The 40,803-nt window shown below is 51.4% G+C and carries 41 protein-coding genes and 1 riboswitch (1 of these 42 cut by a window edge); of the genes, 19 read left to right on the top strand and 22 right to left on the bottom strand.

Going from position 1 to position 40,803, the window contains the following annotated elements:
• The first annotated feature begins 108 nt into the window (after positions 1 to 108).
• The 4 genes from NSP04_RS07125 to NSP04_RS07110 all read left to right on the top strand — a co-directional run bounded on the left by NSP04_RS07125 (position 109) and on the right by NSP04_RS07110 (position 3,393).
• On the top strand, positions 109 to 840 hold the full coding sequence (locus NSP04_RS07125) for a 16S rRNA pseudouridine(516) synthase (RefSeq protein WP_257511648.1): 732 nt from the start codon (positions 109 to 111) through the stop codon (positions 838 to 840).
• 113 nt (positions 841 to 953) lie between these two features.
• A complete protein-coding gene (gene efp / locus NSP04_RS07120; protein WP_257511647.1) occupies positions 954 to 1,514 on the top strand; it encodes an elongation factor P in 561 nt (186 codons plus the stop codon).
• Positions 1,515 to 1,587: 73 nt separating this feature from the next.
• Positions 1,588 to 2,661, top strand: coding sequence for an elongation factor P maturation arginine rhamnosyltransferase EarP (earP, locus tag NSP04_RS07115; protein ID WP_257511646.1), 1,074 nt, complete (start codon positions 1,588 to 1,590; stop codon positions 2,659 to 2,661).
• 72 nt (positions 2,662 to 2,733) lie between these two features.
• Positions 2,734 to 3,393, top strand: a complete 660-nt coding sequence (locus NSP04_RS07110; RefSeq protein ID WP_257511645.1) for a hypothetical protein — start codon at positions 2,734 to 2,736, stop codon at positions 3,391 to 3,393.
• 6 nt (positions 3,394 to 3,399) lie between these two features.
• Here NSP04_RS07110 and NSP04_RS07105 read toward each other — a convergent pair whose 3' ends face one another.
• From NSP04_RS07105 to NSP04_RS07085, 5 genes are read right to left on the bottom strand one after another with little or no spacing between them, the layout of a single operon-like run.
• A complete protein-coding gene (locus NSP04_RS07105) occupies positions 3,400 to 4,299 on the bottom strand; it encodes a tyrosine recombinase XerC (protein WP_257511644.1) in 900 nt (299 codons plus the stop codon).
• Entirely contained in the window at positions 4,257 to 4,907 is a 651-nt protein-coding gene (locus NSP04_RS07100) for a DUF484 family protein (protein WP_257511643.1), read from the bottom strand. Before NSP04_RS07100 ends, NSP04_RS07105 begins: the two co-directional genes overlap by 43 nt.
• Positions 4,904 to 5,779 (bottom strand): diaminopimelate epimerase, encoded by an 876-nt coding sequence (gene dapF, locus NSP04_RS07095; protein WP_257511642.1) that lies wholly within the window; start codon positions 5,777 to 5,779, stop codon positions 4,904 to 4,906. Before dapF ends, NSP04_RS07100 begins: the two co-directional genes overlap by 4 nt.
• Positions 5,780 to 5,818: 39 nt before the next feature.
• Positions 5,819 to 6,694, bottom strand: a complete 876-nt coding sequence (locus tag NSP04_RS07090) for a lysophospholipid acyltransferase family protein (RefSeq protein ID WP_257511641.1) — start codon at positions 6,692 to 6,694, stop codon at positions 5,819 to 5,821.
• 11 nt (positions 6,695 to 6,705) lie between these two features.
• Positions 6,706 to 7,548: a lysophospholipid acyltransferase family protein gene (locus NSP04_RS07085; protein WP_257511640.1), complete on the bottom strand. Its 843-nt coding sequence runs from the start codon at positions 7,546 to 7,548 to the stop codon at positions 6,706 to 6,708.
• 177 nt (positions 7,549 to 7,725) lie between these two features.
• On the opposite strand from NSP04_RS07085, the gene metK reads away from it, so the two are divergent.
• The 4 genes from metK (at position 7,726) to metF (ending at position 12,178) form a co-directional block, all read left to right on the top strand.
• Complete coding sequence (gene metK, locus NSP04_RS07080) at positions 7,726 to 8,892, top strand: methionine adenosyltransferase (RefSeq protein WP_257511639.1); 1,167 nt, start codon at positions 7,726 to 7,728, stop codon at positions 8,890 to 8,892.
• Positions 8,893 to 8,983: 91 nt separating this feature from the next.
• Positions 8,984 to 9,065, top strand: a riboswitch (S-adenosyl-L-homocysteine riboswitch).
• Positions 9,066 to 9,096: 31 nt separating this feature from the next.
• Complete coding sequence (ahcY, locus tag NSP04_RS07075; RefSeq protein ID WP_257511638.1) at positions 9,097 to 10,524, top strand: adenosylhomocysteinase; 1,428 nt, start codon at positions 9,097 to 9,099, stop codon at positions 10,522 to 10,524.
• A gap of 16 nt (positions 10,525 to 10,540) precedes the next feature.
• On the top strand, positions 10,541 to 11,320 hold the full coding sequence (locus tag NSP04_RS07070; protein ID WP_257511637.1) for a TlyA family RNA methyltransferase: 780 nt from the start codon (positions 10,541 to 10,543) through the stop codon (positions 11,318 to 11,320).
• A gap of 36 nt (positions 11,321 to 11,356) precedes the next feature.
• Positions 11,357 to 12,178 carry a methylenetetrahydrofolate reductase [NAD(P)H] gene (gene metF / locus NSP04_RS07065; protein ID WP_371825002.1) on the top strand — a complete coding sequence of 274 codons (822 nt, stop codon included), beginning with the start codon at positions 11,357 to 11,359 and terminating at the stop codon, positions 12,176 to 12,178.
• Here the strand turns inward: metF and NSP04_RS07060 are convergent.
• The gene (locus NSP04_RS07060; protein ID WP_257511636.1) at positions 12,175 to 12,744 is read right to left on the bottom strand and encodes a 5-formyltetrahydrofolate cyclo-ligase; all 570 of its coding nucleotides are present in this window, start codon (positions 12,742 to 12,744) and stop codon (positions 12,175 to 12,177) included. The two genes, metF and NSP04_RS07060, sit on opposite strands and share 4 nt — an antisense overlap.
• 118 nt (positions 12,745 to 12,862) lie before the next feature.
• Here NSP04_RS07060 and NSP04_RS07055 point away from each other — a divergent pair, with 118 nt between their 5' ends.
• From NSP04_RS07055 to NSP04_RS07035, 5 genes are all read left to right on the top strand, one after another.
• Entirely contained in the window at positions 12,863 to 14,734 is a 1,872-nt protein-coding gene (locus NSP04_RS07055; protein ID WP_257511635.1) for a lytic transglycosylase domain-containing protein, read from the top strand.
• Between the two features lie 19 nt (positions 14,735 to 14,753).
• Complete coding sequence (locus NSP04_RS07050) at positions 14,754 to 15,728, top strand: complex I NDUFA9 subunit family protein (RefSeq protein WP_257511634.1); 975 nt, start codon at positions 14,754 to 14,756, stop codon at positions 15,726 to 15,728.
• A 124-nt stretch (positions 15,729 to 15,852) separates the two neighbouring features.
• On the top strand, positions 15,853 to 17,034 hold the full coding sequence (locus NSP04_RS07045) for an aspartate aminotransferase family protein (protein ID WP_371825001.1): 1,182 nt from the start codon (positions 15,853 to 15,855) through the stop codon (positions 17,032 to 17,034).
• A gap of 38 nt (positions 17,035 to 17,072) precedes the next feature.
• Complete coding sequence (gene argF / locus NSP04_RS07040; protein ID WP_257511633.1) at positions 17,073 to 17,984, top strand: ornithine carbamoyltransferase; 912 nt, start codon at positions 17,073 to 17,075, stop codon at positions 17,982 to 17,984.
• Between the two features lie 36 nt (positions 17,985 to 18,020).
• Positions 18,021 to 19,250, top strand: a complete 1,230-nt coding sequence (locus NSP04_RS07035) for an argininosuccinate synthase (protein WP_257511632.1) — start codon at positions 18,021 to 18,023, stop codon at positions 19,248 to 19,250.
• Positions 19,251 to 19,341: 91 nt separating this feature from the next.
• Here the strand turns inward: NSP04_RS07035 and murB are convergent, their stop codons facing one another.
• Positions 19,342 to 20,361 (bottom strand): UDP-N-acetylmuramate dehydrogenase, encoded by a 1,020-nt coding sequence (murB, locus tag NSP04_RS07030; RefSeq protein WP_257511631.1) that lies wholly within the window; start codon positions 20,359 to 20,361, stop codon positions 19,342 to 19,344.
• A gap of 51 nt (positions 20,362 to 20,412) precedes the next feature.
• On the opposite strand from murB, the gene NSP04_RS07025 reads away from it, so the two are divergent.
• From NSP04_RS07025 to NSP04_RS07010, 4 genes are read left to right on the top strand one after another with little or no spacing between them, the layout of a single operon-like run.
• A complete protein-coding gene (locus NSP04_RS07025) occupies positions 20,413 to 20,898 on the top strand; it encodes a YajQ family cyclic di-GMP-binding protein (protein WP_257511630.1) in 486 nt (161 codons plus the stop codon).
• A 27-nt stretch (positions 20,899 to 20,925) separates the two neighbouring features.
• The gene (locus NSP04_RS07020) at positions 20,926 to 21,546 is read left to right on the top strand and encodes an urease accessory protein UreE (protein WP_257511629.1); all 621 of its coding nucleotides are present in this window, start codon (positions 20,926 to 20,928) and stop codon (positions 21,544 to 21,546) included.
• 33 nt (positions 21,547 to 21,579) lie between these two features.
• Positions 21,580 to 24,294, top strand: a complete 2,715-nt coding sequence (gene pepN / locus NSP04_RS07015; RefSeq protein ID WP_257511628.1) for an aminopeptidase N — start codon at positions 21,580 to 21,582, stop codon at positions 24,292 to 24,294.
• A gap of 26 nt (positions 24,295 to 24,320) precedes the next feature.
• The gene (locus NSP04_RS07010; RefSeq protein WP_257511627.1) at positions 24,321 to 25,295 is read left to right on the top strand and encodes a class 1 fructose-bisphosphatase; all 975 of its coding nucleotides are present in this window, start codon (positions 24,321 to 24,323) and stop codon (positions 25,293 to 25,295) included.
• Between the two features lie 20 nt (positions 25,296 to 25,315).
• Here the strand turns inward: NSP04_RS07010 and NSP04_RS07005 are convergent, their stop codons facing one another.
• Positions 25,316 to 26,908, bottom strand: coding sequence for a M48 family metallopeptidase (locus tag NSP04_RS07005; protein WP_257511626.1), 1,593 nt, complete (start codon positions 26,906 to 26,908; stop codon positions 25,316 to 25,318).
• Positions 26,909 to 27,052: 144 nt separating this feature from the next.
• Between NSP04_RS07005 and moaC the strand changes: the two genes are divergently transcribed.
• Positions 27,053 to 27,526, top strand: a complete 474-nt coding sequence (gene moaC, locus NSP04_RS07000) for a cyclic pyranopterin monophosphate synthase MoaC (protein ID WP_257511625.1) — start codon at positions 27,053 to 27,055, stop codon at positions 27,524 to 27,526.
• Between the two features lie 21 nt (positions 27,527 to 27,547).
• Here the strand turns inward: moaC and NSP04_RS06995 are convergent, their stop codons facing one another.
• The 14 genes from NSP04_RS06995 to miaB all read right to left on the bottom strand — a co-directional run bounded on the left by NSP04_RS06995 (position 27,548) and on the right by miaB (position 40,440).
• Entirely contained in the window at positions 27,548 to 28,081 is a 534-nt protein-coding gene (locus NSP04_RS06995; RefSeq protein WP_306815276.1) for a pilin, read from the bottom strand.
• Positions 28,082 to 28,238: 157 nt separating this feature from the next.
• Complete coding sequence (gene sucD / locus NSP04_RS06985) at positions 28,239 to 29,126, bottom strand: succinate--CoA ligase subunit alpha (RefSeq protein ID WP_257511624.1); 888 nt, start codon at positions 29,124 to 29,126, stop codon at positions 28,239 to 28,241.
• Between the two features lie 88 nt (positions 29,127 to 29,214).
• Complete coding sequence (gene sucC / locus NSP04_RS06980) at positions 29,215 to 30,381, bottom strand: ADP-forming succinate--CoA ligase subunit beta (RefSeq protein WP_257511623.1); 1,167 nt, start codon at positions 30,379 to 30,381, stop codon at positions 29,215 to 29,217.
• A gap of 268 nt (positions 30,382 to 30,649) precedes the next feature.
• On the bottom strand, positions 30,650 to 31,210 hold the full coding sequence (locus NSP04_RS06975; RefSeq protein ID WP_257511622.1) for a regulatory protein RecX: 561 nt from the start codon (positions 31,208 to 31,210) through the stop codon (positions 30,650 to 30,652).
• On the bottom strand, positions 31,188 to 32,267 hold the full coding sequence (gene recA / locus NSP04_RS06970; protein WP_257511621.1) for a recombinase RecA: 1,080 nt from the start codon (positions 32,265 to 32,267) through the stop codon (positions 31,188 to 31,190). Before recA ends, NSP04_RS06975 begins: the two co-directional genes overlap by 23 nt.
• A gap of 61 nt (positions 32,268 to 32,328) precedes the next feature.
• Positions 32,329 to 32,826: a CinA family protein gene (locus NSP04_RS06965; RefSeq protein WP_257511620.1), complete on the bottom strand. Its 498-nt coding sequence runs from the start codon at positions 32,824 to 32,826 to the stop codon at positions 32,329 to 32,331.
• Positions 32,827 to 32,844: 18 nt separating this feature from the next.
• Positions 32,845 to 33,312 carry a phosphatidylglycerophosphatase A family protein gene (locus NSP04_RS06960; protein ID WP_257511619.1) on the bottom strand — a complete coding sequence of 156 codons (468 nt, stop codon included), beginning with the start codon at positions 33,310 to 33,312 and terminating at the stop codon, positions 32,845 to 32,847.
• 35 nt (positions 33,313 to 33,347) lie between these two features.
• Entirely contained in the window at positions 33,348 to 34,424 is a 1,077-nt protein-coding gene (gene thiL, locus NSP04_RS06955; RefSeq protein WP_257511618.1) for a thiamine-phosphate kinase, read from the bottom strand.
• 14 nt (positions 34,425 to 34,438) lie between these two features.
• Positions 34,439 to 34,939, bottom strand: a complete 501-nt coding sequence (gene nusB, locus NSP04_RS06950) for a transcription antitermination factor NusB (protein ID WP_257511617.1) — start codon at positions 34,937 to 34,939, stop codon at positions 34,439 to 34,441.
• A complete protein-coding gene (gene ribH, locus NSP04_RS06945; protein WP_257511616.1) occupies positions 34,932 to 35,438 on the bottom strand; it encodes a 6,7-dimethyl-8-ribityllumazine synthase in 507 nt (168 codons plus the stop codon). Before ribH ends, nusB begins: the two co-directional genes overlap by 8 nt.
• Positions 35,435 to 36,559: a bifunctional 3,4-dihydroxy-2-butanone-4-phosphate synthase/GTP cyclohydrolase II gene (gene ribBA, locus NSP04_RS06940; protein WP_257511615.1), complete on the bottom strand. Its 1,125-nt coding sequence runs from the start codon at positions 36,557 to 36,559 to the stop codon at positions 35,435 to 35,437. The genes ribH and ribBA overlap by 4 nt, the downstream gene beginning before the upstream one ends.
• Before the next feature lie 25 nt (positions 36,560 to 36,584).
• Positions 36,585 to 38,120, bottom strand: coding sequence for an apolipoprotein N-acyltransferase (lnt, locus tag NSP04_RS06935; protein WP_257511614.1), 1,536 nt, complete (start codon positions 38,118 to 38,120; stop codon positions 36,585 to 36,587).
• A complete protein-coding gene (locus NSP04_RS06930; RefSeq protein WP_257511613.1) occupies positions 38,120 to 39,034 on the bottom strand; it encodes a CorC family transporter in 915 nt (304 codons plus the stop codon). The genes lnt and NSP04_RS06930 overlap by 1 nt, the downstream gene beginning before the upstream one ends.
• Before the next feature lie 62 nt (positions 39,035 to 39,096).
• Positions 39,097 to 40,440 (bottom strand): tRNA (N6-isopentenyl adenosine(37)-C2)-methylthiotransferase MiaB, encoded by a 1,344-nt coding sequence (miaB, locus tag NSP04_RS06925; RefSeq protein WP_257511612.1) that lies wholly within the window; start codon positions 40,438 to 40,440, stop codon positions 39,097 to 39,099.
• Positions 40,441 to 40,602: 162 nt separating this feature from the next.
• Between miaB and coq7 the strand changes: the two genes are divergently transcribed.
• Positions 40,603 to 40,803: the beginning of a 2-polyprenyl-3-methyl-6-methoxy-1,4-benzoquinone monooxygenase gene (gene coq7 / locus NSP04_RS06920; RefSeq protein WP_257511611.1), read on the top strand. Its footprint extends 486 nt past the window's final position; 201 of the gene's 687 nt are visible here — the first part of the coding sequence; it begins with the start codon at positions 40,603 to 40,605; the stop codon falls past the right edge of the window.

The following is a 40,803-nucleotide window of genomic DNA, read 5'->3' as shown; positions in this document are numbered from 1 at the left end:
TGCTTGCTTCGTTTCGTCCTGCTTGTCGTGCAGCAGAGAAACGAGATTATGCACATCAATTCAAAACCTGTCAAACACTTTTGGCAAATAAATTCATAGAAACGTCACATGAAAGTAAGACCTAGCGTAAAAATACTGCAATCACAAGGACTTGGAAGTCGCCGTGAATGTGAAAATATTTTCTGGAATTCCGAGATTTTTCGCAACGGAATTCAAATTGATCCAGAAACCGACGAAATTTCTCTGGGAGACACTGTTTTAATCGACGGAAATCGATTTGAAATTACCCAATACAAGTATGTATTAATGCACAAACCAGCAGGGTACGAAACTTCACACTTACCCAGCCACAACCCCTCCGTGTTTGATTTACTACCAAAGCACTATATAAAACGAGGGCTGCAAGCAGCTGGACGGCTGGACGTGGACACTACGGGGCTTTTGTTGTTCTCGGACGATGGTCAATTCATCCACCGATTGATTAGCGGCAAAGTGGGCACCAAACAGGAAATCGAAAAGATTTATGAGGTAACAGGTGCTCGCCCATTTACTGACTTACAACTAAACCGCTTGTTAGAGGGTGTTGACCTGGACGATGAGCCTGAAATCATTTATGCCAGCCGCGCCACCCTGATGCCCGATGGCAAACTGGAACTGGGTATAACAACTGGTAAGTACCATCAAGTGAAAAGAATGGTGGCTGCGGTTGGAAACCACGTTGAAGCCCTGCACCGAACAGCGGTTGGACCTTATAAGCTTCCTGCTGATTTGGCGCCTGCGTCTTATATAGAGATAGACCCGGGTGCAATACTGAACAAAGGCACTTCGAAAGCGGCCTGAATTAAAAGACTTTCTTGCCCACGAAGGCCACATATTCACGCTTAGAAGTTGCTTGTGCGAACAAACACTTCGAGTACAATACGTGGCTTAAATTTTAAATCCTCATCAAACTCATGAAAACAGCTCAAGAAGTTCGTCTAGGCAACGTGGTAATGGTTGGCAAAGACCCCATGGTGGTTTTGAAGACTGAATACAACAAATCAGGTCGCAACGCCGCCGTTGTAAAAATGAAAATGAAGAACCTGCTCACCGGCGCGGGCATGGAAAGTGTCTACAAGGCAGACGAAAAGTTTGAACTGTTGGTGCTCGAACGCAAGGAAGTGACCTATTCCTACTTTGCAGACCCCATGTATGTGTTCATGGACACTGAATACAACCAGTATGAAGTGGAAGCTGAAAACATGGGCGACGCACTGAACTACCTTGAAGACGGCATGGAATGCGAGGTGGTGTTTTATGACGGCAAAGCGCTTTCAGTTGAATTGCCAACTAGCTTGGTTCGTGAAGTTGAGTATACCGAACCTGCAGTGCGCGGCGACACTTCAGGCAAGATCATGAAGACAGCGCGCATTTTGCCGACGAGCTTTGAAATTCAAGTGCCGGCCTTTGTTGAAATTGGGGACAAAATTGAAATTGATACCCGCACCGCTGAATACCGCGCACGTGTAAAGTAAATCTCCACTGACTTGGTGGACTGTGAAAAGGCCCCACTTCGGGGCCTTTTTCCATTTTGAAGGTAAACATCAGATGCAGATTGGCATTGTTTGCAAGGTTATTGATAACTATGGCGACGCCGGGTTTTCATTGCGGCTGGCAAAAGCACTGGCGATTAAAGGCCATTCTGTTTCTTTGTTTCACGATAATTTGCCTACTTTCGAGGCGCTTTACCCAGCCAATGACGTTTCTGGCCTGCAATTGATCGATGCAAGCCGTGCCGAATTTAACGCGGACGCCTATCGTTTACTTGATTTGGTGATTGAGCCATTCGGAACATCCAGTGAACAGACAGAGTACCGTTTTGACTTGGCGATTAAAGAAAGCTGCCCTGCCACGCCATGGTTGTTGGTGGATTACCTGTCTTCCGAAGAATGGGTAGAAAGTTTTCACCTAAGCCAATCGGTTGATCCAAACACCGGGCGGATAACTTCGTATTTTTACCCTGGCTTTACCGACAAAACTGGGGGCCTGATTCATTGCGATTACCCGCAATACCTTCGACAAGCGAAAAATACTGCGATTCAAAACACGTTGAAGGTGTTTGTATTTGCTTACCCCAATGCACCTTTGCTTGAATTGCTGCAGGCCTGCGAAGAATTAAACGAACAGGGATTGGCGCAGATTGAAATTGGAGTGGCCGGCAAGCTACCACGCAATAGTAAATTCGAATATGCCACCGCCCTACCCTTTTGCCCGCAGAGTCAATTTGATGGACTGCTTGCAGGGCATGACGTACTTTTTGTGCGTGGTGAAGATTCATTCGTACGAGCACAGTTGGCAGGCAAGCCCTTTGTTTGGCAAATCTATCCAACGCAGGACTTGGCTCACGCCAAAAAGCTGGCGGATTTTTTTAAGCGCTATTCGACGGGCTTGAGTGCGCCTTGTAGTTCAGCACTTTGGAATTGCTGGGCAAGCTGGAACAGGCTGGAGGAATGCGCAGGCTTTATTGAAAGCTGGCAAGGCTTACAGGTGCACTGGACTGAATTGCAGGCACACGCCAATCGCTGGCGCAACGAATTATTTGCCGGTCCTGAGCTTGTAAAGGAAATTCTGACATGGCGCAGCGGACAGACTCCTACTTTGATGGAAAAGCCTGATTTATAAGGCTTTTCTCTCCAAAAGAAAAACCATTAACAAGGCAGACACTGAATTCAAGTTAAACGCTTGGATTCAGCAATGTTGTCATTTTTACTCTCTCTTGGTTTGGGCTTTGGTTCAATTAACCTAGCGAACCTGCCTGCGCAGCAAGTGGAGCAGATTGCCAAAGAAGTGATGGCAGAAATGGAAGTAGAGATGCGCACCAAGCCTTCATTGATTGTGACCGAGCGCCCTGAGCCGACCCCATTGGGTGCATTGGCCTATGCGAACGGCAAGTGCGTGGTGATTGTGAACACCAACAAAACAGCTTGGGCACAGTGGGGCAGATTCTTGAATGAGGAAAACCGCGCGCAGTGGTCGCAGATTGTTGCTGCATCTGTTGCTCATGAAATGGGGCACTGCTTGCGAGAAAGCCGTTCATTTGTGGCCAATTTTGAAGTCAGCCCTGAAGAATTCCGGGGTATTCAAAACACCGGCAGCTTTGGCCCAAAACCCGAAATGGTCTACAAGCAAGAATTGTTTGCAGACACAGTGGCCATTCTGTACGCGAGGGAAAATGCGGGCGAAGAGGCCAACGCGGTGATAGAGATCATGATTCAAGCGCGAGAACGTTTCAGCGCCAATGAGCCAACCCACAACACAGGAAAAATGTTGAGCCGCTTGACAACGCTTGACACGAGTCGGCTTGAGAATGAAACAATCGGCATTGCAGCAGCCCGCCTACTTTCTGCCTTGTAACCTCGACTATTTGGCGCGCGGGAAAGCGTTGTCGTACACGCTGGACAGATGGTCGAAATCGAGCGCAGTGTATACCTGTGTTGAGGCAATTGATGCATGGCCTAGCAATTCCTGAACTGCCCGCAAATTCTGGGTGCCCTGCAACACATGACTTCCAAATGAATGACGCAACATGTGCGGATGCAGGTGTTGGCCTAACCCGCTATTTGCAGCGTGATCGGCAACGTCTCGCTGCGCTTGCCTGACGGTTAATGGTGCCCCTTTAGCGGAAACGAACAGGGCGATTTGATCCACCTTGCCCAATTCGGACAAGTGACGCAGTCGGGGCTCAGAAAACTCGGCGAAACGAGCCTGCAATGCGTCAACTACGGGCACCACCCGTGCTTTATTGCCTTTGCCGATCACGCGAAGTTCACTGGCATTCGACAACACATTTGCGCTCAATGACAAGGCCTCGCTGATGCGCAGCCCCGTGCAATACAACAACTCAATAAGCACATGCGCCTGGGCAAACCGAAATGTTTGTGGCAATGGCCCTTGCAGCAAGGCTGCGAGTGAGTCAACTCCCAAAGCTTTGGGCAATGCCCGGGGCAATTTGGGTGTTTTCAAACCCAAACTTGGATTGATTTCAATGTGCCCATGATCGTGCAAGAATTTAAAAAAACCGCGCCAGCTTGATGCCATTCGGGCGAGGCTGGCTGGCGCTGCACCACCAGCATGTCGTTTGGCCAAAATTGTTTTTAAATTGGCGGATGATGCGGCGCAAAGCGGAGCATCGATTAGAGCCAAGTCGCGCTTTACGGCAGTCACCGAGTTTTCACTGTGACGACGCTCCAATCGCAGAAAATCCAGATACCGCTGGATTAAGACTGCGTTGTTGTCTGAAGCCGACTCAGTGCTGCGCATGCAGTTTCTGCCAAAGTGTTGAGGAAATCGGTTTCCAGTGTGGGCGAGAAACGGTCTTTGTCTGGCGAGCCAAAACCTAGGCAACCAAAAGCCTCTGGGCTAGCGCCCACACGAATTGGAATTAACACCACCGAGCGGGGCGCAACTTCTTCGCCTTGAAACACGCTCAGGGTTGGTGCGTTTTCAGCAAAACCGCAATAAAGACTTTTCATGTCATTCACGATGGATTTGTCGCCTTCGCTGACCCCCTCGCCCTCTGCCCAAAGTTGTAGACGCACAATTGGCACCACGAACTGCCTCTTAATTTTTTCAACCAAAACGGTGGGCAAATCAGCTGCATTTTTCACGGTAAGCAAAGACCGGGTAATGGACTGAAGATTGTCGATAATTGCCTGATTTTCCACGGCAGCATGTGTCATTTCAACCATGCGATGCTCAAGCGATTTCACTTTTTCCCGCATGGTGTGCACTTGACGCTCGTGCAGCGAGGCAACGTTGCCCGTGCTTTGTTCGGGCAATTTAATGAAAGCCAAAATGCCTGGATTTCGTATTAAAAAGTCAGGATTTGCTTTTAAAAAATCGGCAACTTGAATGGCCTCTTCAGTCATAAATGAAATTCTCCTTCAAATACTGTTTGTGCGGGGCCTGTCATCAAGACATGGCTGTCTTCCTGGCCACTCCATTCGATGGTGAGTGTTCCACCTGCTTTTACCACATCCACGCAATCGGCGATCAAGCCCATCTTCATTCCAACCACGGCTGCTGCGCAAGCGCCAGTGCCGCATGCAAGGGTTTCGCCGACACCACGTTCATACACACGCAAATGCACGCGACTGCGATCAACAACATACAGGAAACCCACATTCACACGTTCCGGAAAACGCGGATGAGATTCCAGCGTAGCGCCCAAGCGTTGTACCAATTCATCTGTGGCGGGCTGCTCAAGCAGTACCACCACATGCGGATTGCCCATGGAAGCCACGCCAACCCATAGTTCTTCAAGATCAGCGCCAGAATCTACGGGCAGCTTGTACTGAGTCATGGCACCGACCTTTCGGCTGGCCAAGCCTTCAGATACAAAGGGCACTTTGGCGGGTTCAAATTCAGCTGGGCCCATGTTCACTTTCACCCAGTTGTGCTTGATGAGTTCAGGCTGAATAATGCCCGCCAATGTTTCGACCTTGATTTGATTTTTTTGGGTTAAACCTTTGTCGAATACATACTGCGCAAAGCACCGTGCGCCGTTGCCACATTGCTGGACTTCTTGCCCATCGGCATTGAAAATTCTGTATTTGAAATCGGCAACTTGCGACGACTCAACGACAAGAACCTGGTCGGCACCGACACCAAAATGGCGGTCTGCCAGACGTTTGATCAAGGCGGGCGTCAGCTCAAGTTGCCCGGCACAATTGTCGAGTACAACAAAATCGTTGCCAGCACCATGCATTTTGGTGAATTTAAGTGTGTTTGAATTAGCCATTGCTGTGCACTTGGCGCGTGGCGCCTTAAGGATTAGTGTTCAGTATATTCTGGACTCGCCGGGCGGGCGGGTTTTGAAGCGTTTGTGAAGCCACAAGTATTGCGCGATGTTGTCTTTCACCCATGATTCGATGTGGTGATTCATGGCTTGGGTGGACTCTGTGTCATCTTCAAGCGGAAAATTGGGCAGGGGTTCGTGAATTCGAATGTGGTAGCGGCCATTTCGGTAAACAGTGGTAACGGGTACCACTTGTGCATTCAGCATTTTGGCCAATCGTGCCACGGCGGTCACCGTGGCCGCCTTCACGCCGAAGAAATTCACAAAAACAGAATCGCGTTCGCCGAAATCCATGTCGGGCAGGTAGTACAAGGGCCTGCCTTTTTTCATCGCCGTGAGTAAGGGCCGCACGCCCTGCTGGCGTGAAAGCAGCAATTGATCCCCGAACTTCGAACGGCCGTGAAGTATTAGTTCGTTGAGCACCGGATTCTTTTGATTGGAGTACATGGTGACCATGTCCACTTCAAGACAAAGGCGGCTCCAGGCGGCATCCAGACCCAGAAAATGGGGTGCAAGGAAGATGGTGGCAGGTGCGCCATCAAGCCCTGCTAGGGATTGTGGGTTGTCGATGCGAACTCGATCGCGCACCACTGATTCATTCCCGGACCACAACCAGGCACGATCCAGAAAGGTTCGAAGATAAAAATAAATGTGTGCAATGGCCCAGCGAATTCGCTGAGTAACGGACGCTTCAGGAAAACAGAGAGAAAGATTCGTCAGCGCAACCATGCGCCGTTCGCGCGCCAGTGCGAACAATAAAAGAGCAAGCACACCCGACAAGCCAGAAGAGGCAAGCCGATAAAGCGCGAATGGCAGGCGGCCCATGGCCAGCCATAGGGTGATTAAAAATTGAGTCACGTTTGTCCTTGTTATGCCCTGGGGGGCTTGTAACGTTCATAGCCCCAATAATACTGGTCTGGATACTTCAGGATCAGCTTTTCCATTTCAGCATTCACTTGTGTTGCGGCTTCAAGCGGGTCTGCACTAAGTGATTTGGGCCCAGGGAACAATTCAAGGCGAAACCCGCGCCCAATGGCCTTTCTGTACCCCACCGCCAATACGATTGCTGCACCAGTGGCCTGTTGCAGCCTTCCAGGTAAAGTCATTGTGTATGCAGGCTGCCCAAACATGGGTGCCCATATGCCCTCGCCTTGCCCCGGAACTTGGTCGGGAAGCATGCCCACTGCCTCACCCCGCCTTAGTGCTTTCAACAGAATTTTCACACCGCCCAAGTTGGTTGGGGCCAAAGCCACATTGTTTCTGGCACGGCTGGCCTCAATGATTTCCTGAAGTTCTCGCTTGCGGTTGGGGCGGTAAAGCACTGTAATTGGCGCGCGTGTTGAGAACACCTGTGCTGTGGACTCGAAGCTACCCATGTGGGGTGTCAGGAAGATAATGCCCTTGCCTTTTTCCTGAGCGCGTTCTACGACTTCCCAGTTCGCAATATCCGTGCAAGAAGCAGCGCCTTCCTGGGTCGATAAACCCCACAGATAAGGCAATTCTAGCAAAGCCATGCCTGCATGCTTTACAGAGCCTTGAACTGCTTGAAGACGCAGGGTTTCGTCGCTTGGAAAGGCAATTTTTGAATGAGTGTCAATTTTGCGACGATAGTTGGCCGAAACGCCATACACCGCCCAGCCCAGTATTGCACCCAGCGAATGCAGCACTGTCAGCGGGAAACCAGAGAACACTTTAAATAATATTTTCACCATGCGCCTGATTGTAACCAGTGCACGCTTTGCCTTTTCCCCCAAGTGTTGTATATTTCACCCGTTCGCTGAGTTAAATGACAACTTGCGGGGCGAACTAAAACAATTCTGCTAAAGCGTCGCCGGGCTTCAACTGAACATGGCGGCAACATCGTTTCCCTGTTTATTTGGAGTTTTTTTATGTCGAATGAATTCTTTTTCACTTCAGAATCTGTTTCTGAAGGTCACCCAGACAAAGTCGCGGATCAGATTTCTGACGCAGTTTTGGACGCAATTCTTGAGCAAGATCCCACCGCACGCGTTGCCGCCGAAACACTGACCAACACAGGCTTGGTAGTAATGGCAGGCGAAATTACCACCACTGCCCAGGTTGATTACATTGATGTGGCCCGCGACACGCTGAAAAAAATTGGGTACGACAATGGCGACTACGGCATTGATTACAAAAGTTGTGCCGTGATGGTGTGTTACGACCGCCAAAGCCCAGACATTGCCCAAGGCGTGGACAAAGCCCACGACAATAATTTGGATCAAGGGGCTGGCGACCAAGGCCTGATGTTTGGCTATGCGGTGAATGAAACCCGTGAACTGATGCCCTTGGCGATTAGCCTTTCACACCAACTGGTTCAACGCCAAAGCCTGTTGCGCAAGGACGGCCGCTTGCCCTGGCTGCGCCCCGACGCGAAATCGCAAGTGACCATTAAGTATATGGACGGCAAGCCTTACTGCATCGACACCGTGGTGCTTTCAACCCAGCACTCGCCAGAAATTGAACTGGCCACCCTGCGTGAAGCTGTAATTGAAGAAGTGATCAAGCCGGTTTTGCCGAAGGAATTGATTCACGGCAACATCAACTTTCTGGTCAACCCGACAGGCCGATTTGTAATTGGCGGCCCACAGGGCGATTGTGGCTTGACCGGCCGCAAAATTATTGTGGACACCTATGGCGGCGCAGCACCCCATGGTGGCGGCGCATTTTCAGGCAAAGACCCATCCAAGGTTGACCGTTCCGCAGCCTATGCGGGCCGTTATGTGGCGAAAAATATCGTGGCTTCTGGCCTGGCCGAGCGTTGTCTGGTGCAGGTTAGCTATGCAATTGGCGTGGCGCGCCCCACCTCAATCATGGTGAACACTTTTGGCACCGGCAAAATTGAGGACAGCGCGATAACCGAGTTGGTGAATGCCCACTTCGACCTTCGCCCAAAAGGCATTGTTCAAATGCTGGACTTGCTGCGCCCAATTTACGCAAAAACCGCGGCATATGGCCACTTTGGTCGCGAAGAACCTGAATTCAGCTGGGAACGCACCGACAAGGCTGAGGCATTGAGGGCAGCAGCAGGGATTTAAAGACCGCAGCTTGCCACCGCGGGCAGCAAAAGCAGGAAGACTCGGCGGAAATCCGCTTGGTCTTCTGGCTGGAAGCCTGTTACAATTTAGTCCGTTCAAGGAGCGTTGCGACACACCCATGCATTTTGGGGTGCTAGGCTTGAACAAGAAATAAACAACGGCGCTCACGCTTCTTTCTTTATGAACTTTAAAAAGGAGGGCGTGATGAACGCCATTGCAAAACCAATTACCGCCAACGGCGAAAACGATTTTTTCGTAGCCGACTTGTCCCAGGCCGATTATGGCCGCAAAGAAATCGCGATTGCAGAAACCGAAATGCCCGGCCTGATGGCCATCCGCAAGGAATTCGCTGCGTCTCAGCCTTTGAAAGGCGCCCGTATTACCGGTTCACTACACATGACGATTCAAACAGCCGTGCTGATTGAAACTCTGACTGCATTGGGTGCTGAAGTACGTTGGGCTTCTTGCAACATTTACTCGACACAAGACCACGCAGCCGCCGCAATTGCAGCAGCAGGCGTTCCTGTGTTTGCGTTCAAAGGCGAGTCATTGACTGACTACTGGAATTTCACCCACCGCATTTTCGAATGGGCTGATGGTGGCTATTCCAACATGATTCTGGATGATGGCGGCGATGCCACCATGCTGCTGCACCTGGGCACCAAAGCTGAAAAAGACATCAGCGTGCTGAACAACCCAGGCAGTGAGGAAGAAATCTGCTTGTTTGAATCCATCAAGAAAACCTTGAAGACCGACCCCACCTGGTATTCAACTCGCCTGAAAGAAATCAAAGGCGTGACTGAGGAAACAACGACTGGCGTGCATCGCTTGTACGAAATGCACAAGAAAGGCGAATTGGCCTTTCCAGCGATCAACGTGAATGATTCCGTGACCAAATCGAAGTTCGACAACCTGTACGGTTGCCGCGAATCGCTGGTAGATGGTATTAAGCGAGCAACCGACGTAATGATTGCCGGTAAAGTGGCAGTTGTTGCAGGTTACGGTGATGTGGGCAAGGGTTCTGCGCAAGCTTTGCGTGCATTGTCAGCTCAAGTTTGGGTAACAGAGATTGACCCAATTTGCGCACTTCAAGCTGCAATGGAAGGCTACCGCGTTGTGACCATGGATTACGCCGCCGACAAAGCAGACATTTTCGTGACCGCCACCGGTAACAAAGACATCATTACCCATGACCACATGGTGAAGATGAAGGACCAGGCGATTGTTTGCAACATTGGTCACTTTGACAATGAAATCGACATTGCCAGTGTGAAGAAGTACCAGTGGGAAAACATCAAGCCTCAGGTTGATCACATTATTTTCCCGGATGGCAAGCGCATCATCATGTTGGCCGAAGGCCGCTTGGTGAACTTGGGTTGCGGTACCGGCCACCCTTCTTTTGTAATGTCTTCAAGCTTTGCCAACCAGACAATTGCACAGATCGAACTTTGGTTGCACACCGAGAACTATCCAGTGGGCGTGTACGTATTGCCCAAACACCTGGACGAGAAAGTAGCCCGCTTGCACTTGATGAAAATTGGTGCCCAGTTGACCGAATTGAGCAAGGAACAAGCTGGCTACATTGGCGTGAAGCAAGACGGCCCTTACAAGCCAGACCACTACCGCTACTAAGCAGAAAGGCCAAGCCTTGCGCGCAGACCTTGCCTTGGTTGAAAAAGGCCTGTGCCCTTCCAGGGCGCAGGCTCAAATATTGATTGAGCAAGGCAAAGTTTTAATGCGCAATGGCCTGAATAAACCACCTGCTGTAATTAAAAAAGCATCGCAGCAAATCGAGCCCTTCATGGAGCTTGAATTGATTCACTGCGATGCCCCCAATTTCGTTTCCCGAGGTGGGTTGAAGTTGCACCACGCCTTGGAACACACCCAGATTAAAATTGAAAACAAGAGGTGTATTGACCTTGGACAATCTACAGGTGGATTCACCGACTGCTTGCTACAACGCGGTGCGCATAGTGTTGTGGGCTTAGATGTCGGCAAAGACCAGTTGCACCCCAGCCTGAAACAACACCCTGCGGTGCTGGCAATTGAAGGCGTGAATTTGTACAAAGTTGATGCGCGTGAACTTGCGCAAGAAATTGTGACGTTGCGAGCCGATTTCACGCCATTTGATTTTGCAGTGGCTGATTTGTCGTTCATCTCGCTTCGCAAAGTGTTACCCAATGTGGCTGCACTTTTGCCGACAGAATGTGAATGCCTTTTCTTGGTAAAACCGCAGTTTGAATTGGGCCCTGAACACATTGGCAAAAACGGCTTGGTGAAAAATCTAGAGGGCTTGATTGCTCAGCTTGAGACTGAAATTCAGGCATGTTGCACACAATTGGATATGCAAACCAAAGAGTTCTTTCCGTGCGATTTAAAGGGCGGAGATGGAAACCAGGAATATTTTGTGCACGCGGTGAAAAATTAGATTGCGCAAAACCATAACAACGTGAAATGACACACCATGATGAACATCAGCTTTGAATTTTTTCCGGCCAAAACCGAAGAAGGCGCGCAAAAGCTGCGCGCCACGCGCGCCTTGCTTTCGGAACGCAAACCCGAGTTTTTCTCGGTCACTTTTGGCGCGGGTGGCACCACGCAAGACGGCACCCTTTCAACAGTGCTTGAAATCAAGGCTGCGGGTGAAGAGGCTGCACCGCATTTGTCTTGTGTGGGTTCATCGAAAGACAAAGTACTGGCCTTGCTAAAGCAATACAAAGAGCACGGCATCAAGCGAATTGTTGCGCTTCGCGGTGACTTGCCTTCAGGCATGCTTGAAACAGGTTCTTTCCGCTACGCCAGTGAATTGGTGGAATTCATTCGCAAGGAAACAGGCGACCATTTTTTCATTGAAGTGGCGGCTTACCCTGAAACACATCCGCAGGCCAAAAGCCCAGCAGCTGACGTTGACGCCTTCGTTCACAAGGTGAATTGCGGCGCGAATTCTGCGATTACGCAGTACTTTTTCAATGCCGATGCGTTTTTGTATTTCCGGGATCAGGTTCAACCCAGAATTTCCATTCCGCTGATACCCGGCATCATGCCTGTAACCAACTTCAGCCAATTGGCCCGTTTTTCAGATGCCTGTGGCGCTGAAATTCCACGCTGGATGCGCAACCGCTTGCAGCATTTCGGTGACGACCGGGAGTCAATCCGCTCGTTCGGCCTTGAAGTGGTGTCGAACCTGTGTGAACAGCTCATTAAAGAAGGCGCTTCTGGACTGCATTTCTACACCATGAACAACGCCCAACCCACCTTGGCAATTCTTGACCAGATTGGGTACTAAGTTCGGTTTTCTTTGCAATGAATTACTGAGTTTTCGGTCACGACAAAATCAAGCAGTTGGTCGTGAGGTTCTGCAAACGGGTGTTTCGATTCAGTTCCAGAGTAGGCAATGCCAACTGCAACGGGCTTATTGACTAAATTTTGCAAGGTTCTGTCGTACCAGCCAGCACCGTAACCCAGGCGAGCGCCTTGCCTGTGAAAAGCCACACAAGGAATCAGCAGCACTTGGGGCTGCACCCATGTTTTGATTTGGGGAACCAGAATGTTGTATTGCCCAACCTCAAGCAAATCGCCAGTGTGAAAACCAGCGAACTGCAGCAAAGGACCTGTTGGCGAGTCGCAACAGACGGGAAGGGCCCATTCAAAGCCCTCCAACACCAAATTACCAGTTATTTCAAGTATGTCGGGCTCCCCACGTACAGGATGGTACAAGCCCACGGTGCAGGGCCTGAATGTTTGGAGTAGAGTTAGTAAGCCAGCATGAATTTGCGGTTGAAAGGCTGCAACTTCATGGTCACTCAGTTGGGTGCGATAGGCCAAGGCTTTTTGCCGCAACGCTTTTTTCATGACAGGACCAATGACAATTTTTCGCACTTTTTCACGCTACGCTTTCCTTCCTGTTTTCTTGTTGAGCGTCGCCGCTTTGCAACCATCTCATGCAAACAGTGATTCCGAAGCTGAACTGATGAAACAAATTAAATCAGCTTACTCGGATGGAGCTTACGACAAGTTTAGTCGACTGGCGGCACAGCTGCCCCAGAAAAGTGTGTTCAGACCTTACGTTGACATTTGGCAATTCCGCTTTTTTCAAAAAGGGATTGAGAAACAGTTCCCTGATCAAGAAATTGTCTGGAGAAAAGCCGATATTTTGCCAGTGCTGAATAAATTTGAGAACAGCTGGCCTGCGGAAACTTTGCGACGAGATTGGCTGGAACAATTGGCGCGCACAGCCCAATGGGACGAGTTTGCGGCGCAACGAGAGCTATTGCGCTACCGGCCGGATCAAGGCGTCGAGTGTGCGGATTTGATGTACGCCGCAAACCAAGGGCAGCTGATCCGGTACAAGCTAAATGCAATTGTCAGCTTTGACAAACGCTTGCCCAAAACCTGCCGTACTTTGTTGAAAAATTTGTACAAAGTCGGTGGCGTTGAAGCAAAGGACCTGGACCGCCACGTGTTGCAACTTATTGGCAACAATCAACTGACCAATGCCATTAAATTTGTGGATGAATTCGACGACACGGCTTGGGGAAAGGCTGTTAACAGCAGCACACTGCGTGACGCCACGTCCAATCCAGATAGGTACCTGAAGTCGGCATCTGCAAATTCGGGCACCGACCTCTATTTAACCGGTGCATTGGCCCGGCGAGCCGTGGAAGACTTCAGTTGGGTTGCACGCCAAATCGAACAAACTCATGCGGGCAAGTTGTCTGCAAGCTCCGAGCAATGGCTTTGGGCACATGTTGGGTACCGAGCCGGTTTGGTGTGGAATCGGGATGCCTTGAGTTATTTCAAACGCAGCAACCCGGAAGTCATGAGCCAGGAACAACAGGAATGGAAAGTTCGCTCGGCGCTGTTACTTGAAGACTGGAACGCTGTGCTGCAAGCCACCAATGAAATGAACCCAGTCCTGAGAGAAGACCGGGCATGGTCCTATTGGCGTGGTCGAGCTTTGGCGGAGGCTGGCAAAGTTGTAGAAGCACGCCAAGAATGGATCAAGGCAAGTAGTCCGTTTTCTTTCTATGGAAAACTGGCCTATGAAGAATTGGGCGATACGGTCATGGCACCCAAACGGCCTGAATTGCTCACTGCCACAGAGATTGATTGGGCCAAAAAACACCCTGGCCTGAATCGGGCACTGGCCTTGTACAACGCTGGCCTGCGAACGGAAGGATTCTGGGAGTTCAATTTGCAGGTTGCCCAAATGACAGATCGCCAACTACTGGCAGCAGCAACATGGGCAGAACGCAATCAGCTATACGATCGAGCCATCGCAGCCGCCGACCGCACAGAAACGGAACATGATTTGGGCTTGCGCTACCTTACTCCGTTTCGATCAAATATGCAGGCAAAAACCCAAGAAATTGGTGTGGATGAATCGTGGGTATACGGGCTGATTCGTCAGGAATCAAGGTTTGTGACCATTGCGCGCTCTGGCGTGGGCGCCAGCGGTCTCATGCAGGTGATGCCAGCAACAGCCAAGTATGTGGCGAAAAAGATTGGCATGTCCAATTTCAAACCTTCTGACATTACGGAGATTGAAACCAACCTTACCTTGGGCACAAGTTACCTTAAAATGGTGTTCGAACAACACGATCAGTCCCCCGTGCTGGCGTCGGCTGGCTACAATGCGGGCCCAAGCCGCCCTGCCCTTTGGAAACGCCGCTTGGGTGACCGAAAAATTGAAGGTGCGATATTTGCAGAGTTGATTCCTTTCGACGAAACACGGGGATACGTGAAAAACGTAATGTCCAACACAGTGGCTTATTCTCTTCTGTTGAACAATGCCTCGACCCCATTGAAACAAAGACTCGGTATCATCTACGGATCCAAGTAATAAGGCACAAGCTGTTTTTATGAGTAAATCAAGAAATGTATTGGTAATTGGTGGCTCGGGCTTTCTGGGCCAGGCTGTGTGTAATCAACTGGCCAAGTCAGGTTACCGAATCACAGTGCCCACACGCCGGTATGACAAAGCAAAGCACCTTCTAACCCTGCCCACATGCCAAATTATTGAGGCCAATATTCATGATCGCGCCACACTGGGCCGTTTGGTCGCTGGCCAACACATGGTGGTCAATTTGTTGGGCGTGCTGCACAGCAAACCTGGTAAACCTTACGGACAAAGCTTTCGCGTCAATCATGTTGAATTTCCAAAGGCACTGTGTGCGGCGATGGTCAAGCATGCCGTGAAACGCATTGTGCACGTCAGCGCATTAGGAGTCGGTGTTCAAAACCCGGCACCATCGATGTATTTGCGATCGAAAACCGACGGAGAAGCTGTTGTTAAAGACAGCGGCCTGGGCTGGACCATTCTTCGCCCCTCAGTGGTATTTGGTCGTGAAGACAATTTCCTGAATACTTTTGCCTCTTTGGCGAAAATTGCGCCTTTCATTCCCTTGGCAGGTGCAAATGCCCGTTTTCAGCCCGTTTCCGTGAGCGATGTCGCCAAAGCAATCATGGCTTGCATTGAAGATCAGGGCAAAGAAACCCTGCACAACACCTACGACCTGGTGGGAACAGAAATTTTTACCTTGAAAGAACTGGTGCAGCTGTCAGCCCGTGCAGTGGGCAAAAACCCGTTGGTATTCGGCATTCCTGATGGGTTGGCCAAGGCACAGGCCTTCCTGATGGAGCTGGCGCCAGGCGAACCGTTGATGAGCCGCGACAATGTGGATTCTATGAAAATTGACAACATTCGCTCCTCCGGCAGGCCGTTCCCTTTGCCCACCTACGAATGTTTGTCGGTTGTTGCGCATGAATACCTTCGTGCAAAACATTTGCCTTCAGATCTTGATGAATTTAGAACCCGTGCACACCGCCAAGACTAGCCCTTAAGCCTTGATTCGGCGTACAATTTCCTCTTGAACAACGCAGCCGCGCGTCGACCGATTGGCTGCGTTTGCTTTTAGAAACGTGCGTTTTGCCTGAACATTGTTGAAAGAGAGCCATACCGTGACAGACCATTTGATGAAAACCTACGCGCGCCAGCCCATTGCCTTTACCCATGGTGACGGCGCATGGATGTGGTCAACAGACGGCAAAAAATACCTGGATGGCCTTTCGGGTATTGCTGTGAACGGCCTGGGCCACAACCACCCTAAACTGGTGAAAGCCATTGCTGAACAAGCAGGAAAGCTGATTCACACATCAAACCTGTATGGGGTGATTGAGCAATCTAGGCTGGCCGATCGGCTTTGCGAAATTTCAGGCATGGACGAAGCTTTTTTTTGCAACTCGGGGGCGGAAGCCAATGAAGCGGCCATCAAGCTGGCCAAGCACTACGGCTACAAGAAAGGCATTGAAAACGCAAAAATTATTGTGATGGAACGTGCATGGCACGGTCGCACCCTAGCCACGCTGGCGGCCACAGACAGCCCCAAGGCCAAAGTGGGCTTTGGCGAATTGCCAGGTGGCTTTGTTCGTGTCCCTTACAAAAACTTTGCCGCAATTGAACAGGCCGCTGATGACAATCCGGAAATTCAAGCCGTACTGCTTGAGGTACTGCAGGGCGAAGGCGGCATTAATGTCGCTGACACCGAATACTTGCAGGCACTACGCAAATTGTGCACCGCCAAAGGCTGGCTGCTGATGATCGATGAAGTACAAAGCGGGATTGGTAGAACAGGCAAATGGTTTGGCTATCAACATGCCGACATTGTTCCTGACGTAATAACCTTGGCTAAAGGTTTGGGTTCTGGCGTACCGATTGGCGCTTGCCTGGCTTCAGGCCCGGCTGCGGGCGTGTTTTCGCCGGGCTCGCATGGCACTACTTTCGGTGGCGGCCCCTTGGTGTCGGTTGCCGCACTGGCCACCATCCAGATTATGGAAGAAGAAGGCTTGCTGGCGCATTCAGAACAAATGGGCCAACTGATTCGCGCCGTGTTGTCGCGTGAATTGGCAGGCATTGCGGGTGTGAAAGACATTCGCGGCCGTGGCCTGATGGTGGGTATCGAATTGTGGAAGCCATGCGCCGAACTGGTCGCCATTGCACGCGACAAAGGCTTGATCATTAACGTAACCCGAGACAATGTGGTGCGCCTGTTACCACCACTGGTTATTAAAAAAGAGGAAGCAGAAACGCTAGCCATGGAATTGGCCCCTTTGATTAAAGCGTTTCTTGAACAATCTGCATAAAAAAGGAACCGGCCTGCGAGGCAAGCCGGTATAGAAAAATGCCCATCAAACATTTTTTGCAGTTCAATGACATATCGAAAGACGAGTTTGATTACCTGATGAAGTCGTCGCGCGATGTAAAAGCGCGCTTCAAGCGGTACGAGCCCTATTACCCGCTGCAAGACCGAACTTTGGTAATGATTTTCGAGAAGGCATCGACGCGCACACGCCTAAGCTTTGAGGCCGGCATGCACCAGCTCGGTGGATCTGCCATTTACCTGAACACCAAAGATTCGCAGTTGGGTCGAGGCGAGCCGGTGGAAGACGCTGCTCAGGTCATGTCGCGCATGTGCGATATCGTCATGATCCGCACCTACGAGCAGGAAATCATCGAGCGCTTTGCCGCGAACAGCCGCGTGCCTGTGATCAACGGCCTGACCAATGAATACCACCCCTGCCAGATTCTGGCGGACATTTTCACCTTCATCGAACACCGTGGAAGCATTCAGGGAAAAACAGTGGCGTGGGTGGGCGACGGCAACAACATGTGCGCCACTTGGCTGCAAGCTGCCGAGCTTCTGGATTTCAAGGTGAATATTTCCACACCCAGCGACTACAACATTGACCCGGCCAAAACCAATATCAAGGGCACACACCACGAGTGGTTTGAAGACCCGATGGATGCCTGCAAAGGTGCTGATTTGGTGACCACCGATGTGTGGACCAGCATGGGCTTCGAGGATGAGAACAAAGCCCGCCGCCGTGCATTTGCCGACTTCCAGGTCGACACGGAAATGATGGACGTGGCCAATCCAGAAGCGTTGTTCATGCACTGCCTGCCAGCCCACCGTGGCGAGGAAGTGGCGGCTGAAGTCATCGACGGGCCGAAAAGCGTTGTGTGGGAAGAGGCGGAGAACCGCTTGCACACCCAGAAAGCCCTGATGGAATTCCTTTTGTTGGGCCGCAAATAAGCGGACCTGTAACAACCCTTTTTTGAATCGAGAACCATGAGCGACATCAACAAAGTAGTACTTGCCTATTCGGGCGGTTTGGACACCTCTGTTATTTTGAAATGGCTGCAAGACACCTACGGGTGCGAAATCGTCACTTTCACGGCCGACCTGGGTCAGGGCGAGGAACTGGAGCCAGCGCGCCAGAAAGCACTGAAATTCGGCATCAAGCCCGAGAACATTTACATCGACGATGTGCGTGAAGAGTTTGTACGCGACTTCGTGTTCCCGATGTTTCGTGCAAACACGGTGTACGAGGGTGAATACTTGCTGGGCACTTCAATTGCCCGCCCGCTGATCGCCAAGCGCTTGATCGACATTGCACGTGAAACTGGCGCAGACGCAATTTCCCACGGCGCCACCGGCAAGGGCAACGACCAGGTTCGTTTTGAACTGGGTGCTTATGCGCTGATGCCTGGCGTGAAAATTATCGCGCCTTGGCGTGAATGGGACTTGCTGAGCCGCGAGAAACTTTTGAAATACGCAGAAGATGCCGGCATTGAAATCGACATGAAGCACAAGAAAGGCGGAGCACCCTATTCCATGGATGCCAACCTGTTGCACATCAGCTTTGAAGGCCGCCATTTGGAAAATCCGAGTGCAGAAGCTGAAGAAGCCATGTGGCGCTGGACAGTGAGCCCCGAAGCTGCACCCGATGAAGCCGAGTACCTGGACATTGAATTCGAGAAAGGCGACATTGTTGGTTTGAATGGCAAAAAAATGAGCCCTGCCACAGTACTGGCCGAATTGAACCGACTGGGCGGCAAGCACGGTATTGGCCGCCTTGATTTGGTTGAGAATCGCTACGTGGGCATGAAAAGCCGTGGCTGCTATGAAACACCGGGTGGCACGATTATGTTGAAAGCGCACCGCGCCATTGAGTCGATTACGCTGGACCGCGAAGTGGCCCATTTGAAAGACGACTTGATGCCCCGTTACGCCAGCATGATTTACAACGGCTACTGGTGGGCACCCGAGCGCGTGGCCCTGCAAACACTGATCGACCACACACAAAGCACGGTGAATGGCTGGGTACGAGTGAAGTTGTACAAAGGCAATGTGATTGTAGTTGCCCGCGATTCAAAAACTGATTCACTATTTGATGAAAAAATAGCCACTTTTGATGAAGACGGCGGTGCATACGATCAAGCCGATGCGGGTGGGTTCATCAAGCTGAATGCACTGCGCTTGCGGATTGCTGCCAATGCCAAGGTGAAACGCGGCTAAGCAGGGTTGAATGTGATTCACTGCATTGAAGCCTAAGCGAAGCCAATTACGAAAACCGCTGCCTTTGGGTGGCGGTTTTTCTTTGTGGATATCAAACTAGATTCGGCTCGGGATCCAGCAACACGCCAAATTTGTCTTGAACCTGCATTTGAATGTGCCGAATAAGCTGTAACAACTCAGCGCCCTGCCCTTGCCCCAAATTCACCAAAATCAGGGCCTGCCTGTCGTAAACAGCCACCCCACCCAGCACATGGCCCTTCAAACCACATTGGTCGATTAACCAACCTGCTGCAAGCTTGACCAATCCCAAGCCTGCTGGATAGTGCACAAGGTTTGGAAACTTATTGATCAACGCTTTGGCCTGCTGCTCAGTAACAACAGGATTTTTAAAGAAACTTCCGCTGTTGCCCAGCACAGTTGGGTCTGGCAGCTTTTCAGTGCGAATGGCGCACACCGCCTTCATGATATTCAGCGGATTTATGCTGCCCAGCAATTCCACCCGCTGAGCCACATCGCCATAACCCAACACTGGCTGCCACTGAACGGGCAGCGCAAAATCGACCGCGGTAATGATATATCGGCCATTGGCAGAGCTTTTGAACTGGCTGTCTCGGTACCCGAACTCGCATTCATCCACTGCGAATACACGGTCTGATTCAGTGGTGAGGTCAAACGCATGCACAGCAGAAATTCGATCTTTCAATTCAACGCCATAAGCACCAATGTTCTGAACTGGGCTTGCGCCCACGCAACCGGGAATCAGGGCAAGGTTTTCAAGTCCGCCCCAACCCATGGCTACTGTCCATTCAACAGTGTGGTGCCAATTCTCGCCGGCCTGCACCCTGAGGTGTTGGTGTGAGCCATCGCAGCCCAAATACTCGCGCCCTTTCATGGCCACTTTCCAGACCGTGGCATCAACCTTACTGCCAACAAACACGGTGTTGCTGCCCTCACCCAGCAGCAAATGCACCCCGCCAGCCTGGCGCAACTGGGCAAATTGATGCAGATCAGCTCTGTTTCTAATCAAACATAGTCCGCGTGCAAACGCTGGCAAACCAAAGGTGTGCAAGGGTTGCAAATCAAGGCTGTGGCTGGCGGCAAGGGCTGACATAGGGGGTGGTCAAACGTTTACAATGGGGCATTATGCTTGAAGGAATAAACTATGCCGTCTTTTGATGTGGTCTGCAAACCCGACTTGATTGAATTGCGCAACGCGGTTGACCAGGTGAAAAAGGAAATTGGAACACGCTTTGATTTTAAAGGTTCTGATTCCAAGGTTGAGTTGAATGAAAACACCATCATGGTGTACGCCGACGATGACTTCAAACTGGAGCAAGTCGCCGAGATTATCCGCAACAAATGCGCCAAGCGCAATGTGGATGTTCGCTTTCTGACTTTTGACAAAAAAGAGAAAGTGTCTGGCGACAAAATCAAACAAACCGTGACTGTTAAAAACGGTTTGGACAAAGATTTGGCCAAACAGGTTGTGAAAGAGATCAAAGACAGCAAAATGAAAGTGCAGGCCAGCATTCAAGGCGACACAGTGCGTATTCAGGGTGCCAAACGGGACGATCTGCAAAACGCAATTGCTTTGCTGAAACAGAAAGTGACAGAAACACCATTGGGTTTCGAAAACTTCCGCGACTAACTACGAAAACCGACCGAAGGAAACGCCATGAGCGCAGACCATTCACACGACCACGATCACGACCATGAACATCAACACGAGCATGGCCCGGATTGCGGCCACAATCACGATGTGGTGTACAACAAAGTGGTAAAGGCGAACCACAAGGTTGCTTCCGTGCTGCTTCGCAATGCGAAAACCCTTGAACTGACATTTGATGAACGCCAGGAAGTGCCGCACGATGCGAAAGCAAGCGATGGCAGCACATTGATTTGCCATGTGCACGACACTGTGGAAGTGGGCGACAAGCTGGTTTCAAACACCAATGAGTGGGCGATTGTGGCGGCAGCCCAGGAAGAGCTGTTTGAAATTGAACGCGGCCAAAAAGGATTCGAAGAATTTCTGCATGTGGCGGGGTTGAATTTTTGGCCTGTTCAGTTGAATGAGAATGGCGCGCGCGTGGTGGCCAGCCATGAATGCATGCACATGCTGGAACATTTCGAATTGAAGTTCAGCACCTTGACCGCACCGATGCTGGAAATTGTAGTGCCCGAGATTAAACACCACGACTGTTGTGACCATGATCACGGTCATGGCCATTCACACGAGCACAAACACGAGCACAAACACGAGCACAAACACGGCCCGGACTGTGGTCACGAGCACTAATCAGCAACACAGCAGCAACAAGGATTTCCCGGCATGAGAGACGCACAAGCACCCATCACCTTTTTTCGCAAAGACTACAAAGCGCCGAACCACCGAATCAGCCGCACCGATTTAACGTTCACGCTGAACCCTTCGCGCACCAAGGTGGCAAGCCGCTTGCAGTTCCAAAGCTGGAGCGAATCCAACCCGGACAACCTGCCCTTGGAACTGGATGGGGAAGACCTGGAATTGGAGCAGGTGCTGCTGAACGGCGAAAAGCTGGATGCGACGCACTACACGCAAACCGCCACAGGCCTGACCATTCACAAGCCAGGCCGCGAGGGTGTACTTGAAATTACGGTGTACATTCAACCCGACCAGAACACACGGCTGGAAGGCTTGTATGTATCGAATGGCAACTTCTTCACCCAGTGTGAAGCACAAGGTTTTCGACGCATTACCTACTTTCCGGATCGGCCTGATGTACTAAGCCAGTTCATGGTGACCCTGATTGCCCATGAGGCCACGCACCCGGTCAGCTTGTCCAACGGCAACCTGGTGGAAGAAAAGAAATTGGGCGAAGGCTTGCACATGACACGCTGGGAAGATCCCTTCCTTAAACCAGCCTATTTGTTCGCTTTGGTGGCAGGCCAGTTTGTGTGCCAGGAAGAAACCGTTCAAAAAGGCAATGGCCAGCCGGCGTTGCTGCAAGTGTGGGTTGAACCCGGTAATCTGGATAAAACCGACTTTGCCATGCAAAGCCTGAAAAAATCGATTGACTGGGACCGCACGCGATTTAACCTGGACCTGGATTTGGATCGCTTCATGATTGTGGCCACCGCCGACTTCAATATGGGCGCGATGGAAAACAAGGGCTTGAACATCTTCAACACCAAATTTGTGTTCGCCAACCCCGAACTGGCCACAGACGTGGATTTTGAGAATGTGGAAAGCGTGGTGGGCCACGAGTACTTTCACAACTGGACTGGCAACCGGGTAACCTGCCGCGACTGGTTTCAGCTTTCGCTGAAAGAAGGTTTAACCGTGTTTCGCGATCAGGAATTTTCAGCCGACATGATGGCTGAAGGCCTTGATGTGGCCCAAGCCGATTCTGCCCGCGCGGTAAAGCGAATCGAAGATGTGAAGGTGTTGCGCGCGGCCCAGTTTCCCGAAGACGCTGGGCCCATGGCTCATCCAATTCGCCCCGACAGCTATCAGGAAATCAACAATTTCTACACTGTGACAGTGTATGAAAAAGGCGCCGAAGTGATTCGCATGCAGCACACCCTGCTGGGCGAAACACTGTTCCAACGCGGCATGCAAATTTACTTTGATCGCCACGATGGGCAAGCAGTAACTTGTGAAGATTTCGTGGGCGCCATGGAAACAGCGCTGCAGGAAGAACACCCCGAACTCGATTTGAAACAGTTTAGGCATTGGTATTCGCAGGCTGGCACGCCCGAGGTACTGGCCAGCTGGAAACAAGCCAACGGCGAGCTTGAATTGACCTTGAAGCAAAATTGCCGCCCCACGCCTGGGCAAGCCAGCAAGCCCGCTTTTCACATTCCAGTGAAGTTGGGCTTCGTGGACGTGGCAACTGGGCGAGACATGCCACTCGCCTTGAAGGGCGATTCCAGTGCCCTGCACGGCGATGTGCTCGACTTTACGCAGGCCAGCCAAAGCTTTGTGTTCACTGGTTTGGACAAACCTGTGGTGCCTTCATTGCTGCGTGGGTTTTCTGCGCCAGTGGTGCTGCAATCAGCCCACAACACGGATGATTTGATATTCCTAGCTGGGCACGACAATGACCCATTTAATCGATGGGATGCCTGCCAAAAAATATATGGCAAAGCCATTCTGGATATTTACTTGCAACGTGGGCAAACCGACGGTGCCAACACCCAGGCCGCTGTGCAAATTGTGGGCAACCTGCTGAAGGACACTCAATTGTCGGACGGCTTTCTGGCCTTGGCCTTGCAACTTCCCGGTGAAGGCACCCTGCTCGAATCATTTGATGGCTTGGTTGACCCTGTGGCCATGCACTTTGCCCGCACTACCCTGCGCGACTTGCTGGCCTGCACCTATGCGGCTGATTTCAAAGGCATCTATGAAGCCCGCCACACGCCGGGCCAGCCCTATGAATACAATGCGGTGGCTGCCAGCCAACGTGCGCTTAAAAACGTGGCTTTGGCCTATCTGGTGGCAGCGGGTGGAGATGACGAACTAAACGTGGCCAAAGCCCAATATGCAGCGGCAAACAACATGACTGATCGCATGGCCGCGCTGAGCAACTTGGTGCACAACGGCCCGGCGAACCCGCCAGAACTGGCCGAGTTTTTCGAACGGTTCAGCAAGGAAGCCCTGGCAGTGGACAAGTGGTTTATGCTGCAAGCCACTGTGCCCGCCAGCAATGAAAGCGTGGACACCTTGGGCATGGTCAGTGAACTGTTAAAGCACCCGTCCTTCACGCTAAAGAACCCGAATCGCGCACGTTCGCTGCTGGCCGCTTTTGCCATGCAAAACCCCAGTGTGTTCCACAGCCATTCAGGTGAAGGTTATGCGCTGTGGGCTGATTTGGTGATTGAACTGAATACGATCAACCCCCAAGTTGCCGCCCGCATGGCCCGTGGGCTGGATCGCTGGACCAAATTGGTGCCTGCCCTGCAGGAAAGCGCGCGCAAACAGCTTGAGCGCATTTTCAACACAGAGAAACTTTCGCCTGATGTGCGCGAGGTGATCGGCAAGGCGCTGGACGCAGTCACCCACTGAATTTAAATTGAGAACCGAGGACAAGAATGACGATTAATTTGGCGCAGTACCTTGAACACAACACGGACGCGCACATGGCAGTGCTGGTTTCCGCCATTGCTGAAGTTTCACAGGCCATTTCCGCAGCCGTGCACAAGGGCGCACTGGGCGGCGTATTGGGCAGCGCTGGTTCAGAAAATGTACAGGGCGAAACCCAGAAAAAACTGGACATTATTGCCAACGACATGATTCTGGAAGCCCTAGCAGCAACAGGTGTGGTGGCCGGTATGGCCTCGGAAGAACTGGATGATTGTTCCCCGGTGCCAGGTCATTCTGATCGCCCGTTTTTGGTGCTGTTTGACCCATTAGACGGTTCCAGCAACATTGATGTAAACGTATCAATCGGCACGATTTTCTCGATTCTGCCGAACCCCGATGTGGGCGAAATTACGAATGAAAGCTTCCTGCAGCCCGGTACTGAACAATTGGCGGCGGGTTATGTGGTGTACGGCCCGCAAACTTCGCTGGTGCTGACTTTTGGCAAAGGCGTAGTTGCTTTTACGCTAGACCGTGAAGCAGGCGAATACATTCAAACCAGTGAAAGCATGGAGATTCCAGACGACACCAAGGAATTTGCCATAAATATGTCGAACCAACGCCACTGGTATGAACCTGTGCAGCGTTATATCTCGGAATTACTGGAAGGAAAGACTGGCGCGCGCGGCAAAGATTTCAACATGCGCTGGATTGCCTCCATGGTGGCCGATGTGCACCGTGTGTTGACTCGTGGCGGAATTTTCATGTATCCCAAAGACCTGCGCGACCCCAACAAACCGGGCAAACTGCGCTTGATGTACGAGGCCAACCCGATGAGCATGCTAGTGGAGCAAGCAGGCGGCAAAAGCTTTGATGCCACCCAACGCATTCTGGACATTCAGCCCACTGACCTGCACCAGCGCTGTGCGGTGATGCTGGGTTCAGCCAATGAAGTGCAACGGGTAAGCGGATACCACACGAGCTGACTAGCAGCTAAATCGAAAGGCTAATTGCCAAACCTCGCGAATTCACGCTCAGCATCGGCCTTGCGTTTGTATTCGCGTTGTTTGGCATCGATTTCAGCCAATAAATAGTAATTGTCGCTGGCAAATCGCTTGGCGATCTCCGCCTGTTCAATGGCGGGTAGATACGCCTGGCGGGCATTAAATGATTGGGCCAAGGCCATGTGGTGTTCCGCAGGCTTTCGCAAGGCAAGGGCGCTCTGCGCCAACAAGTCGAATACCTCGGGCACGGAACGGTAGGCTTGGGCCAACTCATTTAAATACGAATCTGACTCAGCGAACAAGCCCAAACGTTGCAGCCCTTCAGCGTACAACAAACGCACCGACATCTCGCTTTTGAAATCATTACGCAGTTCGTTTAACTGTTCCAGCAAAGCTTTCTCTTGCGAATTCAATGCGGCTCGTTCTCGGGGCGGGCGCTGGTCAATGGGTGCAGAGACCAATGGTAAACTCGCGTCCAAGGTCATTCGCATGCGTTGGCTTTGAAGCAGCATGGGCACCTCGGTGGTTTTTACCACCGACTGAGCCGACCTAAAGCGCGCAATCGCCTGCTCGCTGACTTTCAGGGCTTCTTCTTTGCGCCCCATGGCGTTTAACACCAATGACTTACCATACGCCAAAGCCACTGGGTCTTTGATGCCTTCCTGTTCATTGGGCGACTCGAAAGTGCGAAGTCGATCCGCCAACTGCTGATTGCTGCGTTCAGCGAACACAATCGACTTCACTCGGACCAATTCGAATTCGAGATCTGCCTGTTTCTGGCTGGGTGTTCGCCTGTTCTCAAGCCCAGCCCGGTTTCGAATGTCAGCAATACGCTCTGTGGTCAGAGGGTGAGTACGCAGATAGGACGGCGCATTATTCTCGTAAAGGCGCGAGGCAGTCTGCAAACGCCCGAAGAAATCCACCATGCCTTGAGTGTCAAAACCGGCTTGTTGCAAGGTCAAAAAGCCAACCCGGTCGGCTTCTCGTTCCGCATCGCGAGAAAAAGAAAGCTGTTGATCGATTGAATAACCTGCACCCGCTGCCATCAAACCAGAGGCTGCCTGGGGATTGGAGCCGGCAACCAACAATGCGGCAATCATTGCAGCCGTTGCCACTAGGCTGCTCTGTTTTTGCTGACCGAAGCGGCGTGCGATGTGGCGTTGTGTCACGTGCCCTACCTCGTGAGCCAAAACAGACGCTAATTCAGACTCGGTTTGCGATGCGGCAATAAGCCCCGTGTGAATACCAATGTAGCCACCGGGCATGGCAAACGCATTCACCGATTTGTCGGTGACCAAAAAAAACTCAAAGTTGGAAGGCGATTCGGAAGCTGCCTGAACAATTTTGTTGCCCAAGCGACTGATATAAGAGGTTATTTCAGGATCGGAATTGACCGCACCAAAGGCGCGGTAGTCTTTCATGATCAAAGCGCCCAAGCGTCTTTCATCTTGAACCGACAACTCAGCACCACCGGCATCGCCCAAACTCGGCAAATTGTTCAAACCATCGGCATGAACTGCAGGCGAAAGTGTTGAAGACAGCATCAAGGTACTGCACAGCAAACTCGCAACACTTTTACGAAACTGAAAACGCATGCTTTGTTTTTTCTAGTGGTAGTGTGGGTATGATAGCGCGATGAAAAACAAGTTCAATCAACTTCTCGCGCAGCCTTCCATTTGTTACGCAAATTTGGCTGCGCCCCATGAGATTGAACACCGCAGCAGCAGGGGATCAAAGCTATGAACGGATTGACGCATTTCGATCAGGAAGGCAATGCACACATGGTTGATGTGGGCAGCAAGAAAGAAACTGAACGCAAAGCTGTGGCCATTGGCACTATTCGCTTGGGTCAAGCCGCTTACGATGTGCTTAAAGCGGGCACGAGCAAAAAAGGTGATGTGCTGGGCGTGGCCAGAATTGCAGCCATTCAAGGGGCCAAACGCACTTCAGATCTGATTCCCTTGTGCCACCCATTGCCGTTGACGCGCTTGGCAGTGGAGTTTGAATTGGATGATGTAAAGTGCGAGGTGCACTGCGTGTGTACCGCGCAAACCGTGGGGAAAACCGGCGTGGAAATGGAAGCCCTGACCGGTGTTCAGGTCGGGCTTCTTACCATTTACGACATGCTGAAAGCGATTGACAAAGGCATGGTGATGAGTGAGACCAAGCTGATGGAAAAACGCGGTGGTAAAAGCGATTTCACTGCAGCGTGAAACACTTAACCCCTAAAAGGCTTAGCTGGTTGCAACTGAATTTCTGCAAATTGCGGGAACGAATTCCCGAACGTTCGCCGCAGCCGCTGCACCAGCGGTAGTGGTCAGCGAGCACCTCCAGTTTTCGATTCGCTCACCGTTGGCAACTATTCCATTATTAGGATCGAGGGGTTGTATTACGATAACGTGGTTACGAACGTCGCTCGGTAAGGGAGCAGCATTCACGAGTAGAACTCTGATTGCAGGGGCTGCTGCAGCGCCTGTACCGGATGTAATTGTCACGTTAGCAACGTTGTCTGTAGTGATTGTTGGGCAGTTCGCCTCGTCGTTATTGGCAGGCAACACACCGCTGGTCGCGTAATATTCGAGATAACCGGTTTTGCAACTTTGTGCATAATTAATGGCTTCAGAAACTCGGGCCCGCGCCAGGTAATTTGAAAAAGCCGGCACAGCAATGGCGGCCAGCACACCCACAATCGCAATTGCAATCATTAGCTCAATCAAGGTGAAACCCTTGCTCCCCTTCTGCCATTTATCCATCATCAAAGTATTCATCGTCGCATCCTCACGTCGAAAGTGGTGTTGAATCCACATTCTTCGGTGTTCTAGGCAAGCGAAGTACCCCCACTGGGGTTAAAAAGAAAAACCCCACCATTCTGAGTGAATGATGGGGTTTTCAGAAATTTGGGCACAAGGCCCAAACTACATTGGATTAGGCACCAATGGCTTTCTTCAACAGCTGACCCATCACTGAAGGGTCTTTGGTCACGGTAATACCGCACTCTTCCATAATGGCCAGTTTTTCCTGAGCGGTACCTTTACCACCAGAAATAATTGCACCAGCGTGGCCCATGCGTTTTCCGGGAGGGGCAGTAACGCCTGCGATAAAGCCGACAACAGGCTTCTTCATGTTGTCTTTGACCCACAACGCGGCTTCTTCTTCATCGCTACCGCCAATTTCACCGATCATTACCACGGCATCCGTATCGGGGTCGTCGTTGAACATGCGCATTACATCAATGTGCTTTAAGCCATTCACTGGGTCACCACCAATGCCCACAGCAGTGGATTGTCCAAGGCCCAATTCAGTTAGTTGACCCACGGCTTCGTAAGTCAGAGTACCTGAACGTGACACCACGCCAATGCGACCTTTTTTGTGAATATGGCCTGGCATGATACCAATCTTGATTTCATCAGGCGTAATTACGCCAGGGCAATTGGGGCCCACAACGATTGTTTTACGACCTTCACGGCGCATGCGATCACGCACCTCGATCATGTCGCGTACTGGAATTCCTTCAGTAATACAAATCACCAAATCCAGATCGGCTTCTACTGCTTCCCAGATCGCGGCCGCGGCGAAGGGGGGCGGCACGTAGATTACTGATGCATTGGCGCCAGTTTGCTTTTTGGCATCGGCTACAGTGCCGTAAATTGGCACACCTTCGAAATCCTCACCCGCTTTCTTGGGGTTTACACCCGCTACAAAGCAATTCTTGCCATTGGCATATTCACGACACATGCGTGTGTGGAACTGACCAGTTTTACCAGTAATACCCTGGGTAATTACCTTGGTGTCTTTGTTGATCAAAATAGACATTGTCAAAATCCTTTTTAGTGGCCTCCCCGTTTTCTAACGGGGCTGCTTTCAATCGTGTTGGATGGCAATCAAACTCTCGAAATGCGCTTTAAGCGCCTTTCGTGGCGGCCACCACTTTTTGCGCAGCTTCACCCATGGTGTTTGCAGCAATAATTGGCAAACCTGATTCAGCCAGTATTTTCTTGCCCAAATCTTCGTTGGTGCCTTTCATGCGAACGACCAAAGGCACGGACAAACCAACAGCCTTCGAAGCCGCCACCACGCCATCCGCGATTACGTCGCAGCGCATGATGCCACCGAAAATATTCACCAGAATGGCTTTCAAATTCGGGTTCTTCAACATGATTTTGAAGGCTTCAGTGACTTTCTCAGTGGTTGCACCACCGCCAACGTCCAGGAAGTTGGCAGGCTCACCACCAAACAATTTAATAGTGTCCATGGTCGCCATGGCCAAACCAGCGCCGTTAACCAGACAGCCGATGTTGCCGTCCAGGCTAATGTAGCTAAGATCGAATTTACTGGCTTCAATTTCAGCCGGATCTTCTTCGGCCAAATCGCGCAGGGCCACAATTTCAGGGTGGCGGTGCATGGCGTTGGAATCGAAGTTCAGCTTTGCATCAAGCGCAATAATGTCGCCAGAACCAGTCAGAATAAGGGGGTTAATTTCGGCAAGGCTGGCATCAGTTTCCCAGAACGCCTTGTACAAGCCCTGAAAAGCCACACGTGCCTTGGCCACAGACGCAGAAGGAATGCCAATTTTGACAGCCAGGTCGTCAGCTTCAGCGTCGCTAAGACCTGCCACGGGATCTACATACACTTTGTGAATCAGTTCAGGTGAATGCTCTGCCACTTCTTCAATTTCCATGCCGCCTTCGCTGGATGCCATTACGCAAACACGCTGGGTAACACGATCAACCACCATGCCTAGATAGTATTCTTTCTTGATGTCCGCACCCTCTTCTACCAGCAAACGGCTTACTTTCTGGCCTTCTGGGCTGGTTTGATGGGTAATCAGCTGCATGCCAAGAATTTGGCTGGCGTAGGTTTTAACATCATCCATGCTTTTGGCAACTTTCACGCCGCCGCCTTTGCCGCGACCGCCTGCATGAATTTGCGCCTTTACTACCCAAACCGGACCACCCAGCTTTTCAGCCGCAGCCATTGCGTCGTCGATTGAGAAACATGGGTAGCCTGTAGGAACAGCCACACCATATTTCTTCAAAATTTCCTTGCCTTGATACTCGTGAATCTTCATTTGAATTCCTTGCTGGGAAAGTTAATGCAAGTCCGCTAGACGCACCAAGGCGACTGAACTGACAACATTTTAAAGTGGAAGGTGTTCTTTTTGCGTGACAGCGCAAGCGGGTTCTCGGACATACAGCCGAGGCAAGGACGAGACATGGCGAGCATGCTATGAAGGTTTTTATTCATCTCTTTCTTTGCTTCTTGTGTCGTTGAATAACGCTTCGTTATTGAACTAGACTATCACTTCTATGGAAACACATAAGCCGGGATGAATGATATCACGCATTCGATTTGAACTCAGCTAAAATGCGACGCCAGGCGCGATCGATGTTACCGAACTCAAACCCCCGAGAAGACAAACCCCGAAAAACCTTGGCCTTCAAAGCCATCAACTGGCCTGGTTCTGCAGAACCAGTCTCATCAAGTACCGAGGCAAGCGCAGACAACTGACGACGTTTAATCCAGTCGTAAGCTCGATCTTCTTCAGATTCAAATACTTCGGCGCGAGATTCATCAAATTCGATTGATTTCAGATCACCAAGACCATGCTGACCAAGCTCAGCCGAGATAGCCCGGTCACCGAAAGTAGACGCGCGCCTTCGAAAAAGGCTTAACTTGAACCGGTCATCAGACTGAAACTGGTGGGAAGTGGCCCATTCAATGGCTTGTTCGACCTCTTCAGCCTCATAGCCACGTTGTTGCAGTTTCGCGCGAAGTTCCGACTGACTGTGTTCCCTGCGGGCTAGCAACGCAACGGCTTTTGATTTGGCCGAAGCCAAGGGCTTTTTAGGGCCCAAGGCTGAGGCAAACCGATTTTTACTCGGCGTCTTCGACTTCATTTTTCTTTTTGGAAACAGGCGCGGCTGCAGCCTCTTCCAGCAAGCGAACACCAAGCTTTTCCCGAATCTTGTTTTCGATTTCAGCCGACATGGCTGGGTTGGCCTTCAGGAAGTCGCGGGCGTTGTCTTTGCCCTGACCAATTTTCTCGCCGTTGTAGGAATACCAGGCACCCGCTTTGTCTACAAACCCATGCAACACGCCTAGGTCAACAACCTCGCCCTCGCGAGAAGTGCCTTGACCGTACAAAATGTCGAACTCCGCTTGCTTAAAGGGTGGGCTAACCTTGTTTTTAACCACTTTGACGCGGGTTTCGCTACCGATCACCTCGTCGCCTTTCTTGATTGAACCAATTCGACGAATGTCCAGCCGCACAGATGCGTAGAACTTAAGCGCGTTACCACCTGTGGTGGTTTCTGGGCTACCGAACATGACGCCAATTTTCATTCGAATCTGGTTAATGAATACCACCAGGCAGTTGGTTCGCTTGATATTGGCTGTCAATTTGCGTAGCGCCTGGCTCATCAGACGTGCCTGCAAACCTGGCAAGGAGTCGCCCATGTCGCCTTCAATTTCTGCCTTCGGGGTTAGCGCAGCCACTGAATCGATTACCACCAGATCAACAGAACCTGATCGAACCAAGGCATCTACGATTTCCAGGGCTTGTTCGCCTGTGTCGGGCTGGGAAATCAACAATTCAGGCAGATTCACACCCAGCTTGGATGCGTATTGAACGTCCAGGGCGTGTTCCGCATCAATAAAAGCACAGGTACCACCCAACTTTTGCATTTCGGCAATTACCTGGAGGGTCAAGGTGGTTTTACCGGAAGATTCCGGACCGTAAATTTCGACCACACGGCCGCGGGGCAATCCGCCAATGCCCAACGCGATATCGAGACCCAAAGAACCTGTCGACACTGATTGAATGTCGTCGATTACCTCATTCTCGCCAAAACGCATAATACTGCCCTTGCCAAACTGCTTTTCAATTTGGCCCAGTGCGGCAGCAAGCGCTTTCACTTTTTCTGAGGATTGGTTCTTTGTTCTGAGATCTTCCATGGTTTGCCTTCAACTGGATTGGTTACGATGATCAAATTATTGCACAGTTTTTACTGTAAATCTATACAGCCTTTTTGAGTGATACTTTGGACAGTATGGATAACCCGACTTGTACCGCCTGCTCGCGCACTGAATTTCGATCACCCTCAAAAACATGGTGAAAAGCTTCGATTGATTTGTGGCGAACTGCAAGGCCAAACCACACAGTGCCCACGGGCTTGCCTGGCGAACCACCGCCTGGGCCCGCAATACCGGACACAGACAGGCAACAATCCAGACCAAGAGCAATCATTCCACCATTTGCCATTTCCTTTACACATTCTTCGCTAACAGCACCATGTTGATCGAGAGTCGATTCCCGTACGTACACCGACTTCATTTTCACTTTGTTGGAATAGGTGATCAAACCACCCTCAAACCACTCGCTGGAACCAGCAATACTTGTCAACGCCGCGCCCAAACCGCCTCCGGTGCAAGATTCCACCACGCCGAGTTTTGCCCCGGCCGAAGTGAACGATTCGGCAATTTGAATCAACAGCGCTTGGTTTGAATTGCTCAAAGCGGTTTCCCCGTCGAATTATTGAACAAAGTGAATGTATGTGGCCAAAGTCAATAGGGTGATCAACGCAGCCACGATGTCATCAAACATCACACCAAACCCATTTTTCCAATTTTGGTCGAACCATCGAATGGGCGGCGGCTTCACCATGTCAAAAAAGCGGAAAACCACCACGCAGGCCAATTGCCCCTCCGGGCTGGAAAACTGATTGGACGCGACAAACAGAACTAACCATATCGCAACGATTTCATCCCAAACAATTCCGCCGTGATCTATCACACCCAACGCTTTGCCAGTGACTTGGCAACACACCGCGCCCGCGGCAAATGCAATCAAAATAAGCCATAACCACTGATTGCCGTCCAGATAGGGATCTATCCACACATACAACAACCAGCCCATCAAAGTGCCGAATGTACCTGGCATGAACCACGACAATCCACTGCCAAAACCCAGGGCCACCAAATGCGCTGGGTGTTTTAGCATGAAACGCCATGTGGGCCTTCCGACTGCGGTTTGATTCAAAGCGTAGGCTCTGCAAAATGTTTGTATGAAACGCCAAGCACGCGCTGGCGGCTATGATTGGGCTGACTTAACCACAATCCCTCACCTGCCTCAAGCTGACCGATTCGGCAGAGGGCGGTATTAATCGATTGTATTGCATCCAAGTGAGTCGGCTCTGCTGTGAAGCACAACTCAAAGTCATCCCCACCCTGCAAGGTGATGTTGAGCAAGGTGTCCAAAAAAGTCACACTGCCAGGAAGTTGCGAAAGTTCTGGCCATCGCTTCAACCACACAGACTGCAGCGCATGAACTGCCAGCACGGCCGAGAGGCCACTTGCGGTGGTGATGTGCGCCAAATCACCGCTTAAGCCGTCTGACAAATCCACACATGCGTTTGCTTTGCCTCGCAGGCTTTGGCCCAAATTTACCCTGGGAAAAGGTTGCCGCAAAGCCGCTACAGCAAGTTGTTTAAGGGACTGGGGCATGACTGACAAAAGTTCGAGCACCGATAGAATTTCACTGGACGAATAAAAGCGGGACAAACTGCCAAGCCGTTGATATTCCAGCAAAAGACCCAAGCGGGCCAAACCGGGTGTTCCGCTTACCCACACATCATCTCCAGCTTTTGCAAGGGCGCGATGAAACCCATGGTGTTGGAGCGGCGCTTCGCCGAAAACGGTGATTGAGATGGTTTTTGCCGTGTTTGCACCGGCTGAAGTGGTGTCACCACCCACCAAGGGGCAATTGAACGTTGATGCAATTTCCAACAAACCCGCTGAAAACCCGGCAACCCATGATTCGTCGATCAACGGCAGGCTTAGATTTAAAGTGAAACCGATTGGCTGGGCGCCGCAAGCTGCCAGATCAGACAAATTGCAGGCCAGCGACTTCCAACCCACGGCCGGTGCAGGGTCGTCACTGAAAAAATGAACACCTTCCACCAAAGTGTCAGTGGATACGTAAAGACCATGGCCCGGCATTGGTGCCAGTGCGGCACAATCGTCACCAATGCCTGTCAACACGGAATCTCTGTTGGCCTTGACCAGTGCAGCGAAAGGTGATTTGAAATGGCGGTGAATCAGGTCAAATTCCACAGCACCTCTAGGTGTTAACTGGACTGTGTGTTCGGCTGAATATCGAGCTGCGCCTTGATTTCTGTGTCGCGAGCCTGTGCCGCCACTTTGTCAAGAACGCCGTTCACGAATTTGAAGGCATCCGTGCCACCGAAGGTTTTCGTCAGTTCCACAGCTTCATTGATGACCACACGATAGGGAATTTCCACGTGGGTGTTCATTTCATGACTTGCCAGCACCAAGACCGCCTTTTCAACTGGACTAAGATCAACCCATGGTCGGTCAATAAACGGTTGAATTTGATGCATCAGGCTTTCAAGATGGTGCACCGAACCATGCAACAGCGACTCATAATGTTCACGATCTGCTTTATCAAATCCGGGTGCATCGCGAATGTGTGCATCAATCTCGCCCACTTCGCTTGGGTTTAAGAACCATTGATACAAACCTTGCAGGGCCAGTTCTCGAGACCGGCGGCGCGCATTGCGAGTGTGGCCTTGTCTTTTACCGGTGTCCGGCTTGTGGGCCTCACTCATCTTCTTCAACCTCGTCGTCTGCGCCGGGCAGGTTGTCGTCCAGCGTCATCATCAAATTACCCATTTCAACTGCGCAACGCGCTGCATCCACGCCCTTGTCTTCGATACGCTCTATGGCTTGATCTTCGGTGTAGGTGGTCAACACCATGTTCACTACTGGCACATCGTGGGCCAAAGCCACGCTGGAAATACCACGTGCGCTTTCGCCGCACACAATTTCAAAGTGATAGGTGTCGCCTTTAATTACTGCGCCCAAGGCAACCAGCGCATCAAATTCGCCGGAGAACGCCAGGCGTTGCAGTGCGATTGGAATTTCCATGGCGCCTGGCACCGTGATGTGCAAAATGTCTTCATTCAGCACACCCAAGCGCAGCAATTCGCTACAACAGGCGGCCCAAAGACCGTTCGTAATGTCTTCGTTAAAGCGGGCCTGAACCACACCCACACGAATGCCATCGCCATTTAAATTAGCAGGCACACTTCCTGGACTGTTGCTCATTTCGTTTCTCCGTTGACATAACCTGACACTTCCAGATCAAACCCGGTCATGCTTGGCATTTTCCGTGGTCGCGAAAGCAATTTCATTTTGTTGACACCCAGGTCACGCAAAATTTGCGCCCCGATACCGTAAGTGCGCAAATCCGGGTTGGAACCAGCACCCTTGCGAGCGGTAGTGCCACGCTGCTCAATTTCATCGAGCGAGGCAAACTGGCCCAGCAAGCGATCAGAGGACACATCACAATTCAGCAGCACAATGACACCCGAACCTTCGTCGACCACCTTCTTCATGGCGGCGGGAATAGAGAACGAATGTTCCGATAAATTCACTTCGAGAAAGTCGATTAGCGAAGTGGGTTCATGCACCCGCACCAAGGCTTCAGTGTCCAGGTCGAGTTTGCCGTACACCAGTGCAAAATGCGCACCGCTGGTGGGCTTGTCGCGGTAAGAAATACATTTGAACTTGCCTTGAACGGTTTCGATTTCGCGTTCATGCAGGCGTTCGATCAGCGATTCTTTGGTGCTGCGGTACTGAATAAGATCGGCAATGGTGCCGATTTTTAAATTGTGTTCTTTGGCAAACTCAATCAAATCAGGCAGACGTGCCATGGTGCCGTCGTCTTTCATGATCTCGCAGATTACTGAAGCTGGGCTTAAACCCGCCATGGCGGACAAATCACAACCCGCCTCAGTGTGCCCAGCGCGCATCAGCACGCCCCCGTTGACTGCAGTCAGCGGAAAAATATGACCGGGCTGCACCAAATCCTCAGGTTTGGAATTCTTGTTCACCGCCACACGAATGGTGTGGGAACGGTCTGCCGCTGAAATGCCCGTGGACACGCCCTCGGCTGCCTCAATGGACACCGTGAAATTGGTGCCGTGCGATGAACCATTGGCAGCCACCATGGGGCGCAGGCCCAATTCGCGACAACGGGCCTCGGTCAAAGTAAGGCAAATCAAGCCACGGCCAAACTTGGCCATGAAATTGATGGCTTCGGGAGTGACGAAGTCGGCGGCCAACACAAGATCACCCTCGTTTTCGCGGTCTTCTTCATCGACCAGAATGACCATGCGGCCCGCGCGCATTTCTTCAACAATTTCGTTGATTGGACTAATTGACATGGCTGTGCAGCTTTTTCAGATTGATTTAGTGGGCTCTATTGTAAGCCTTCAAGCGCCATTCACGCACGCACAGCAGTAGAAGGACTACTCCCCATATAGAAAACCACAAGCGATCGCCCAATTTGGCGAAAAATGTTTGACCGATGCGCCCTTCAATTTCACCTGACCACACCATGGCCCGCCCCGCTTGTGCGCGTTCCACCCACTGCCCTTTGTCGTCAACCAAACCCGACAAGCCCGTGTTGGTGGCCCGAAGGCCAGGCTTGCGGTGCTCTGCCGACCGGGTTCGACCCATTTGGGCATGTTGATCGAGTGCCCAAGACTGCCCGAACCAGGCTAAGTTGCTTAAATTGACGAAGAGCGTGGGCTCTCGAGTTGACTTGGCCACCAAGCCAGCGAATTCACCACTGAAAATGTCTTCGTAACAGACGGTGGAGGCCATGGCATTGCCTTTGACCACAAATGGATTCAGTGGGCCGGAACCGGAGGTGAACTCACCCATGGGCATGTTCAACATGGCCACAAACCATTTGAAGCCCAAGGGAATGAACTCGCCGAAGGGCACCAAATGACGTTTGTCATGGCGCTTTGTGGGTACTTCGAGTTCTTCCTCACCTTCGCCTCCATCGAACATGACAATGGAATTGTAGTACCGCGACCCTTCCTGGATGGCCGAGCCCATGATCACCGTGGTTTGTTGTGGGGTCGCAAAGTCGCGAAAACGGCTGCGCCATTCGAGTGGTGTATCGGTCCAAACCAGCGGATTCACTGTTTCTGGGAAAACAAGCAGCCCCCCGCCCTGTTCGTCCAGTTTCTGCTGGGCTACGTCGCCCAAAGCGAATGCTTTCTGCATATTGGACACAATCAAATCGGGATCGAACTTGATGCTCTGGTCCACATTGGTTTGTACCCCCACCACCCGTAATACCCCAGCGCTTTGGGTTTTGATGGGCAATTGAATCAAGACCAATACCGCCACGCCAGTGGCAACGAACACGCCGAATGTGCGTAACTGGCGGCTTAAAAAAATTGAAACCAGCAAATGAGCCAGTACCATAAGCAAAAACAAGCTGCCATGGCTGCCCAACCAAGGCAATAAATTCGCAAAAGGGGAGTCAACAAGCGTGTCGCCCAGACCCAGCCACGCGAAGCCGGTCATGAAAGTGCCGCGAGCCCATTCAAAAAAGGTCCATGCCGCCCCCCACAACAATGCATTAAATACACCGGAATTTGGCGATATGTTTTTTGCCGAAAAACGGCTGTATAGCCACATGGCCAGGGCAGGAAAAAGCGCAAGGTAAAAGGCAAATGCGGCAACAGATGCCCAGGCGAACAACCAGGGCAAACCACCATAAGTGTGAAGGCTGATGTGTAACCATGACACACCCACACCATAGGCGAACCATCCGAATGCGAGCCCCACCAACACGGGCCTTCGGGTTTTAGCGGCGACAAACGGCAGGGCTGTAACCAGCGCAAAACCCAACCACCACAGCGATGTAGGCGCGAATGAAAGCACCCAGGGAGCGCCCAACAGCGCACCAACTATAAAGGAAAACATCAGGAAGGCCTGTGAAGGTCGGCGGTCTCGCTTGGAATCAAAGAGTCAGTGTCTTCAGGCTTGGGCTCAATTTTCTTAACCCGCAGCAAGTGTACCTGCCGGGCGTCAGCGCGAAGCACCTCAAATTGAAAAGGCGGCAACTCAACAAGCTCGCCACGGGCGGGCACACGGGCCAAGTGCTCATTCAAAAGGCCACCCACCGTGTCGGCATGTTCATTGGAATACTCGGTCGCAAAAGTCTCGTTGAATTGCTCAATCGTAGTCAGGGCCTTCACACGATAGAGGCCCGCTTGGTCGCCTCCCAGGCTGAGAATATTGTCAGCTTCTTCGTCAAAGTCGTATTCATCTTCGATGTCGCCCACAATTTGTTCCAGCACATCTTCGATGGTCACCAGACCCGCCACACCGCCGTATTCGTCCACAACCAGCGCAATGTGATTTCTGTTCAAGCGAAAATCATGCAGCAACACATTCAAACGCTTGCTCTCGGGTATGAACACGGCTGGGCGAAGCATGTCGCGAAGATTCACCGCGGAATCGGCATGAATACGCAAGAGGTCTTTTGCCAACAGTACCCCTATGACATTGTCCCGCTGGCCCTCATACACCGGAAATCTGGAATGCGCCTTCTCAACCGCGAAAGCCACGATTTGATCAATGGAATCTTCCGCATTGATGGCGTCCATCTGTGCACGGGGCACCATGATGTCGCCGGCAGACAGATCGCTGACCTGCATCACGCCTTCAATCATTGACAAGGCATCGGCGTCTAGCAAGTTGCGCTCATGGGCTTGTTGAAGCACCTCAAGCAGTTGCTCTCTGTCCTCGGGCTCGCGCAGCAACAGCGAGGAAAGGCGTTCTAGCAAGCCCCGTTCTTTTCTTCCAGGGGTTTGCAAGGGACTCGATTCAGACATACGGGAGGATAAACCTCTGCTAACGATAACGCTTTAAGAATAACCGAAAAAAATGACGAAAATCAGGCAGCTGTTATGGGCACCTGCCCACGCAGAGAGTTGGGGTAGGCATCAACAATGTCAAGTTCAATGATTTGGCCCATCATGCGCGGACTTCCAGCGAAATTCACCACCCGATTGTTCTCTGTTCGACCAGCCAGTTCAGCCGGGTCTTTTTTGGATGGCCCTTCAACCAATACCTTTTGACGCGACCCCACCATTGAAAGGCTAATGCCCGTGGCGTGGTCCTGAATTGTTTTCTGTAAACGGGCCAGCCGCTTGAGTTTGGTGATTTGATCGACACCGTCCTGTAGATCAGCGGCAGGTGTGCCTGGGCGCGGGCTGTACACAAAGGAAAAGGAAGTATCGAAGCCAACGGCATGAATCAAATCCATGGTTTTCTCGAAATCAGCTTCGGTTTCACCCGGAAAACCCACAATGAAGTCAGAAGACATCGACATATTGGGGCGAATTTCACGCAGCTTGCGGATGATGGATTTGTATTCAAGTGAAGTGTAGCCGCGCTTCATGGCGGCCAGAATACGGTCTGACCCCGCTTGAACCGGCAAATGCAGGTGATCCACCAGCTTTGGCAATTTGGCATAAGATTCAATCAGCCGCGGGCCGAATTCCTTGGGATGCGAGGTGGTAAAGCGAATCCGCTCAATGCCGGGCACTTCTGACACATACTCAAGCAGCAGCGCGAAGTCGGCAATTTCAGTGGTGTCGCCCATTTTGCCACGGTAGGCATTCACGTTTTGGCCCAACAAATTGAGTTCCTTCACGCCTTGATCGGCCAAGTCTGCAATTTCAGTGAGCACATCATCAAACGGGCGCGAAATTTCCTCACCCCGCGTATACGGCACTACGCAAAAACTACAGTATTTGCTGCAACCTTCCATGATCGATACAAACGCACTGGCACCGGTGTTTTTGGCCAAAGGCAGATTGTCGAATTTTTCGATTTCAGGAAATGAAATATCAACCTGTGAACGGTGGGTGCTGCGCCGCTTCTGAATAAGTTGCGGCAAGCGGTGCAAGGTTTGCGGGCCGAATACCACATCCACATACGGTGCGCGCTCTACAATCGCTTTGCCCTCCTGGCTGGCCACACAGCCGCCCACGCCGATGATCAAGTTGGGGTTTGATTTTTTCAGGTGTTTTACACGACCCAAATCGCTGAACACCTTTTCTTGCGCCTTTTCACGCACAGAACAGGTATTGAACAAAATAATGTCGGCGTCTTCAGGGGTGCTTGTTCGTTCCAAACCTTCGGATTCGCCCAGCACGTCAGCCATTTTGTCGGAATCGTACTCGTTCATCTGGCAGCCAAAGGTTTTGATGAAGAGCTTTTTCTTGGAAGTCATGGTTTGCCTGAAAAAATGCCACCATGAAGCAGGCCTGCTTCAGGACTGAAACAGGTGCAAACACGGGGACGTTGTAAATCGTTGCGCGTTGGGCCGGATTTTACTTGTATCCCTTGCTAAAATGAAGACTTCGTTGAAAAAACACAGGATTGGTGAGTAGTAATGCCAAATCAACCCCCTAAATTTCTTGGCTTTCGTGGCCTGCCACCGCTTCCCAAACTCCCGTCGCTGGATGCAGTAATCGGCGAAGTGGACAAAGCCTTGAAAACCCTTGCAGCGACGCCAGTGGCGCAACGCCCCAACCCGGCGGGGCGTGGCTTGGCCACCGATCAACTGAGCAATGCTGAAAAAGATCAGGTGATT

The organism is Limnobacter parvus (genome assembly GCF_024623725.1).
GTDB classification, from domain to species: domain Bacteria; phylum Pseudomonadota; class Gammaproteobacteria; order Burkholderiales; family Burkholderiaceae_B; genus Limnobacter; species Limnobacter parvus.
The sequence above is the reverse complement of the archived record's forward strand: the minus strand, read 5'-3'. Positions and strand labels throughout refer to the sequence as shown.

Coding starts and splice junctions, on each gene's coding strand:
- NSP04_RS07125 (WP_257511648.1), top strand. CDS start 109: ATGAAAGTAAGACCTAGCGTAAAAATACTGCAATCACAAGGACTTGGA.
- efp (WP_257511647.1), top strand. CDS start 954: ATGAAAACAGCTCAAGAAGTTCGTCTAGGCAACGTGGTAATGGTTGGC.
- earP (WP_257511646.1), top strand. CDS start 1,588: ATGCAGATTGGCATTGTTTGCAAGGTTATTGATAACTATGGCGACGCC.
- NSP04_RS07110 (WP_257511645.1), top strand. CDS start 2,734: ATGTTGTCATTTTTACTCTCTCTTGGTTTGGGCTTTGGTTCAATTAAC.
- NSP04_RS07105 (WP_257511644.1), bottom strand. CDS start 4,299: ATGCGCAGCACTGAGTCGGCTTCAGACAACAACGCAGTCTTAATCCAG.
- NSP04_RS07100 (WP_257511643.1), bottom strand. CDS start 4,907: ATGACTGAAGAGGCCATTCAAGTTGCCGATTTTTTAAAAGCAAATCCT.
- dapF (WP_257511642.1), bottom strand. CDS start 5,779: ATGGCTAATTCAAACACACTTAAATTCACCAAAATGCATGGTGCTGGC.
- NSP04_RS07085 (WP_257511640.1), bottom strand. CDS start 7,548: ATGGTGAAAATATTATTTAAAGTGTTCTCTGGTTTCCCGCTGACAGTG.
- metK (WP_257511639.1), top strand. CDS start 7,726: ATGTCGAATGAATTCTTTTTCACTTCAGAATCTGTTTCTGAAGGTCAC.
- ahcY (WP_257511638.1), top strand. CDS start 9,097: ATGAACGCCATTGCAAAACCAATTACCGCCAACGGCGAAAACGATTTT.
- metF (WP_371825002.1), top strand. CDS start 11,357: ATGATGAACATCAGCTTTGAATTTTTTCCGGCCAAAACCGAAGAAGGC.
- NSP04_RS07060 (WP_257511636.1), bottom strand. CDS start 12,744: ATGAAAAAAGCGTTGCGGCAAAAAGCCTTGGCCTATCGCACCCAACTG.
- NSP04_RS07055 (WP_257511635.1), top strand. CDS start 12,863: ATGAAACAAATTAAATCAGCTTACTCGGATGGAGCTTACGACAAGTTT.
- NSP04_RS07050 (WP_257511634.1), top strand. CDS start 14,754: ATGAGTAAATCAAGAAATGTATTGGTAATTGGTGGCTCGGGCTTTCTG.
- argF (WP_257511633.1), top strand. CDS start 17,073: ATGCCCATCAAACATTTTTTGCAGTTCAATGACATATCGAAAGACGAG.
- NSP04_RS07035 (WP_257511632.1), top strand. CDS start 18,021: ATGAGCGACATCAACAAAGTAGTACTTGCCTATTCGGGCGGTTTGGAC.
- murB (WP_257511631.1), bottom strand. CDS start 20,361: ATGTCAGCCCTTGCCGCCAGCCACAGCCTTGATTTGCAACCCTTGCAC.
- NSP04_RS07025 (WP_257511630.1), top strand. CDS start 20,413: ATGCCGTCTTTTGATGTGGTCTGCAAACCCGACTTGATTGAATTGCGC.
- NSP04_RS07020 (WP_257511629.1), top strand. CDS start 20,926: ATGAGCGCAGACCATTCACACGACCACGATCACGACCATGAACATCAA.
- pepN (WP_257511628.1), top strand. CDS start 21,580: ATGAGAGACGCACAAGCACCCATCACCTTTTTTCGCAAAGACTACAAA.
- NSP04_RS07010 (WP_257511627.1), top strand. CDS start 24,321: ATGACGATTAATTTGGCGCAGTACCTTGAACACAACACGGACGCGCAC.
- NSP04_RS07005 (WP_257511626.1), bottom strand. CDS start 26,908: ATGCGTTTTCAGTTTCGTAAAAGTGTTGCGAGTTTGCTGTGCAGTACC.
- moaC (WP_257511625.1), top strand. CDS start 27,053: ATGAACGGATTGACGCATTTCGATCAGGAAGGCAATGCACACATGGTT.
- NSP04_RS06995 (WP_306815276.1), bottom strand. CDS start 28,081: ATGAATACTTTGATGATGGATAAATGGCAGAAGGGGAGCAAGGGTTTC.
- sucD (WP_257511624.1), bottom strand. CDS start 29,126: ATGTCTATTTTGATCAACAAAGACACCAAGGTAATTACCCAGGGTATT.
- sucC (WP_257511623.1), bottom strand. CDS start 30,381: ATGAAGATTCACGAGTATCAAGGCAAGGAAATTTTGAAGAAATATGGT.
- NSP04_RS06975 (WP_257511622.1), bottom strand. CDS start 31,210: ATGAAGTCGAAGACGCCGAGTAAAAATCGGTTTGCCTCAGCCTTGGGC.
- recA (WP_257511621.1), bottom strand. CDS start 32,267: ATGGAAGATCTCAGAACAAAGAACCAATCCTCAGAAAAAGTGAAAGCG.
- NSP04_RS06960 (WP_257511619.1), bottom strand. CDS start 33,312: ATGCTAAAACACCCAGCGCATTTGGTGGCCCTGGGTTTTGGCAGTGGA.
- nusB (WP_257511617.1), bottom strand. CDS start 34,939: ATGAGTGAGGCCCACAAGCCGGACACCGGTAAAAGACAAGGCCACACT.
- ribH (WP_257511616.1), bottom strand. CDS start 35,438: ATGAGCAACAGTCCAGGAAGTGTGCCTGCTAATTTAAATGGCGATGGC.
- ribBA (WP_257511615.1), bottom strand. CDS start 36,559: ATGTCAATTAGTCCAATCAACGAAATTGTTGAAGAAATGCGCGCGGGC.
- lnt (WP_257511614.1), bottom strand. CDS start 38,120: ATGTTTTCCTTTATAGTTGGTGCGCTGTTGGGCGCTCCCTGGGTGCTT.
- NSP04_RS06930 (WP_257511613.1), bottom strand. CDS start 39,034: ATGTCTGAATCGAGTCCCTTGCAAACCCCTGGAAGAAAAGAACGGGGC.
- miaB (WP_257511612.1), bottom strand. CDS start 40,440: ATGACTTCCAAGAAAAAGCTCTTCATCAAAACCTTTGGCTGCCAGATG.